Annotated in this window: 52 protein-coding genes, 1 pseudogene and 1 riboswitch (2 of these 54 running past the window's edge); of the genes and pseudogenes, 44 read left to right on the forward strand and 9 right to left on the reverse strand. The window is 34.4% G+C overall.

Annotated features, from left to right (window positions below):
* From FC70_RS07385 to holA, 12 genes are all read left to right on the forward strand, one after another.
* Positions 1 to 660: the 3' portion of an inositol monophosphatase family protein gene (locus tag FC70_RS07385; RefSeq protein WP_057890363.1), read on the forward strand. 111 nt of this gene lie to the left of the window's left edge; 660 of the gene's 771 nt are visible here — the last part of the coding sequence; the start codon falls outside the window, past its left edge; its stop codon occupies positions 658 to 660.
* A gap of 96 nt (positions 661 to 756) precedes the next feature.
* Positions 757 to 2,598 (forward strand): translational GTPase TypA, encoded by a 1,842-nt coding sequence (gene typA, locus FC70_RS07390; RefSeq protein ID WP_057890364.1) that lies wholly within the window; start codon positions 757 to 759, stop codon positions 2,596 to 2,598.
* Positions 2,599 to 2,744: 146 nt separating this feature from the next.
* Positions 2,745 to 3,917 carry an FtsW/RodA/SpoVE family cell cycle protein gene (locus FC70_RS07395; RefSeq protein WP_057890365.1) on the forward strand — a complete coding sequence of 391 codons (1,173 nt, stop codon included), beginning with the start codon at positions 2,745 to 2,747 and terminating at the stop codon, positions 3,915 to 3,917.
* A gap of 39 nt (positions 3,918 to 3,956) precedes the next feature.
* On the forward strand, positions 3,957 to 7,382 hold the full coding sequence (locus FC70_RS07400) for a pyruvate carboxylase (RefSeq protein ID WP_057890366.1): 3,426 nt from the start codon (positions 3,957 to 3,959) through the stop codon (positions 7,380 to 7,382).
* A gap of 137 nt (positions 7,383 to 7,519) precedes the next feature.
* Positions 7,520 to 7,804, forward strand: coding sequence for a YlbG family protein (locus FC70_RS07405; RefSeq protein WP_057890367.1), 285 nt, complete (start codon positions 7,520 to 7,522; stop codon positions 7,802 to 7,804).
* Positions 7,804 to 8,364: a 16S rRNA (guanine(966)-N(2))-methyltransferase RsmD gene (rsmD, locus tag FC70_RS07410; protein WP_057890368.1), complete on the forward strand. Its 561-nt coding sequence runs from the start codon at positions 7,804 to 7,806 to the stop codon at positions 8,362 to 8,364. Before FC70_RS07405 ends, rsmD begins: the two co-directional genes overlap by 1 nt.
* 3 nt (positions 8,365 to 8,367) lie before the next feature.
* Complete coding sequence (gene coaD / locus FC70_RS07415; RefSeq protein WP_057890369.1) at positions 8,368 to 8,850, forward strand: pantetheine-phosphate adenylyltransferase; 483 nt, start codon at positions 8,368 to 8,370, stop codon at positions 8,848 to 8,850.
* A gap of 1 nt (position 8,851) precedes the next feature.
* Positions 8,852 to 9,892: a SepM family pheromone-processing serine protease gene (locus FC70_RS07420; protein WP_057890370.1), complete on the forward strand. Its 1,041-nt coding sequence runs from the start codon at positions 8,852 to 8,854 to the stop codon at positions 9,890 to 9,892.
* A 51-nt stretch (positions 9,893 to 9,943) separates the two neighbouring features.
* The gene (locus FC70_RS07425) at positions 9,944 to 10,576 is read left to right on the forward strand and encodes a helix-hairpin-helix domain-containing protein (RefSeq protein WP_057890371.1); all 633 of its coding nucleotides are present in this window, start codon (positions 9,944 to 9,946) and stop codon (positions 10,574 to 10,576) included.
* A 75-nt stretch (positions 10,577 to 10,651) separates the two neighbouring features.
* Positions 10,652 to 11,131 carry a ComE operon protein 2 gene (locus tag FC70_RS07430; RefSeq protein WP_057890372.1) on the forward strand — a complete coding sequence of 160 codons (480 nt, stop codon included), beginning with the start codon at positions 10,652 to 10,654 and terminating at the stop codon, positions 11,129 to 11,131.
* Between the two features lie 27 nt (positions 11,132 to 11,158).
* A complete protein-coding gene (locus tag FC70_RS07435) occupies positions 11,159 to 13,432 on the forward strand; it encodes a DNA internalization-related competence protein ComEC/Rec2 (RefSeq protein ID WP_235804090.1) in 2,274 nt (757 codons plus the stop codon).
* Positions 13,402 to 14,427, forward strand: a complete 1,026-nt coding sequence (gene holA, locus FC70_RS07440) for a DNA polymerase III subunit delta (protein WP_057890374.1) — start codon at positions 13,402 to 13,404, stop codon at positions 14,425 to 14,427. The genes FC70_RS07435 and holA overlap by 31 nt, the downstream gene beginning before the upstream one ends.
* Before the next feature lie 63 nt (positions 14,428 to 14,490).
* Here the strand turns inward: holA and rpsT are convergent, their stop codons facing one another.
* Positions 14,491 to 14,745 (reverse strand): 30S ribosomal protein S20, encoded by a 255-nt coding sequence (gene rpsT, locus FC70_RS07445; protein ID WP_057890375.1) that lies wholly within the window; start codon positions 14,743 to 14,745, stop codon positions 14,491 to 14,493.
* 244 nt (positions 14,746 to 14,989) lie between these two features.
* Between rpsT and rpsO the strand changes: the two genes are divergently transcribed.
* From rpsO to FC70_RS07490, 9 genes are all read left to right on the forward strand, one after another.
* Positions 14,990 to 15,259, forward strand: a complete 270-nt coding sequence (rpsO, locus tag FC70_RS07450) for a 30S ribosomal protein S15 (RefSeq protein ID WP_057890376.1) — start codon at positions 14,990 to 14,992, stop codon at positions 15,257 to 15,259.
* Between the two features lie 157 nt (positions 15,260 to 15,416).
* Positions 15,417 to 16,289, forward strand: coding sequence for a 4-hydroxy-tetrahydrodipicolinate synthase (dapA, locus tag FC70_RS07455; protein ID WP_057890377.1), 873 nt, complete (start codon positions 15,417 to 15,419; stop codon positions 16,287 to 16,289).
* A 20-nt stretch (positions 16,290 to 16,309) separates the two neighbouring features.
* Positions 16,310 to 18,031: a ribonuclease J gene (locus FC70_RS07460; protein ID WP_057890378.1), complete on the forward strand. Its 1,722-nt coding sequence runs from the start codon at positions 16,310 to 16,312 to the stop codon at positions 18,029 to 18,031.
* A gap of 69 nt (positions 18,032 to 18,100) precedes the next feature.
* A complete protein-coding gene (locus tag FC70_RS07465) occupies positions 18,101 to 19,027 on the forward strand; it encodes a hypothetical protein (protein WP_057890379.1) in 927 nt (308 codons plus the stop codon).
* A gap of 183 nt (positions 19,028 to 19,210) precedes the next feature.
* On the forward strand, positions 19,211 to 20,401 hold the full coding sequence (tuf, locus tag FC70_RS07470) for an elongation factor Tu (protein ID WP_057890380.1): 1,191 nt from the start codon (positions 19,211 to 19,213) through the stop codon (positions 20,399 to 20,401).
* 153 nt (positions 20,402 to 20,554) lie between these two features.
* Positions 20,555 to 21,877 carry a trigger factor gene (gene tig, locus FC70_RS07475; protein ID WP_057890381.1) on the forward strand — a complete coding sequence of 441 codons (1,323 nt, stop codon included), beginning with the start codon at positions 20,555 to 20,557 and terminating at the stop codon, positions 21,875 to 21,877.
* A 168-nt stretch (positions 21,878 to 22,045) separates the two neighbouring features.
* The gene (clpX, locus tag FC70_RS07480; RefSeq protein ID WP_057890382.1) at positions 22,046 to 23,293 is read left to right on the forward strand and encodes an ATP-dependent Clp protease ATP-binding subunit ClpX; all 1,248 of its coding nucleotides are present in this window, start codon (positions 22,046 to 22,048) and stop codon (positions 23,291 to 23,293) included.
* Between the two features lie 83 nt (positions 23,294 to 23,376).
* Positions 23,377 to 23,970 carry a ribosome biogenesis GTP-binding protein YihA/YsxC gene (yihA, locus tag FC70_RS07485; protein WP_057890383.1) on the forward strand — a complete coding sequence of 198 codons (594 nt, stop codon included), beginning with the start codon at positions 23,377 to 23,379 and terminating at the stop codon, positions 23,968 to 23,970.
* Positions 23,970 to 24,263, forward strand: a complete 294-nt coding sequence (locus FC70_RS07490; RefSeq protein ID WP_057890384.1) for a nucleoside triphosphate pyrophosphohydrolase family protein — start codon at positions 23,970 to 23,972, stop codon at positions 24,261 to 24,263. The genes yihA and FC70_RS07490 overlap by 1 nt, the downstream gene beginning before the upstream one ends.
* A 97-nt stretch (positions 24,264 to 24,360) precedes the next feature.
* On the opposite strand, the gene FC70_RS09400 is transcribed toward FC70_RS07490, so the two are convergent.
* Positions 24,361 to 24,504: an SPJ_0845 family protein gene (locus tag FC70_RS09400; protein ID WP_169787476.1), complete on the reverse strand. Its 144-nt coding sequence runs from the start codon at positions 24,502 to 24,504 to the stop codon at positions 24,361 to 24,363.
* 281 nt (positions 24,505 to 24,785) lie between these two features.
* Between FC70_RS09400 and FC70_RS07495 the strand changes: the two genes are divergently transcribed.
* The 5 genes from FC70_RS07495 (at position 24,786) to obgE (ending at position 31,582) form a co-directional block, all read left to right on the forward strand.
* Positions 24,786 to 25,532, forward strand: a complete 747-nt coding sequence (locus tag FC70_RS07495) for an amino acid ABC transporter ATP-binding protein (RefSeq protein WP_057890385.1) — start codon at positions 24,786 to 24,788, stop codon at positions 25,530 to 25,532.
* Between the two features lie 169 nt (positions 25,533 to 25,701).
* Positions 25,702 to 26,460 (forward strand): ABC transporter ATP-binding protein, encoded by a 759-nt coding sequence (locus tag FC70_RS07500; protein ID WP_057890386.1) that lies wholly within the window; start codon positions 25,702 to 25,704, stop codon positions 26,458 to 26,460.
* 12 nt (positions 26,461 to 26,472) lie between these two features.
* On the forward strand, positions 26,473 to 28,281 hold the full coding sequence (locus FC70_RS07505) for an FtsX-like permease family protein (protein ID WP_057890387.1): 1,809 nt from the start codon (positions 26,473 to 26,475) through the stop codon (positions 28,279 to 28,281).
* 125 nt (positions 28,282 to 28,406) lie between these two features.
* A complete protein-coding gene (uvrC, locus tag FC70_RS07510; RefSeq protein WP_057890388.1) occupies positions 28,407 to 30,215 on the forward strand; it encodes an excinuclease ABC subunit UvrC in 1,809 nt (602 codons plus the stop codon).
* A gap of 65 nt (positions 30,216 to 30,280) precedes the next feature.
* On the forward strand, positions 30,281 to 31,582 hold the full coding sequence (obgE, locus tag FC70_RS07515) for a GTPase ObgE (protein ID WP_057890389.1): 1,302 nt from the start codon (positions 30,281 to 30,283) through the stop codon (positions 31,580 to 31,582).
* Between the two features lie 16 nt (positions 31,583 to 31,598).
* Here the strand turns inward: obgE and FC70_RS07520 are convergent, their stop codons facing one another.
* A complete protein-coding gene (locus tag FC70_RS07520; protein WP_057890390.1) occupies positions 31,599 to 31,877 on the reverse strand; it encodes a hypothetical protein in 279 nt (92 codons plus the stop codon).
* 107 nt (positions 31,878 to 31,984) lie between these two features.
* Here FC70_RS07520 and rnz point away from each other — a divergent pair, with 107 nt between their 5' ends.
* Genes rnz through FC70_RS07540 form a run of 4 tightly spaced genes read left to right on the forward strand, consistent with a single transcriptional unit; the run spans position 31,985 to position 36,693 of the window.
* Positions 31,985 to 32,914, forward strand: coding sequence for a ribonuclease Z (gene rnz / locus FC70_RS07525; protein WP_057890391.1), 930 nt, complete (start codon positions 31,985 to 31,987; stop codon positions 32,912 to 32,914).
* A gap of 22 nt (positions 32,915 to 32,936) precedes the next feature.
* Entirely contained in the window at positions 32,937 to 33,758 is an 822-nt protein-coding gene (locus FC70_RS07530; protein WP_057890392.1) for an SDR family NAD(P)-dependent oxidoreductase, read from the forward strand.
* A gap of 56 nt (positions 33,759 to 33,814) precedes the next feature.
* Entirely contained in the window at positions 33,815 to 36,148 is a 2,334-nt protein-coding gene (gene recJ / locus FC70_RS07535; protein WP_083478682.1) for a single-stranded-DNA-specific exonuclease RecJ, read from the forward strand.
* 17 nt (positions 36,149 to 36,165) lie between these two features.
* Positions 36,166 to 36,693, forward strand: a complete 528-nt coding sequence (locus tag FC70_RS07540; protein WP_057890394.1) for an adenine phosphoribosyltransferase — start codon at positions 36,166 to 36,168, stop codon at positions 36,691 to 36,693.
* 58 nt (positions 36,694 to 36,751) lie between these two features.
* Here the strand turns inward: FC70_RS07540 and FC70_RS07545 are convergent, their stop codons facing one another.
* The gene (locus FC70_RS07545) at positions 36,752 to 37,198 is read right to left on the reverse strand and encodes a nucleoside 2-deoxyribosyltransferase (protein WP_057890395.1); all 447 of its coding nucleotides are present in this window, start codon (positions 37,196 to 37,198) and stop codon (positions 36,752 to 36,754) included.
* Positions 37,199 to 37,298: 100 nt separating this feature from the next.
* On the opposite strand from FC70_RS07545, the gene FC70_RS07550 reads away from it, so the two are divergent.
* Together FC70_RS07550 and FC70_RS07555 are read left to right on the forward strand one after the other, a co-directional pair.
* Positions 37,299 to 37,946, forward strand: a complete 648-nt coding sequence (locus FC70_RS07550) for a hypothetical protein (protein WP_057890396.1) — start codon at positions 37,299 to 37,301, stop codon at positions 37,944 to 37,946.
* Positions 37,947 to 38,377: 431 nt separating this feature from the next.
* Positions 38,378 to 42,280, forward strand: coding sequence for an MSCRAMM family protein (locus tag FC70_RS07555; RefSeq protein ID WP_057890397.1), 3,903 nt, complete (start codon positions 38,378 to 38,380; stop codon positions 42,278 to 42,280).
* A gap of 93 nt (positions 42,281 to 42,373) precedes the next feature.
* On the opposite strand, the gene cytX is transcribed toward FC70_RS07555, so the two are convergent.
* Positions 42,374 to 43,564 (reverse strand): putative hydroxymethylpyrimidine transporter CytX, encoded by a 1,191-nt coding sequence (gene cytX, locus FC70_RS07560; RefSeq protein ID WP_112278688.1) that lies wholly within the window; start codon positions 43,562 to 43,564, stop codon positions 42,374 to 42,376.
* A 46-nt stretch (positions 43,565 to 43,610) separates the two neighbouring features.
* Positions 43,611 to 44,192: an LOG family protein gene (locus FC70_RS07565; protein WP_338047528.1), complete on the reverse strand. Its 582-nt coding sequence runs from the start codon at positions 44,190 to 44,192 to the stop codon at positions 43,611 to 43,613.
* Positions 44,193 to 44,276: 84 nt separating this feature from the next.
* On the opposite strand from FC70_RS07565, the gene FC70_RS07570 reads away from it, so the two are divergent.
* Positions 44,277 to 44,630, forward strand: coding sequence for an iron chaperone (locus FC70_RS07570; RefSeq protein WP_057890398.1), 354 nt, complete (start codon positions 44,277 to 44,279; stop codon positions 44,628 to 44,630).
* A gap of 36 nt (positions 44,631 to 44,666) precedes the next feature.
* Here the strand turns inward: FC70_RS07570 and FC70_RS07575 are convergent, their stop codons facing one another.
* Complete coding sequence (locus FC70_RS07575) at positions 44,667 to 46,841, reverse strand: mucin-binding protein (RefSeq protein WP_057890399.1); 2,175 nt, start codon at positions 46,839 to 46,841, stop codon at positions 44,667 to 44,669.
* A gap of 24 nt (positions 46,842 to 46,865) precedes the next feature.
* Complete coding sequence (locus FC70_RS07580; RefSeq protein ID WP_057890400.1) at positions 46,866 to 48,335, reverse strand: BglG family transcription antiterminator; 1,470 nt, start codon at positions 48,333 to 48,335, stop codon at positions 46,866 to 46,868.
* A 639-nt stretch (positions 48,336 to 48,974) separates the two neighbouring features.
* A riboswitch (PreQ1 riboswitch) is annotated at positions 48,975 to 49,022 on the forward strand.
* Positions 49,023 to 49,028: 6 nt separating this feature from the next.
* Between FC70_RS07580 and FC70_RS07585 the strand changes: the two genes are divergently transcribed.
* From FC70_RS07585 to FC70_RS07625, 9 genes are all read left to right on the forward strand, one after another.
* Complete coding sequence (locus FC70_RS07585) at positions 49,029 to 49,520, forward strand: QueT transporter family protein (protein WP_057890401.1); 492 nt, start codon at positions 49,029 to 49,031, stop codon at positions 49,518 to 49,520.
* Positions 49,521 to 49,534: 14 nt separating this feature from the next.
* Complete coding sequence (locus FC70_RS07590; protein WP_057890402.1) at positions 49,535 to 49,759, forward strand: DUF2829 domain-containing protein; 225 nt, start codon at positions 49,535 to 49,537, stop codon at positions 49,757 to 49,759.
* On the forward strand, positions 49,759 to 50,508 hold the full coding sequence (locus FC70_RS07595) for a 3-oxoacyl-ACP reductase (RefSeq protein ID WP_112278686.1): 750 nt from the start codon (positions 49,759 to 49,761) through the stop codon (positions 50,506 to 50,508). The genes FC70_RS07590 and FC70_RS07595 overlap by 1 nt, the downstream gene beginning before the upstream one ends.
* Positions 50,509 to 50,624: 116 nt before the next feature.
* Positions 50,625 to 51,512, forward strand: coding sequence for a LysR family transcriptional regulator (locus tag FC70_RS07600; protein WP_057890404.1), 888 nt, complete (start codon positions 50,625 to 50,627; stop codon positions 51,510 to 51,512).
* Between the two features lie 88 nt (positions 51,513 to 51,600).
* The gene (locus tag FC70_RS07605) at positions 51,601 to 52,116 is read left to right on the forward strand and encodes a flavodoxin (RefSeq protein WP_057890405.1); all 516 of its coding nucleotides are present in this window, start codon (positions 51,601 to 51,603) and stop codon (positions 52,114 to 52,116) included.
* Between the two features lie 14 nt (positions 52,117 to 52,130).
* Complete coding sequence (locus FC70_RS07610) at positions 52,131 to 52,547, forward strand: cupin domain-containing protein (protein ID WP_057890406.1); 417 nt, start codon at positions 52,131 to 52,133, stop codon at positions 52,545 to 52,547.
* Positions 52,540 to 52,863, forward strand: a complete 324-nt coding sequence (locus FC70_RS07615; protein WP_057890407.1) for a carboxymuconolactone decarboxylase family protein — start codon at positions 52,540 to 52,542, stop codon at positions 52,861 to 52,863. Before FC70_RS07610 ends, FC70_RS07615 begins: the two co-directional genes overlap by 8 nt.
* Positions 52,860 to 53,495, forward strand: coding sequence for an NAD(P)H-binding protein (locus FC70_RS07620; RefSeq protein WP_057890408.1), 636 nt, complete (start codon positions 52,860 to 52,862; stop codon positions 53,493 to 53,495). Before FC70_RS07615 ends, FC70_RS07620 begins: the two co-directional genes overlap by 4 nt.
* A gap of 90 nt (positions 53,496 to 53,585) precedes the next feature.
* Complete coding sequence (locus FC70_RS07625; protein WP_268871767.1) at positions 53,586 to 54,914, forward strand: MFS transporter; 1,329 nt, start codon at positions 53,586 to 53,588, stop codon at positions 54,912 to 54,914.
* 114 nt (positions 54,915 to 55,028) lie between these two features.
* Here FC70_RS07625 and FC70_RS09570 read toward each other — a convergent pair.
* Positions 55,029 to 55,145 (reverse strand): annotated as a pseudogene (locus FC70_RS09570) (AEC family transporter); the annotation flags it as partial.
* A 78-nt stretch (positions 55,146 to 55,223) separates the two neighbouring features.
* On the opposite strand from FC70_RS09570, the gene FC70_RS07630 reads away from it, so the two are divergent.
* Together FC70_RS07630 and FC70_RS07635 are read left to right on the forward strand one after the other, a co-directional pair.
* On the forward strand, positions 55,224 to 56,024 hold the full coding sequence (locus FC70_RS07630; RefSeq protein WP_123827740.1) for a LysR family transcriptional regulator: 801 nt from the start codon (positions 55,224 to 55,226) through the stop codon (positions 56,022 to 56,024).
* A gap of 113 nt (positions 56,025 to 56,137) precedes the next feature.
* Positions 56,138 to 57,671 carry the start of a DEAD/DEAH box helicase gene (locus FC70_RS07635; RefSeq protein ID WP_057890410.1) on the forward strand. Its footprint extends 1,658 nt past the window's final position, so the window shows 1,534 of its 3,192 coding nt (coding positions 1–1,534); it begins with the start codon at positions 56,138 to 56,140; its stop codon lies off the right edge, out of view.

A 57,671-nucleotide genomic window follows, 5' to 3' on the forward strand; every position in this document is an offset into this window, starting at 1 on the left:
CGTAAAGATTTAGTTACAACCGTTGATAAGCATAATGAACAAATGCTAGTTGATGCTTTACGAAAAATTATTCCAGATTCTCAGATACTAGGGGAAGAAGGATTTGGCGACGAAGTTAAAGATTTGAATGGCTGGACCTGGATTATTGATCCCATTGATGGAACAATGAATTTTGTGATGCAAAAGAACAACTTTGCAATTATGATTGCTCTTTATCATGATGGTGAAGGTGTGTTAGGTTATATTTTTGATGTAATGAATAATGACTTATATCATGGAGGACCGGCAGGTGGAGTTTTTAGAAATCAGCAGAAATTAAAGTTACCAGAAAATATTTCATTGAAAAATTCATTAATTGGAATTAGTGGTCCACTGTTGATTGAAAATAAATATAATTTACAAAATGTGGCTCGGGTTAGTCGAGGGCCAAGAATGTATGGTAGTGCTGGAATTGAATTTATTGCGGCAATGAATGGAGAGCTATGTGGATATGTATCATACTTGCGTCCTTGGGATTTTGGAGCAGGTAAAATCTTAGCCGAAACGCTCGGCCTAGTTGTCAAAAGTATTGACGGAACCCAGTTAAATATGCTATCATCTTCTGTTGTATTAGTAGCGACGCAAAGAGCGAGTCAAGAAGTCATTGAACTTGCTAATTAGTTTGGTTGGCTGTGACCGATGTCACAGTTTTTTTATGCCAATCGGTTGCAAAAATGTGATACCAAATTTTGCTCAAAATGAAGGGAAGAAATAAAGTTGAAATTACGCGACGATATTCGTAACATAGCCATCATAGCCCATGTTGACCACGGTAAAACAACCTTAGTTAACGAAATGTTGAAACAATCAGATACCTTGGACGAACATTCATCTATTGAAGATCGTGCCTTGGATTCTAATGCAATTGAACGTGAACGTGGAATTACTATTCTTTCAAAGAATACAGCCGTTAAATACGGTGACCGCCAAATTAATATCTTGGATACACCAGGACATGCCGATTTCGGTGGAGAAGTTGAACGTATCATGAAGATGGTTGACGGTGTTCTACTTGTCGTTGATGCATATGAAGGTACAATGCCACAAACTCGTTTTGTGTTAAAAAAAGCTTTGGATCAAAAATTAGTACCAATTGTTGTAATTAATAAAGTGGATCGCCCTGGTGCGCGTCCTTCAGAAGTTGTTGATGAAGTTCTTGATTTGTTTATTGAATTAGGTGCTGATGAAGCACAACTTGATTTCCCCGTTGTTTATGCATCTGCTATGAACGGAACATCAAGCTTAGATCCAGATGTCGCAACACAAAAAGAAACTATGAAGCCAATCTTTGAAACAATTGTTGAAAAGATTCCAGCTCCAGTTGATAATCGTGACGAACCTTTACAATTCCAAGTAGCTTTATTGGATTATAATGAATTCGTTGGTCGTGTTGGTATTGGCCGTATTTTCCGTGGACAAATCAAAGTTGGAGATACTGTTTCAGTAATGAAACTTGATGGTTCAAAGAAGAACTATCGTGTTACCAAATTATTTGGTTTCTTCGGTTTGAAACGACTTGAAATTGAATCTGCCGTTGCTGGTGATTTAATTGCCGTTGCTGGTATGGAAGAAATTAATGTTGGAGAAACTGTGGCTGATGCTGCTCATCCAGAAGCATTGCCAATTCTTCGTATTGATGAACCAACTTTGCAAATGACATTCCGGACTAATGATTCACCAATGGCTGGTCGTGAAGGTAAGTTTGTTACTTCACGTCAACTTGAAGATCGTTTAAAGAACGAATTGCATACTGACGTTTCATTGCGTGTGGAAGATTCAAATCATCCAGGTGCATGGACCGTTTCAGGACGTGGTGAATTGCATCTTTCAATCTTAATTGAAAACTTGCGTCGTGAAGGCTTTGAATTGGGTGTATCACGTCCACAAGTTATCTATCGCGATGTTGATGGTGTAATGTCAGAACCTTTCGAAGAAGTGCAAATCGATACTCCAGACGAATATACTGGTGGTGTTATTGATAGCATGGCTCAACGCAAGGGTGAAATGCAAAATATGGAAACAACTGATAATGGTCAAACTCGTTTGACATTCCTTGCTCCATCTCGTGGATTGATTGGTTACCCAACTGAGTTTATGTCACAAACACGTGGATACGGAATTATGAACCATACATTTGAAAAGTATGCTCCAGTTATTAAAAACTGGAATCCAGGTCGTTCAAAGGGAACATTGGTATCTATGGATTCTGGCAAGTCTACAACGTACGCTATGATGGGTATTGAAAAACGTGGTACATTGATGATTCAACCTGGTACAGAAGTGTATGAAGGAATGATCGTTGGTGAAAACTCACGTGAAAATGATATTACTGTTAACATCACTAAGGGTAAGAACCTTACTAACGTTCGTTCATCAGGTTCTGATGAAATGGCTCGTATCAAAACTCCACTTAACTTATCACTTGAAGAATCACTTGAATTCTTGAATGATGATGAATATTGTGAAGTAACACCAGAACATGTTCGTTTACGTAAACAAATTCTTGACACAAGCATGCGTGAAAAAGAAGCTAAAAAACGTAAGACTACTAAAAATTAATCATGTTTAACAAAGAAATCCTCGGAATTATTCCGGGGATTTTTTGCGTTCTAATTTACATGTATATTTAAACTTTTATCAAATGGGGATATGATATAATAAATGAATTAACTCGATAATAAAGATGAAGAAAAGAGCGTTACGAAATGCGTAGGGGAAAGCTAAGATTTTTAGATTACTGGTTATTTGTACCGTATATTTTGCTGTGTATGATTGGATTAGTAATGGTCTATTCTGCTAGTTCTGATATTGCGGTTCAAAATGGGGGAACACCAACAGGATATCTTATTAAGCAAGGTATCTATGTTGTTTTGGGATTAATCGCATTGATATGGATGACAGCAATGAATATTGATAAGTGGCGTCATCCGATTATGTTAAAATCTTTTTTTTGGATTGTTGTGGCAATGTTAGTGTTTGTTCTAATTGCAGGGCAATCAGTTAATGGTGCTAAGGGATGGATCAATTTAGGATTTATGAGTATTCAACCGGCAGAAATTTGTAAATTGTTATTAATTCTTTATCTGTCAGATGTTTTTTCTAAACATCAAAGTACGATGAGTCATGGATTAAGAGCTTCAGTTCATGAAATTGATATTTTTAAAATGTATATTTGGGTTGTAGTGTTAATTGGATTAATTGTATTACAGCCTGATACTGGTGGAGCTGCAATTAATTTATCGATTGTTTTTGTTATTGTATTAGCAAGTGGAATTAATTGGAAATGGGGCGCTGGACTATTAGTTACTGGTACTGCATCTCTGATGATTGTTCTGGGACCAATTGCTTCACATATTGCTTCGAGCGGTTCAAAGGGTAGTTATCGGTTAGCCCGCTTTGTTGCATTTGCTAATCCATTTGGAACAGCTAAAGGTGCTGGTAATCAGTTGGTTAACTCATATTATGCAATTTCGCATGGTGGATTGTTTGGCGTTGGCTTAGGTAATAGTATTCAAAAAATGGGTTATTTACCAGAACCAAATACTGATTTTATTTTGGCGATTATCGCTGAAGAAATGGGTGCTTTGTTTGTAATGTTAATCCTATTTCTACTTGGAATTATTGTAGTTAGAACAGTTTGGATTGGAGTTAGATGTCAAAAAACTTATGAATCGTTAATTTGTTATGGAGTAGCCACTTTTTTTGGAATTGAAACCTTTTTTAATGTAGGTGGAGTAACTGGGTTAGTGCCAATTACCGGAGTTACATTTCCATTTATCAGTTATGGTGGTTCAAGTATGTTAGTTTTATGTGCTTCGTTAGGACTAGTAATTAATATTTCCTCTCAACAAAAGCGTTCAAAAATGGTAGACTATTAAAAATTATAATGACATTAAAACCGATGGAGGAATCATTCAATGAAACGTGTACTGGTTGCAAATCGAAGTGAAATTGCTACACGAATTTTTCGTGCGATTCATGAATTAGATATGACTGCAGTGGCAATCTATGCCAAAGAAGATGAGTATTCAGAACATCGGTTTAAGGCTGATGAAGCATATTTAGTTGGTAAAGGGAAAGAACCAATTGCTGCATATCTTGATATTGAAGATATTATTCGAATTGCTAAGGAACATCAGATTGATGCAATCCATCCTGGATATGGATTTTTATCGGAAAATGCAGAGTTTAATCGACGCTGTGTTGAAGAAGGAATCACGTTTATCGGTCCAAAGGTAGAACATTTAGAAATGTTTGGTGACAAAATGGCGGCTAAAATTGCTGCTAATGAAGCCAATGTTCCAACTATTCCAGGAACAGATCATGCTGTTGAAACGGTTGAGGAAGCTAAAATTGCCGCCGCAAAAATTGGTTATCCAATTTTTGTTAAAGCCGCTAATGGCGGTGGTGGACGAGGTATGCGAATTGTTAAGCATGAAGAAGAATTAGTTGATGCCTACAATACAGCACAGAGCGAAGCTAGCAAGGCTTTTGGTGATAGTGAAATTTACCTTGAAAAGTATTTAGCTAGTCCCAAACATATTGAAGTTCAAATATTAGCGGATGCACATGGCAATGTCATTCATTTATTTGAACGTGATTGTTCGGTCCAACGCCGTAATCAAAAAGTAATTGAAATTGCACCGGCAATCGCATTGCCAATTGAACTACGACAACGGATTTGTGAAGCTGCTGTAAAATTCTTGAAACATGTTAATTATTTAAATGCGGCAACTGTTGAGTTTTTAGTTGAGGGTGATCATTTCTATTTCATCGAAGTTAATCCGCGTGTTCAAGTTGAACATACGATTACAGAAATGATTACTGGCTTTGATATTGTTCAATCGCAAATTTTGATTGCTCAGGGGCTCGATTTACATAAAGAGCTCAATTACCCACAACAAGCTGAAATCACGTATCATGGGGCTGCAATCCAAGCACGTGTGACCACAGAAGATGCGACTAATGGATTTATGCCTAATACTGGAAAAATATCAACATATATCTCACCAGGTGGTAATGGAGTCCGGCTTGACGGTGGGAATGCATTTACTGGTTCTGTAATTACTCGTTACTTTGATTCATTATTAGTAAAAGCTATTGTAGTAGCTGATACTTTTGTTGAAGCATGTAATAAGATGGACCGAGTGTTAGAAGAATTCACAATTCGTGGAGTTAAGACTAATCTTGAGTTTATGCAAAATGTAATTAGTCATCCAGTTTTTAGAAGTGGATTAGCAACGACGACGTTTATAGATCAAACACCGGAATTATTTAAGTTGAATGAAAAATTAGATGAGCGCGAACAACTATTAACTTATATTGCAACAACAACCGTTAATGGTTTCCCCGGAGTTAGTCGCGAACAAAAATATTATCCTGAATTTAATTATGACGAAGATTTTCAACCAATTGCGGCGGGCACGATAACGGCGAAAGATATTTTAGATGAAAACGGTCCCGATGCACTAGTTGATTGGATAAAAAGCCAAGACAAAGTTCTTTTAACTGATACAACAATGCGTGATGCACATCAGAGCTTGTTTGCCACGAGAATGCGGACTAAGGATATGACGACAATCGCACCACGATTGCAAAAAGCATTTCCTAACTTATTTTCGTATGAGATGTGGGGTGGAGCAACATTTGATGTTGCTTATCGTTTCTTGGGTGAAGACCCATGGGTTCGGCTACGTGAGCTTCGTAAAATGATGCCACGTACACTAACGCAAATGCTGTTCCGTGGTTCTAATGCAGTCGGCTACCAAAACTATCCTGATAATGCTTTAAAAGCATTTATTGATCAATCTGCTCAGGATGGAATGGATGTTTTTCGAATTTTTGACAGCTTAAACTGGGTTGAACAAATGGAGAAAAGTATTCAGTACGTCCGTGATAATAATAAAGTTGCTGAAGCTACAATGTGTTATACCGGTGATATTCTTGATTCAGACAAATCTAAGTATAATTTAAAATATTACACTGATTTAGCTAAAGAACTACAAGCTGAAGGAGCCCATATTATTGCGATTAAAGATATGGCAGGCTTATTAAAACCAGAAGCAGCGTATGAGTTAGTGTCAACATTGAAAGATCAAATTGATGTGCCAATCCATTTGCATACACATGATACAACCGGAAATGGAATTTATACCTATGCACAAGCTACTAAAGCGGGTGTCGATATTGTTGATGTGGCTTCAAGTTCAATGTCTGGAAAAACTTCGCAACCAAGTATGGGAAGCTTTTATTACGCAATGAAGGGTACGCAACGCCAACCAGAGATTTCAATTGAAAATATTGAGGCTGTCGAACGTTATTGGAAATCAGTGCGTCCTTATTACCAACAATTTACAAGTAAAATGCAGGGCCCACAAACCGATATCTATCAAACTGAAATGCCGGGTGGTCAATATTCTAATCTTGAACAACAAGCTAATGCACTTCGTTTAGGTGATAAATTTGAAGAAGTTAAAATCAAGTATCGCCAAGTTAATATGATGTTCGGTGATATTATCAAAGTAACACCGTCATCAAAAGTGGTTGGGGATATGGCGTTATTTATGGTGCAACATGAATTAACGCCTGAAGATGTGATGGAACAGGGAGCAACCCTGGATTTCCCTGATTCAGTGGTGAGCTTTTTCATGGGTGATTTAGGTCAGCCAGCAGGTGGATTCCCTAAAGAACTACAGAAGTTAGTTCTTAAAGGAAAAACACCGTTAACAGTACGCCCAGGTAGTTTAACTAAACCAGCAGATTTTAAGCAGATTGAAAAGGAACTTGTTGAAAAATTAGGTCACAGTGTAACCTTTAATGATGTTATTAGTTATATTATGTATCCAAAGGTTTACCTAGATTATGTTGATCGTCAAAAGCAATATGGACCGGTTACGTTACTTGATACACCAACATTTTTCCAAGGGGTTCGGGTTGGTGAACGAGTTGATATTGATCTTGATGAGGGTGAATCTGAAATTATTCAACTTAATCAAATCAGCGAACCAGATGATGAGGGTAATCGAACGTTGTATTTTGATATTAATGGTCACGCTCGTGAAATTAAAGTAAATGATGCGAGTGTTTCTCATAATATTATTAAAAAACGTAAGGCAGAACCAACTCAACCTGGTCAAATCGGTGCTACAATGAGCGGATCAGTTTTAAAAGTTATGGTTGCTAAAGGTGATCGAGTGAAAAAGGGTGAACCAATTGTCATAACCGAAGCAATGAAAATGGAAACGACAATTCAAGCACCAACTGATGGTGAAATTAAGACCGTATTTGTTGAAGCCGGGGATGTCATTGATTCTAACGATTTATTAATTGAAATTATAGATTAGTATAAAAAATTGTAGTGTTACTATTATCACTACAATTTTTTATTTATCATGATTTCATATAACTACTGAAGGAATATTAAGCAGGACCAGTTAAAGTTTGATACAATATTCGTATATTAAAAAAAGAGATGGTAATTATGGATTTTCAAATAAAACCGCGACAATCATTAATAATTTATGTTAATAATATGCGAATGATTCGCCAATTAAGACGTTTTGGTAAAATTGAATATTCATCAACAAAAATGCATTATGTTATTTTGTATGTCAATCAAGATCAAATTGATGATATTAAAGAACGAATTAATAAATTAAAATTCGTCAAACGGGTTCAGTTATCTCACCGACCAGATGTTGATCCTACCATGTCGGATTTGAATGCGGCTGGAATTTATCATAAACTTGATGAGGATGAAAATTAATGCGAGTAGTAGCAGGAGAATTTGGTGGTCGAAAATTAAAAGCTGTTCCAGGAAATGGAACGCGTCCTACCACAGATAAAGTTAAAGAAGCCTTGTTTAATATTATTGGTCCATATTTTGATGGTGGTAATAGTTTAGATTTATTTGCAGGTAGCGGTGGCTTGAGTATTGAAGGGGTCTCTCGTGGGATTGATAAGGCAGTTTTAATTGATATGAGTTATCAAGCCATTAAGACGATTAAAGATAATGTTAGTGTTACGAAGCAAGAAGATAAGTTTGAAATTTATAAACAAGAAGCTAGCAAATCATTAGCGATTTTACAACAACGTGAAATGAGCTTTGCATTAGTTTATTTAGATCCACCATATGCTAAGCAAAAAATTGTTGACAATTTGAATCAGATGGTTGAAATGAACTTACTTGATGATGATGCAATAATTGTTTGTGAAACTGATCAGAATGCAGAATTACCTGATCCACTTGATAATTTTGAAATGATTAGGCATCAAGACTATGGAATTACAGTTATTACGATTTATCGATATATAGGGAGGCAATAAGAGATGAAAGTAGCAATTTTTCCTGGAAGTTTTGACCCATTAACACTAGGTCATTTAGATTTAATAAAACGTGGAAGTCAATTGTTCGATCAATTAGCTGTGGCGGTGATGACCAATACTGCTAAAACGCCGTTGTTTACTGTAGAAGAACGGGTTACTCAAATTAAAGAAGCCGTTCAGCAGTTACCTAATGTTTCGGTTATTACGACAGAAGGCTTAACGGTTGATTTGATGAATAAGATTGGTGCTGATTACTTATTACGGGGATTACGTAATACGGCTGATTTTCAGTATGAACGAGATATTGCAGCGATGAATCTTCATTTGGACAATCAAGTTGAGACCATGTTCATGATGGCTGATCCTAAGTATCAACATCTTTCAAGTAGTTTACTGAAAGAAGTAGCCAACTATGGTGGCGATATTGATGATTATTTGCCTGGTAGTATTAGTAAACAGTTAGCGGAAAAGTTACGAGGAAAATAATTTGAAAAAGCTTGCTAAATGGCAAAAAATTACAATTGGAATTATTTCGTTAATTGTACTAGCTGTTGTAATGTTGTTTCCGTTAAATTCGTATATTGAAACTCCAGGAACTGCGGATGATTTGAAAAGTTATGTTAGCGTTGACAATAAACGTGATAAAAAATCTGGTAGTTTTATGATTACATCAGTTTATATCCAACGTGCTCGCCCAGCTACTTATTTATGGGCGTTAGCTAATCCGCATGCATCAATTGAAAAAGAAGATGATATTACTGGCGGTGTTAGTGATGCCACATATGAAAAAGTTCAGAATTTTTATATGAAAAGTGCGATTAATGAATCAATCGCAACTGCATATCAGGCAGCTGGTAAAGAGTACACTAAAAAATATTTAGGTATTTATGTTCTGCAAGTGACCAGTAATTCAAAGTTCAAACATGACATTAAAGTTGGTGATACTGTCACTGAAGTTAATGGACGTCATTTTAATACGGCGGAAGGTTATCAAAAATACATTGGTCAACAAAAAGTTGGAACTAAAGTAGCAGTTACTTATTTGCATAATGGTAAAGAAAAAACAAGTACGCAGCCGTTGATTAAACTTACAACTAAACGTTCTGGAATTGGAATTATACTGACCGATAATGTCAAAGTAACCACTAAAATACCAGTTGATGTAGAACCAGGTGAATTAGGTGGCCCATCTGGTGGATTAATGTTTAGCTTACAAATTTATGAGCAATTAACCGGACAAAATCTACGTCATGGTCAAAAGATTGCTGGTACTGGTACGATAAATCCTGATGGTTCAGTTGGAGAAATTGGTGGTATTGATAAAAAAATAATAGCCGCTAAAAAATCGGGGGCCAAAATTTTCTTTGCGCCATATTTAAAACCAACTAAAACACTATTAAAATATGAAGAACAGCATAAAACTAATTATCAATTGGCTAAAGCAACCGCTAAAAAATATGCACCAGATATGAAAGTTGTGCCAGTTAAAACTTTTGCAGATGCAGTTAAATATTTAGAAAATCATTAAATAGAAAAGAATCCTTCTTTACGTAATTATTATGTAAAGGAGGATTTTTTTATGGAATTGATAAAAATGATTTGGGATGATTATCGAAAATATTGTTTAATTGGCATTTGTGTTGTAGTTGGGATAATCGTGATTTTGTTTACCCACAAGGCACCAAATAATAACTTGGATATGCCAGTAGCAGCAGAAGACACTCAAAGTAGTAGTCAAAAAAAGTTAACCACGCAAAGTTCCGATACACATTCGGTGGCCTATGTTGATGTAAAAGGTGCAGTTAAGCAACCAGGTGTTTATAAGCTACGTCAAGGATTACGGGCTCAAGATGCGATTGATTGTGCTGGTGGGGTGATTGTAGGCGCGGATGTGAATCATGTTAATATGGCGCAATCGGTCACGGATCAGCAAGTTTTATATGTACCAATGCAAGGTGAAGATAATACGCCAATTGGAGTAAATAATGGTCAGTCTAGTGCTAGTGGCGATGCGCAAGCTGATGTGGTGAACTTGAATACTGCCACTAAAGAGCAGTTGACTAAAATTACGGGTGTCGGTGATAAAAAAGCCGATTTGATTTTACAGTATCGGGAACAACATGGACAGTTTAAAACCATTGATGATTTAAAAGAAGTCAGTGGTTTTGGTGACAAGAGTGTCTATAAGATTCGAGACCAACTTTCAATCTAGTGCTTTGTAACAAGTAGCTTTGATTTATCAATGTTTTTGTTATACTATATGCAAAAGAAAAGAGGACGCTAACACATGGATACTAGAATTGATTGGGATCAATATTTTATGCTTCAAGCGGTATTGCTTGCTTCCAGGAGCACATGTAAACGTCTCTCTGTAGGGGCAACAATTGTGCGTGATAAGCGAATTATTGCGGGTGGTTATAATGGCTCAGTTGCTGGGGATGAACACTGCATTGATCATGATTGCTATTTAATTGATGGACATTGTGTCCGGACGATTCATGCAGAAATGAACGCAATTTTACAATGCGCTCGGTTTGGTGTTTCAACTGATAATGCAGCTATTTATGTAACTGATTTTCCATGCTTACAATGTACAAAAATGTTATTGCAAGCTGGCATCACGCAAATTAATTACTTAAGAAACTATCATAATGATGAATATGCAATGAAGTTGCTCAAATTAAAAAACATTGAATTAAAGCAAGTCAAATTAGATCATGATGTGATTGCCGAAACTAATTTAGAAGATTTTATCGAACGCGACTAAATTAAAAATTATATTCTGTTTCCTGCTTTGTGTGCAGGTCTAATTTGTACTACTTGGTTTTCAAAGCGGCTAGAATTAGTAATCTTAATTATTTGGTTACTAGTAAGAATTATTACCTTACGTCGACGAGACGTGTGGTTAAGTTGTTTGATAGTGAGTTTATGTACCATGGGGTTATGTCAGTATTTAACTTACGAAATTCAGCGCCAAACCTTAAGTAACCAGCAAGAACAACGAGTAAAGCTGCGAATTTATGCAGATGAATTAAAAATTAATGGTGATCGATATCAAGCGCATGCGTATGATGAGATTAAACATCAAAAGGTTCAAGTGACGGGATTTATTGAGTCTAAACAAAGACAGGCCCAATTACTAGAAATTAATGAAACAACCGAGTGGATATTAACCGGACAAACATCAGCGATTCAACCCGCAACTAATGAAAATCAGTTTGATTCAGTCCAATATAATTTAACCAAACATATTTACAATCAAATCAATGTACAAAAAATTGAAAAGATAAATTTGGCGCCGATTTCATGGGATTTTAAATTTCAAAATTGGTGTCATTTAATTCGAAACCAGCTAATTAGATACTTCCAAACAATGCCAAGTACAACGAAAGATTATTGTAACAGCTTATTAATTGGCAATTCACCTAGTGATTTTTATGAAAAAATGTCTGGTGTTAAACAATTAGGACTAATTCATCTTTTTAGTATTTCGGGGATGCATGTCGTTATTTTTATTAGCTTATTAAGAAGAATCTTAGTTCAACTTCACTTTAATCGAGAGTGGACTACTTGGATATTGATTATAATTTTACCTGCATATTTAATTATTGGTGGTGGATCATCTAGTTTAATCCGCTCAATTTTGATGGCTGAGTTTTCTTTATTTGGCAAAGCTAAAATTTGTCAGTTGTCGAAGATCGATATTTGGAGCTTGGGACTGATTGGTGGACTGTTAATTCAGCCTAATGTGTTGTTGACCTTGGGTGGGCAACTGAGTTATTTGTTGGCATTAATGATTCAATTTTTACCAGCGAATCATGAGTCTTTAGGAAATGCAGTATTATTAAATATAATTGGGTTGCCATCAATTTTATATTTTGTATTTGAATGGCATGTATTGAGTTTACTAGCAAGCTATTTAATGATTCCAATGTTCTCTAGTGTAGTCTTTCCACTGGTTATTTTAGCAGCATTATCATTTGGATTAATCCCCGCGCTGACTAATTTTATCGAACAGGGACTGAATTTGTTTCAATTAATAATTAATCAAATCGGTGATTTACCGGGATTGATTCATTTTGGTAAGCCAAGTTTAATCTTAACGTTAATTTTATTTATTATTAGTTTACTAGTATTCGCTAAGCCAAAACTGAAGCGACGATGGATTATATTGATAGCTAGTTACTTAATAATTTTTGGAATAATTCATTTCCCATTATTTGGTGAAGTCGTGTTCTTCGATATTGGTCAAGGAGATAGTTTTTTAATCAGGGAACCGTTTAATCGTAATGTAATCATGATTGATACAGGAGGACAATTATCATTTCCAAAGGCAACTTGGGCAACAGGTACGCCAAGTTCTAGTCGGGCAATGAGAACTTGTATTAATTATTTAAAGAGTCGTGGAATCAGTAGAATTGATACATTATGTTTATCGCATCAAGACACGGATCATATTGGATATAGTAGTGATTTGCTAAAGCACATTACTGTTCAAAGAATTATTTATCCAGCTGGGATGGAAGAGCAGGCAAATTTCAAGCATCAAGTATTACCTTTAGCAATAAAACAACATAGCATTTTGATACCAGTGACTGATAAAACCAAGGTAGTGAATTTACCATTACGAATTTTGCATCCTTTTAATCAAGGCAAAGGTGCTAATGAAGACTCATTAGTTTTAGCTGGTGAATTTGGTCATCAACGATTTTTATTTATGGGTGATTTGGATCGAAATGGTGAAAATGAAGTTGTTCGACGTTATCCAAATTTAAAAACTGATATTTTAAAATTAGGTCATCATGGAAGCAAAACGGCATCTGATCCAAGTTTTATTAAAAGCGTTCATCCCCAATTAGCAATTATTTCGGCTGGCCGGATTAATCGCTATGGTCATCCAAATAATGAGACGATGGAAAATTTAAAAAAACAGCATATTCGATCGCTCTCGACTCAAAAGTACGGTATGATTAAATATGAATATGGACCATTCAACCATAAACAATGGATTACTAAACTGAAGGGAAACGAACTGACATGGATGTTACCACCTTACGAAAACAGTTAAATTCAAAACCGGTGGGACAAGTTTATCTTGTTCTAGGGGAACAAAGTATCCTGATGGAACAAGCTCGGGCTGCATTTAATCAGTTGATTCCGGAAGATCAAAAAGTAATAAATATTGGTAGCTATGATATGGAAACAACACCTTTGGCAGTTGCATTAGATGATGCAATGTCTGCTCCTTTTTTTGGTGAAAAAAGATTAGTATTAATTAATAAGCCTTACTTTTTAACTGGTGATAATAAGTCGACAAAAATTGAACATGATCTTGATAGTTTGGAAGCGTACTTAACTCATCCAGAAACGGATACTATTTTAGTATTTTTAGCTCCATATGAGAAATTAGATGGTCGTAAAAAAATTGTAAAACACTTAAAAAAAATAGCATTAGAAGTTAGTGCAGCACCATTAACAGAACAGGTGTCACGACAGTTAGTTATGCAACAAATCACTGCAGATGGTTATCAAATGACACCGGTGGTTTTAGAAGAGTTAGTGAAGCGAACCAATGCTGATTATTCATTGATGGTGGGTTCAATATCGAAACTTGAATTATTTGATTTACAATATAAAGAAATTTCAATGGCTGGAGTTCAAGGATTGGTACCGCAGTCACTTGATCAGAATGTTTTTGATTTAGTTAATGCAGTTTTAGCTAAGAATTCACAATTGGCAATGCAGCATTATCAAGATTTAATTGAAAGCCAAGAGCAGCCCATTATGATTAATGCAATTTTAGTTGGACAGTTTAGATTACTGATTCAAGTTCATGTATTAGTTCAAAGAGGGTTAAGTCAGGGTGGAATTGCAGCGGAAATTAAGGCACATCCATTTCGTGTTAAAATGGCAATGCAAACGGTTAAAAAGTTTTCTAGTCAGTTATTAGAACAAGCATATGTGGGATTAGTTGATATTGAATTAGAACTAAAAACTACTACACGAGATCCGCAATTATTATTTGAATTGTTTATGTTGAAATATGCTAAATTAGCATCGTAAATTATAGTTAAATAAAAAAGCGCCAAACACTGGAAGTGTTTGACGCTTTTTTATTTACAATGATTATTTAGCATAACGAGCTGATAGACGTGACTTGTCACGAGCAGCTTTATTTGCTTTAATCAAGCCTTTTGAATGTGCACGATCAATAGCTGAAAGAGCATCGTTAAAAGTTTCTTCAAGGTTATCTGCACCTGCAGCCTTAGCCTGTTCGAACTTCTTTACGGATGTACGCATTGAACTTAATTGTGCGGCATTACGTACTTGAGCCTTTTCGTTAACACGGACACGTTCGATTGCTGATTTGATAATTGGCATGGTTTCACCTCCATGAAATATAGTTTATTTAAGTTATTTTTTTCAACACTAAACATTATACAAAAGGACATGAGTATTTGCAAGGACAGTTTAATTTATCAAACTTGCACTATTCGAATAAATACAGTATATTGTTAAGAGTCAAAAAGATTTTTGACGTAACCGGTTCTCAGTTTAGCGATCCTCACCGACGTTTTACTTAGAGCTTGGTTCTATTAATTATTATGAAAGGTGGGAAACTAACATGGCTATTTCACAAGAACGTAAAACTGAAATCATGACTGAATTTGCTCGTCAAGAAGGCGATACAGGTTCTGTTGAAGTTCAAGTTGCAGTTTTAACTGCTGACATTAACGAACTTAATGAACATTTAAGTGTTCATAAGAAGGATTTTCATTCACAACGTGGACTAATGAAGAAGATTGGTCACCGTCGTAACTTGCTTGCATATCTTCGTAAGAATGATACAACTCGTTACCGCGATCTAATCCAAAAATTAGGTTTACGTCGTTAAGATGTAAGAAGGTTGGGCCAAGGCTCAACCTTTTTTTGTACATAATTTTAAAATAAATTTTAGAAGAATTGATAAGTATCGCAATATGTGAAATATGTGGTAAACTTGAGAAAGTAATTATCCGGAATAATATTAATTTAATAAGGGGGAATTTAGAATGACATTTGAGAATGTGGATTTGATGACCGCTGTTGTAACACCATTTGATGATAATAACCAATTAGATATTGCTAAATTAGAAAATATCTTAAATTATTTAATTAAAAATGGTAGCAAAGGATTTATTGTTGGCGGAACAACTGGGGAGACCCCAACGCTATCTCATGATGAAAAAATCACTTTGTATAAAGAAAGTGGACGCATTTTAAAGAATAGAGTACCGATGGTGATTGGTACTGGTTCGAACAATACGCAAGAAACAATCGACTTTACTAAGGAAGCTGGCGCCATTGATGGTGTAGATGCTGCTTTAGTGGTTGTTCCTTACTATAATAAGCCAAATCAAAAAGGAATGATTGCGCATTTTACTGCGGTCGCTAAAGAAAGCCCAGTACCAATCATTATTTATAATATTCCCGGACGAACTGGCGTTACCATGTCTGTCGAGACGGTGATTGCATTAAGTCACGTTAACAATATTATGGGCGTTAAACAATGTACTAACATTGATGATTTAGGTGCAATTGTTAAAGGATCAGCTGATGGCTTCTATGTATATACTGGTGAAGATAATTTGGCCTTAGCTACTAAAGAAATTGGTGGGGCTGGTTTAATTTCAGTTGCGAGCCATGTGTTTGGTAATGAAATTAGTGAAATGTTTGCCGATGTAGATAAAGGTGATGTAAAAGCTGCGGCTGCTATTCAGCGAGAGCTAACACCAAAAATGAAGGCCTTGTTTATGTATCCATCGCCATCACCAGTTAAAGCAGTATTGAATTATCAAGGACACTCAGTCGGCGGATGTCGATTGCCAATTATGGCTTTAGATGAAGATGAAGAAAAAAAATTATTTAAGATTTTAGAAATATAGAAAGATTTAAGGGTGAATTAATGAGTAACAACATTCGGATTGTTCCGATTGGTGGAGTACGTGAAAATGGAAAAAACATGTATTCTGTTGAAGTGGACGACAAAATTTTTATTTTAGATTGTGGTTTGAAATATCCAGAAAATGAAATGTTAGGAATTGACGTTGTAATTCCTGATTGGACATATTTGAAAGAAAACGCTGATCGTGTCGTAGGGGTATTTTTAACTCATGGACATGCTGATGCGATTGGAGCTTTGCCATACTTCTTGGATGATTTTCAAGTTCCAGTATTTGGTTCAGACTTAACAATCGCTTTAGCTAAGCTCGGCGTAAAAGATAAAAGCACGGATGATTTCCACGTAGTTGATCAAAAGACAGAGATTGATTTTGATAACGTAACGGTGTCATTCTTTAAGACAACCCATACGATTACTGAATCATTGGGAATCGTTTTAAAAACTGACAGTGGAGATATTGTTTACACTGGTGATTTTAAATTTGATCAAACTGCTTTACCAGGTTATCAAACTGATTTAGCACGGTTAGCTGAAATTGGTAGTGAGGGTGTATTAGCCTTGCTTAGTGACTCTGCTGGTGCAGAAAACTTTGGTCAAAGTGAACGTGAAAAAACAATTGCAGAGTACATTGTTGAGACGTTCCGTTACTCAACTAACCGAATTGTTGTTGCAAGTGTTGCTTCAAACATCTTGCGGATTCAACAAGTTTTGGATGCAGCTGCTGAAGTTGATCGTAAAGTAGTCCTTTCAGGTCATGACTTAGAAAAAATTGTTAAGACGGCAATGGCATTGGGTAAAATTAAATTACCTGATGAAAAAATCTTAATTAATATTGAAGAAGCTGATCAACTTGAAGATAATCAAGTTGTAATTCTTGAAACTGGTAAGATGGGTGAACCTATTAAATCACTTCAAAAAATGGCTTCCGGTGATGATAAGGATGTTAAATTAGGATCCAATGATCTAGTCTTTATTACCACTACACCTTCAACGGCAATGGAAACAACAGTTCAAAAAACACGTGATATGATTTATCGTGCTGGAGCAGAAGTTAAATCAATTTCTGATGATCTCCAACCTTCAGGTCATGCTAGTCAAAATGATCTTCAATTAATGTTGAATTTCATGAAACCTAAGTATTTCGTTCCTATTCAAGGTGAATATCGTTTGCTTAGTCAACATGCCAAATTAGCTGAAGAAGTTGGTATTGACGCTGATAATATCTTCATTACTTCTAAAGGGGATGTACTTGACTATAATGGTCAAGAAATGCATCTGGGTGATAGCGTTGAAGTTGGCGACACGATGATTGATGGAATTGGTGTCGGCGATATTGGTAATATTGTTTTACGTGATCGTCGGGTATTAGCTGAAGATGGAATCTTTGTAGTAGTTGTGACAATTGATCGTCGTAAGAAGAAAATTGTTGCGCAACCAAAAATTACATCGCGCGGATTTGTCTTTGTAAAAACTAATCGTGAATTGATGAATCAAAGTGCTAAATTAGTTGAAGAAACCGTACAAGATAATTTAGATAATAAAGAATTTGATTGGGGACATCTTAAACAAGATGTTCGTGATAAATTAAATCGTTTCTTATTTGAACAAACCAAACGTCATCCGGTGATTCTTCCAGTAATTATGGAAGTTAACCAACATGCTCGTAAAATCAATAAGAAAAAGCCAAAACAACAAGATAAAGAAAAACAAGTAGATTCAGAATAATTATGGAAAGGACTGTCAGCAAAACATTAGTTTTGTCACAGCCCTTTTTATTTAAGGATGTGAAGCTTAATGAATGATGAACAATTGAAACAATTTGCAGAGGCTAAGACAGCTGTTGAAGAGCAAAACTGGGGCTTAGCTAGTAACTTGTTGGAACTTTTGTATCAATCAATTCCAGATCAAGAAGTTAATCGATTATTAGTGCAGTCACTATATGAAGATGAACAATTTCAAACGGCATTAACTTATGCATTAGAATTTGAATCATCATATCTAATTGATGAAGAATCAAGTAACCTAATTATTTCTGTTTTCAGTGCGACAAATCAGTTTATTCGGGCGAGAGTATTTGCAAATCTGCTTACAGATAACAATCATCAGACTATAATTATTAATGAAATTATTCAGGCGGAAGAACAAGCTAAACTTAATTTAACAGAAACGATTGCAACTAATCTGAAACATTTTTACCATTTAGGGGATGTTATTTTTTCAGAACAGAAACAGCGATTTGAGAATGCTTATCAGTTACCGCTATCTGAATATATAAAAGGGGCTAGCTTTTTGTTAAGAGATCCGTATACCAATCTCTTAATTCGTTCCTCAATAGTTCAGATTTTGCAACAATTAAAATTGGATCAAATATTTAAAATGTTATGGATTGATGAACGTGAATATGAGTTTAATGCGGCAACAATCATTCCATTAGATGACAATAATATTTATTGTGAAGTTAATGAGTTATTTAAGCAGAAAATGGGCAACGAAGATCCAGTCTTACTAGATGCTTTGCTACGAGAGTTTAAATTACAAATGGTATTTAGTTATCCGTTTATTGAAAAAATTATTATTAACACTGAGCTTTGGACAGAAATTTCAATTAAAAAAATTATGAATCAAGAATTAAATGAAAAGACACCAGAAATTGAAGTAATATTAGATTGGCAGAATGCTTTAAATCACTTGAGTGAACAACTTTTTAAAAATATGAGTTAAAAGTTTGGATTTAATTGTTTACAAATAAATTTGTACTGTATATAATGGTTAAGGTTTCTCATCGAGGTGTCGTAAATGACTTTTAATTCTCGAAGAGAAGTAGTATAATTATTCTTTAAAGGTGTGTCAGTTACTACCGAGTAGCTGACATCATACTTACACAATATCTGGAGGGTTTTAATAATGGCAGAAAAACAACATTATGAACGTACAAAACCTCATGTTAACATTGGTACTATTGGCCACGTTGATCATGGGAAAACAACTTTAACAGCAGCTATCACAGCAGTGCTAGCTACTAAGGGATTGGCTGAAGCTGCAGACTTTGCAACTATTGATGCTGCTCCTGAAGAAAAAGAACGTGGTATTACTATCAACACAGCCCACGTTGAATACGAAACTGAAGCACGTCATTATGCACATATTGATGCACCTGGACATGCTGATTACGTTAAGAATATGATTACTGGTGCTGCACAAATGGATGGTGCCATCCTTGTTGTTGCTGCAACTGATGGTCCTATGCCACAAACACGTGAACATATCCTTCTTGCTCGCCAAGTTGGTGTTGATTACATCGTTGTATTCCTTAACAAGACTGATCTTGTTGATGATGACGAATTAGTTGACTTAGTTGAAATGGAAGTACGTGAATTACTTTCAGAATATGATTTCCCAGGCGATGATATTCCTGTTATCCGTGGATCTGCTCTTAAAGCCCTTGAAGGCGACGAAGAACAACAAAAGGTTATCATGGAACTTATGGATACTGTTGACTCATACATTCCAACTCCAAAACGTGATACAGACAAGCCATTCTTGATGCCTGTTGAAGATGTATTCACAATTACTGGTCGTGGTACTGTTGCTTCTGGTCGTATCGACCGTGGAACAGTTAACGTTGGTGATGAAGTTGAAATCGTTGGTCTTCATGAAGACGTTACAAAGACTACAGTTACTGGTCTTGAAATGTTCCGTAAGACTCTTGATCTTGGTGAAGCTGGAGACAACGTTGGTGCATTGCTTCGTGGTATTAACCGCGAACAAATCGAACGTGGACAAGTTTTGGCTGCTCCTGGCTCAATCAAGACTCATAAAAACTTCAAAGCTGAAGTTTATATCTTGACTAAAGAAGAAGGTGGACGTCATACTCCATTCTTCTCAAACTACCGTCCTCAATTCTATTTCCATACTACTGACGTTACCGGTGTTATCGGTTTGCCAGACGGTGTAGAAATGGTTATGCCTGGTGATAATGTTACATTTGATGTACAACTTATCAACCCAGTTGCTATTGAAAAGGGTCTTAAGTTTACTGTTCGTGAAGGTGGCCATACTGTTGGTGCCGGTGTCGTTTCAGAAATCGAAGACTAATATATAGTTTTAAAAACTTGGTAAACTTTGTTTACCAAGTTTTTTTTGTATTTATCTCTCAATTGTTTACTTTTTCCGCTCGATACGGTAGACTAAACAGGTATGAAAAAAAGTATTCTAAATAAATGATTAATAGTGTATGGAGGAAACAACATGTCTGCAAAATGGGAACGCGATAGCGAAACCAACCAAGGAACATTAACATTTGATATTGATGTCGATACAATTAAGAAGGGAATCGATTCAGCTTTTGCTAAAGCCAAAAAGACTTTGGCAGTACCTGGATTCCGTAAAGGCAAGATGCCTCGCCAAATTTTTAACCAAATGTACGGCGAAGAAGCATTGTACCAAGATGCTTTGAATATTGTTTTACCAGAAGCTTATGAAGCTGCTATTAAAGAAGCTGGTATCGAACCAGTTGATCAACCACACATTGATGCTGAAAGCATGGAAAAAGATCAACCATGGGTTTTAAAAGCAATTGTGACTGTTAAGCCAGACGTTAAGTTAGGCGAATATAAAGGATTAACTGTTCCTAAGCAAAGCACTCGTGTTTTGGTTAAAGAAGTTGATGCTGAGCTTGAAAAGCAACGCCAACAACAAGCTGAACTTGTTCTTAAAGAAGACAAAGAAGCTAAAAATGGCGATACAGTTGTAATCGACTATGTTGGTTCAATTGATGGTGAAAAATTTGATGGTGGTTCAGCTGATAACCATTCACTTGAATTAGGATCAAACTCATTTATTCCTGGATTTGAAGAAGAATTAGTTGGTCATAAAGCTGGTGAAGATGTTGAAGTTAAAGTTACATTCCCAGCTGACTATCAAGCTGATGAATTAGCTGGTAAAGAAGCTATTTTTGCTACTAAGATTCATGAAGTTAAGGAAAAACAACTTCCAAAACTTGATGATGAATTTGCTAAGGATGTTGACGAAGACGTTGACTCACTTGACGAATTAAAAGATAAGACAAAAGCTAACCTTAAAGAACAAAAAGAATCACAAGCCAAAGAAGCTATCGAAGAATCAGCAATTAACCAAGCGGTTGATAATGCTGAAATTAAAGATATTCCACAAGCAATGTTGGATGATGATACTGATCGTCAAATGCAACAATACTTGGCAAACATGCAACAACAAGGTATTAACCCAGAAATGTATTTCCAAATCACTGGTTCAACCAAAGAAGATTTGCAAAAACAATTTGCTGGTGATGCAGAACATCGTGTAAAGACTAACCTTGTTTTGGAAGCCATTGTTGAAGATGCTAAACTTGCACCTACTGATGAAGAAGTTAAGACTGAAATTAAAGACTTAGCTGCTCAATACGGTATGGAAGAAGCAGCAGTTGAAAAGGCACTTTCTCGCGATATGATCGCGCATGATATTGCTATTAAACAAGCTGTTGATATCATTCGTGATTCAGCAAAACAAGAAAAGACAGCTAAAAAAGCTACTGATAGTGAAGACAAATAATAACAATTAGTTATTAAGATTAATTTACTAGTTAAAGTGAGTTGTTCCAAAACTTTTGTTTTGGAATAACTCACTTTTTTATCCAGAAGATATGAGTCAATTGTTCGTAATAATGACTTATATTTGATATGATAATAGTAATGAAAAATAAGAGGAGGAATCTGATAAATGTTTGAAGATACTACTGGTATGGATTCCGTAAACTGTTCGTTCTGTGGTAAGTCACAGGATCAAGTGAAAAAGATTGTTGCTGGTCCTGGGGTTTATATCTGTAATGAATGTATTGATTTATGTAAAGAGATTATTGATGAAGAAATTGCTGAAGACTCAGCAGCTTCATTTTTGGAAGTGCCAACTCCAGCTGAAATTGTTGGTAAATTAAACGATTATGTAATTGGTCAAGAAGACGCTAAAAAGACGTTATCGGTAGCTGTTTATAACCATTATAAACGTGTTAATGCTATGCTAGATGATAATGAAGAAGATGCAGAATTACAAAAGAGTAATATTAGTTTAATTGGGCCAACCGGTTCCGGTAAAACTTATTTAGCACAGTCATTAGCTCGTATTTTGAATGTTCCATTTGCAATTGCTGATGCAACGACGTTAACTGAAGCGGGTTATGTTGGTGAAGATGTTGAAAATATTATTTTAAAGTTATTACAATCAGCTGATTATGATGTAGAGCGTGCTGAAAAAGGTATTATCTATATTGATGAAATTGATAAGATTGCTAAGAAAAGTGAAAATGTTTCGATTACTCGTGATGTATCGGGTGAAGGTGTGCAACAGGCACTTTTAAAAATTCTTGAAGGAACAATTGCGAATGTTCCACCTCAGGGAGGTCGTAAGCACCCTCAACAAGAGTTCATTCAGATTGATACCAAAAACATTTTATTCATCGTTGGTGGAGCATTTGATGGGATTGAATCAATCGTTAAGGATCGCCTTGGTGATAAAACAATTGGATTTGGTAGTAGTTCTCGTGAAATCGATGATGTCACAGAGAAAAATCTTTTACAACATGTTAATCCAGAAGATATGTTGAAATTTGGTTTAATTCCTGAATTTATTGGCCGTTTGCCAATTTTGACAGCTCTACAATTACTTGATGAAGAAGATTTAGTGCGTATTTTAACAGAACCTAAAAATGCATTAGTTAAGCAATATCAACGATTAATTAAACTTGATAATTGTGAACTTGAATTTACTGATGGGGCGTTGAAAGCGATGGCTAGTTTAGCGATTGAACGTAAAACTGGGGCTCGTGGACTACGTTCAATAATTGAAGATGTTATGCGAGACGTGATGTATGAATTACCTAGCCGAGAAGATGTTGTTAAGGTAGTTATTAATAAGCGTAATGTTGTTAATGGTACAGAACCAGAATATGTTTTAAAAGAAAAAGCATCATAACATGTTATACTAAATGATGTTGAGTGAGGCCCAATGATCGGGTCTCTTTTATTGTAAAAAAATAGCAGCGGAGGTTACAAAAGATGGAAGTTCATGAAGTTGAAATAGTAATGAGTGCCGTATCGGAGACCCAATATCCGACTACCGGGTATCCTGAAATTGGATTGGTTGGTCGTTCCAATGTTGGTAAATCTTCGTTGACAAATGTACTTATTAATAGAAAAAGTTTGGCTAGGACTTCAAGTCAACCTGGTAAAACTAGAACTTTGAACTTTTATGAAGTAGAACATCAGCTCTATTTTGTCGATGTCCCAGGTTACGGTTATGCAAAAGTATCGAAAAAAGAACGTGAAAAATTTGGTGTGATGATTGAACATTATATGACAACTCGCGAACAATTACGTGGGGTAGTTCAGTTAGTTGATTCAAGACATGCGCCATCGGCTGATGATGTTTCAATGCATGAATGGCTACGCTATTATGATATTCCCGTATTAGTTGTTGGAACTAAGGTTGATAAAATAAAACCAGGTGTCCGCAATAAAGCTGAAAGCCTAATTCGTAAAACGTTAAATATGGATGGCGAAACGGAACTTGTTTTATTTTCAGCGGAAACTAAAATGGGAAAAGATAAAGTATGGGATTGGATTGAATCACATATTGGGGGAGTCGAATAATGGAATTTAACGAATATCAAAAAGCGGCCAATCGAACTTTATACGGTAATGAACAGGTGCTAACTAACTGTGCTTTAGGACTTGCTGGGGAAACTGGTCAAGTTGTTGATTTAGTTAAAAACTATACTTTTAGAGGCAAAGATTTGGATAAAGATGAGCTTAAGCATGAAATGGGAGATGTGCTTTGGTATTTATCACAAGTTGCTGAATGGGCAGACATTACGTTTGAAGATATTGCTCAAACTAATATTGAAACCTTAAATAAACGTTATCCAGATGGATATCAAAATTAAAAAACTAGTGCAAAATCACGGAAAAGTGATTTTGCACTAGTTTTTATTTTAAAGATAAAGTATGGATGGGTTAAATGTAATTAAAAAATCAACAAAATTATTTTTCTGTTGGTTTCTTATCATCTTTAGATTCTTTTTCAGTCTGATCTTTTGGCTTTTGTTCAGTTTTTGGTTTTGGCTCAGAAGCGAACTTTGCAAACATTTCATCTAAATCTTCTTTGCGATTAACTAATAGTCCCATCAGCATTCATCCCTTTCAGTTGTCTTAATGTACTAAATAATATCATGCAAAATAATAAAAGTAAATTAATTGGAAGATTCATTAGTGAAAGTTAAGTACGGAGAACGTTTAATGAATTAGGTGAATTAAATAGATGAATATTATTCAGTTATATTTGAATATTGAGTTATTTTTTGTATAAACGAAGTAAAAACAGAAAAACAATTGAATAAACAAACATAAAATAGTATAATAATCTACATTGATATAGACAATAAATTATTTGTCGAGGAGGAACTGTAATGGAAAAACAAGCAGTAATTAAAATAGATAAATTACAAAAAATGTATGGTGATAATGCCGTATTAAAAGATATTTCGGAAGAAGTAAATTCTGGAGAAGTTATTTGTGTTATTGGCCCTTCAGGAGCTGGAAAGTCAACGTTCTTACGTTGCTTAAATTTATTAGAAACGCCCACTAGTGGATCGGTATTATTTGAAGGTAACGATTTAACGACGTTAGATGAAAAACATGTTAATCAATTACGTGAAAAAATGGGAATGGTTTTTCAAAGTTTTAATTTATTCCCTAATATGACAGTGATTGAAAATTTGAAGTTAGCTCCTAAAAAGGTTAAAAGTGTATCTGATGAAGAAGCTACCAAGATTGCTAAAGAGCTTTTGAAGAAAGTTGGCATGTCAGATAAAGCAGACGCTTATCCAGTTAGTCTTTCTGGTGGTCAACAGCAACGGGTTGCAATTGCCCGCGCATTAGCGATGAATCCAGAAGTAATGTTATTTGATGAACCAACTAGTGCTTTAGATCCTGAAATGGTTGGTGAAGTTTTAAAAGTAATGAAAGATTTAGCTAATGAAGGGATGACGATGGTAGTCGTAACCCATGAAATGGGCTTTGCTAAGAGTGTAGCTGATACTATTTGGTTTATGGCAGATGGCTATATTCAAGAATCTGCTGCACCAGATAAGTTCTTTTCAAACCCAACTACTGATCGTGCTAAGGACTTTTTAGAAAAAATTTTAGAAGCATAAATTACAAAATACGTAAGAAGACAATGACGATATTCGTTATTGTCTTTTTTTTTATTAAAAAAGCTTGCAAATAAATCAATATATAGTTATAGTGTAATAGATATCTAGAACACTAGATACCTAGAAAAGGATTTATAAATTAATTGGTTGAATAAGTGGAGGTAAAAAAATGAATGCAAAAAAAGTTGTCGAAATAAATGAAGTAACTAAAACATATGGTAAGAAAAATCAGAAACAGTATCAAGCTCTTAAAGGAGTTAGCTTTGAGGTTGAGTCTGGTGAATTTGTTGGAATTATGGGTGCCAGCGGTTCGGGTAAAACAACATTACTTAATATTTTAAGTACTCTTGATAAACCAACTAGTGGTTCTGTAAAAATTAATGGTAATGATGTGACTGAGTTGAAGGGTAATCAATTAGCTGATTTTCGTTCAAGTGAAATTGGGTTTATTTTTCAAGATTTTAATCTACTTGAAAGTTTAACCGCCCGTGAAAATATCGCATTACCATTATCATTGCAAAATGTTTCACCGAAAGAAATTGCACCTAAAGTTGAATCAATTGCGAAAACTTTGGGAATCGAATCCATTTTAGATTCTTATCCAACCGAAGTTAGTGGTGGTCAAAAACAGCGAATTGCTGCAGCACGCGCATTAGTCCACAATCCGTCAGTATTATTTGGTGATGAACCAACTGGTGCATTAGATTCACAAAGTGCAACGGAACTATTAGATACAATGCGTAAGTTAAATGAGCAACAGCAAGTATCAATTTTATTGGTAACTCATGATCCATATTCTGCAAGTTATGCAAAACGAATTTTATTCATAAAAGATGGTCAAATTGGAACTGAACTTACACGTGGCGATAAGAGTCAACAAGATTTCTATCAAGAAATTCTTGTTGAACTTGGCACTTTCCAAGATTAGGAGGAGAGTCTAATGTTAAACAAATTAGCTTTATCGGGAATCAAAAATCGATTACGAGATTATATCGTGTTATTTTCTGGCTTAATTATCAGTAGTGCTATTTTTTATATGTTTATGGCATTAGCAACAAATAAATCATTTATTACGAATAATGCTGCCGGCTCAAATGCTAAGATTGTGTTTATGTTTGGGGCGGTTCTACTAATGATTATTACGTTTGTTTATGTGTCATATGCCAATTCATTTTTACTTTCAATGCGTAAGCGTGACTATGCCACATTTATGATGTTAGGGGCAAAAGGATCAAAAATTAGTCAATTAATTTTTATTGAGACGATCACCATTGGAATTACCGCTACTGCAGTTGGAATTATCGCTGGAGTTGGTTTAACTGCAGGGGTTGGGAATGCTTTGATTAATATGCTCGGCGTTTCATCTAAAAACTTCAGTGCATTTTACTTTCCAGCGATTGTGGATACGTTAGCTTTCTTTATGATTGTATTTTTAATTGCTTCACTAGTAAATGCAATTAAAATGAGTAAAAAGCCAATTTTAGAGCTATTACATTCTAATCAAATACCAAATCGAAATAAAACTAAGTTTAGTATACAAATTTTGCAAACTATTATTGGAATTGGCTCTTTAGCGGTGGGATATTGGGCAATGGCATCAATTAAAGATTTGAAATTATCGGCCCTACCAATCGCCTTAGTGGCAATTGTAATCGGAAGTTATTTATTATTTAATGCAGTTGTGGTTGTAATTATCAATTTACTCAAACGTAACCTTAACTTTGCAAATAAAAATTTGCGTAATTTTACGTTGTCACAAATAAATTTTAGAATTCATTCATATACAATGATTCTTTCGACGGTTTCAATTTTATTTGCATTAGCATTAGGGGCAATCACGGTTGGAATGGGGTTTAAAAATGAAATCCCAGAAATTGCTGATAAAGGGGTTACGTATGATGTCGTAACTCATAGTCAAGATACACAAACTAAAAAATTAACTAGTAAATTAACTGGTGTCAAAGAGCAAGTAACGTACACTTATAAAGTGGCGGGTAATGAAGTTTATTTTATTAATACTGAGTTTAACGATAACCCAATCTTATATCCAAAACGGGATAGTCGAGGACTGATTAGTGATAATAAATACGAAAAAATTACACCCAAATCGATGAGTAAAAATGAGACTGAATACTCATATGCCTTGATTGATTTAATTAATGGAGTTACTGATTATGAAAATACAAAAATAAATTTTGTTACGAAAACAAGCTTTAGTCAATTAAGCGGTAAGCCACAGACTTTTACTACCTTTAAATTAAAAGATTTTCAAACCAATTTGAAACAAGCTAAGCAAATTCAAATGCATGAAAATAAATTATTCCCAAAGAGTGATCTTTATGGTAGTAGTAAATATGATATGTATGAGCAAAATATGGGACTGCTTGGAGGATTAGCTTTTATGGGTTACTTCCTCGGCCTAGCGTTCTTAGCAATGCTGGCAAGTACGTTAATGTTTAAAATTTTGGCAGGAGCAGATTATGATAAGGGTCGTTATCGGATGCTTAAACGAATGGGCGTACGACAATCATTATTAAAAAATTCAATTCGAAGTGAGTTAGCAGTATTATTTGGTTTACCAGCTGCTTTAGGGATTGTACATGTTTTATTCGGATTACAATTTTTCAAAATTCTGTTAATTGATCCATATGCGGGGATTATGCTGCCGTTTATTGCGTTTATTATTATCTATCTAATTTATTATCTAATTACGGTTTGGTTATATGAAAAAATTGTTATGAATGACTAATTTTCAAAGAGCAAAAGGTTAAAACCTTTTTGCTCTTTTTTTGAGGATAAAAGAAACCGTATTTTTGCTAAAAAATCGCTAATAGCCTATAATAAAGCGAGCTATTTGAAACGGAGGTCGAACACGTGGCCAGTGAATATTTGGAACATAAATTAACATTATTACCTGCAGAACCTGGTTGTTACATGATGAAAAATGTAAACAGTCAGATTATTTATGTTGGAAAGGCAAAAAACTTACGTAGTCGAGTCCGTTCATATTTTAAAAGTGCGCATGAAGGCAAAACCGCGAAGTTAGTTAGCGAAATTGTTGATTTTGAAACGATTGTGACTTCAACCAATAAAGAGTCGTTTTTATTAGAAATTACCTTAATTCAAAAACATCAGCCATATTATAATATTCGACTAAAACGAGGGACTGGTTATCCATATATCAAGATTACGAAAGAACGTGATCCAGAGATTAAGATTACTGGTGAAGTGAAAAAAGATGGGGCATATTATTTCGGCCCATATCCAAATGTGTATGCCGCAGAAGAGACGATTCACTTTATTCAAAAGGTTTATCCATTGCGAAGATGCAATGGATTTCAAGGACGTCCGTGTTTGTATTATCATATGGGTCAATGCTTAGGGGCTTGTTTTCAAACAGTACCAACCGAACGATATGATAATCAAATCAAACATATTAAATCATTCTTAAGTGGGAACACAGCCAAAGTAAAACAAAAGTTAAATGTGGAAATGAAACAAGCTGCTGAGTCAATGGAATATGAGCGAGCTGGTGATTTGCGTGATCAGCTACATTATATTGAAGTGACAGTTGAAAAACAGAAAATTATTTCAAATGATAAGACCCCACGTGATCTATTTAATTTTTATTTAGACAAAGGTTGGTTATCGATACAAGTTTTCTTTATTCGCCAAACGCGATTAATGAAACGTGAAAAACGATTATTTCCCATTGTGGATACGGCAGCAGAAGAAATGTCCACGTTTATTATGCAATTCTATAATCGGAAAAATAACGTGTTACCTAAAGAAATTTTGGTACCAAAAGGAATTCAAACAGAAGAAATTAGTGATATCTTAGGCATTCCGGTTAGAACACCGCAACGAGGTGAAAAGCGTGAATTATTAGAGTTGGCTGAAAAAAATGCTCGATTGGTTTTAGAAGAAAAGTTTAGATTACTGGAACTAGATGAGCGGAAGTCTGTTGGAGCAATGCAAGAAATAGCTGATGCTCTTAATTTGCCATTAGGACATAAAATTGAGGCGTTTGATCATTCACATATTCAAGGATCAGACTTAGTGTCAGCATTAGTTGTATTTGTTGATGGTCATCCAAATAAAAATTTATATCGTAAATATAAGTTAGAAACTGTTGACCATGCAGATGAAGCAGCAAGTACACGTGAAGTTATTCGCCGTCGTTATACACGCTTATTAAAAGAACATGAAAACATGCCAGACATGATTTTTATGGATGGTGGAGAAATTCAAATGAATGCGGCTAAGGACGTATTGGAAAATGAGTTAGGCTTGGATATTCCAGTAGTGGGGATGGTGAAGAACAATCATCATAAAACGGCTGATCTATTATTTGGTGGAAATGATGAACATATTAATCTAAATCCGAAAAGTCAGGGCTTTTATTTAGTTCAACGAATTCAAGATGAAGTTCATCGCTTTGCAATTACTTTTCATCGTAAGGTTCATAATAAACACTCGTTGAGTTCTCGATTAGACGAAATTGCTGGGGTAGGTCCTCGAACACGTAATAAATTGTTAAAAGAAATGGGTTCAATTAGTAAAATTGCGTCAGCTTCAATTGAAGATTTGCGTGCATTGGGAATTCCACAAAACACTGCTCAGTTAATTAAAGTCTCATTGCAGAAGAATGCTGAAATTGCAAAAGGTAGTAGTCATGATTAACTTTGACTATCGACCGAAAGTCGCCTATACTAGTAGCTTATGATAAAGTTGAACGGAGAAAATAAATGTTTGTAGATCAAATTAAAATTGAATTACGTGCGGGTAAGGGTGGCGATGGTATGGTTGCCTTTCGTCGCGAAAAGTATGTTCCAAATGGTGGCCCTGCTGGTGGTGATGGTGGCCGAGGCGGTAGTATTGTGCTTCGAGTTGATGAAGGTCTAAGAACTTTAATGGATTTTCGTTATCATCGTATCTTTAAAGCTGATAACGGTGGTAAGGGAATGATCAAGCAAATGACTGGCCGTAGTGCCGAAGATACAATCATTTCTGTTCCCCAAGGAACCACCATTAAAGACGTCTCTAATGGTAAAATCATTGGTGATTTAATTGATGAAGGTGACGAATTAGTCGTTGCTGCTGGTGGCCGAGGTGGTCGTGGTAATATTCGTTTTGCCAGTCCCAGAAATCCAGCTCCTGAAATCGCTGAAAATGGTGAACCAGGTGAACAAATAGAAATTGAACTTGAATTAAAAATGCTTGCTGATGTTGGATTAGTTGGGTTTCCATCAGTTGGTAAATCAACATTCCTTTCTGTCGTTACAGGTGCTAAGCCTAAGATTGCGGAATATGAATTTACAACATTAGTACCAAATTTAGGAATGGTTAAGCTAGATGATGGCCGTGATTTTGCAATGGCCGATCTACCTGGATTAATTGCTGGTGCTTCAAAAGGGGTTGGACTTGGATTACAATTCTTACGCCATATTGAACGAACTCGAGTTATTTTACACATGGTCGACATGAGTAGTGAAGATCAAGAACAAGCTATTAATCGATTTAAAGATATTAATAATGAATTAGCTAGTTATGATCCTGAATTATTGAAGCGGCCTCAGATTGTGGTTGCAACGAAGATGGATCTACCCAACTCAGCTGATAACTTAGAAGTATTTAAAGAACAATTAGCTGAGGATAATTCACTAGCTGTTAAGCCGGTATTATTCTCAATTTCAGCGGTAACACATCAAGGCGTTGCTGAATTATTAAAAGCAACAGCTAAGTTACTTGATGAAACACCATCATTCTTGATGAAAAATAATATGGATGAAACTGTGTCTGAATTATATAAGTTCGAGGAAGACGAAGCACCATTTGAAATTAATCAAGATGAATATGGCATTTGGGTATTAACTGGAAACAAAATTGAACGCTTGTTTGATATGACTGATTTGGATCATGAAGAAAGTGCTATGCGCTTTGCACGTCAATTACGTTCAATGGGTGTTGATGATGCTTTACGAACTGCGGGTGCTGAGACTGGTGATACCGTACAAATTAGGAAGTTTACATTTGATTTTGTTGAATAATCTGAGGAAGTTATAATTATCCTAATAAAATATTATTTTTATCTAAGCGATAGCCAAAAATTCGGGTATCGAGATTATGAAAATAAAGATGTTCATCAGGATTTAATTGGGAAACCCTTGCTTGAAATTGATTTAAAGTGAGTGGTTTCAACTTGATATTTTCAATTAAAATAATTTGGCCATTAGGTCCTAAATTTAATTCACTAACCGGATGGGTTTGATGATTTATTTCGACATTTACAATGTGTGTGCCTGTAAGGTCTGCTGTTGAAGTGTTGAAGTCAATTAATCGCATAAGTTCCTCCGGTTAGTGTTTTTGATTGAAATAAACTATGATAAAATTATTATAGAGATGTAAATGATTTAGCACAATGAATTGTGTATAGAAAGTTGTAAAAAATTATGCAAATTGAATTTTTAGGTACCGGTGCAGGGTCACCAAGTAAGCAACGAAACGTGACAAGTATTGCACTACGATTACTAGAAGAACGTAACGCAATCTGGTTATTTGATGTCGGGGAAGCCACCCAACATCAAATTTTGAGAACTACTATTCGTCCGCGTAAAATTGAAAAAATTTTTATTACTCATTTACATGGTGATCATATTTTTGGCTTACAAGGTCTGTTAAGCTCACGGTCATTTCAAGGTGGGGATGAACCACTGACAATTTATGGACCAACGGGAATTCAAAAATACGTTAAAACTTGTCTGTCAGCAAGTGAATCAAAATTAAGTTATCCACTAAACTTTATTGAAATTTCTGAACCTGGTGTAGTTTTTGAAGATTCAACTTTTAAGGTTGAATGTGATCATCTAGATCATAAAATAGAATGTTTTGGGTACCGCATTACCGAAAAAGATCATCCAGGTGAATTGTTAGTTGATAAATTACGTGAGGCTGGAATTCCGTCAGGGCCACTTTATGGCCAACTTAAGGCGGGTAAAAAAGTTGAGTTATCAGATGGAAGAATACTTGATGGAAATGACTTTATTGGACAACCACAAAAGGGTAGAATTGTAACTATTCTAGGTGACTCACGAAAAATTGATGCTAGTATTAAGCTTAGTGAAAATGCTGATGTGTTGGTTCATGAAAGTACGTATGGTAAGGGTGAAGCTAAGATGGCGAGAAATCACTATCACTCTACTAGTGTCCAAGCAGCTGAAGAAGCTAAAAAAGCTGGTGCACATAAGTTGTTATTAACCCATATTTCAGCAAGATATATTGGTCGTGATGCTTATGAATTAGCTTATCAAGTAAGAGATATTTTTGAAGATACACGTGTGGTAAATGATTTTGATGTTTTTGACATACCGTTTAAAGGTTAAATAAAAATTGAGGTGATGAATCATGTTAACTTTATACCAACTTAAAGCATTGCGTTCATTGAAAAATAAGATTGTTTTAGTTACGGGTGGATCAAGTGGAATTGGTGAATCAGTTGCATATGAGGCCGCAAAACGTGGAGCTATTGTGGTCGTTGTGGCACGAAATCTACGCAAACTAAATTATGTGGCCAAGAAATGTTTAATCTTATCTGGTCGACCAGCATTTTCATTTGCAGCAGACCTAACTAATCCCGATCAGGTAGATAGTGTCTTAGCACAAATTACCCGTGAGGTTGGAAGTGTTGATATTCTAGTGAATGCAGCTGGATTTGGTGATATGTCACCATTAATTGATGAATCTAAAAAACGTATGCAAAAAATGGTTCAACTTAACTTATTAGCTTTGATGTATTTAAGTCGTCAAGCATCACGTCAAATGATTAGTCAAGGATATGGGGCAATCGTTAATATTGGTTCAATTGCTGGTAAAATTCCGACACCTAATAGTAGTGTATATTCGGCTACTAAGGCAGGCGTGATTAGTTTTAGTAATATTTTACGGATGGAAGTAGCAGATTATGGAATTCAAGTATTAACGGTCAATCCAGGACCAGTTGAAACGAAATTCTTTGATAAAGCTGATCCTTCGGGTAATTATTTAAGTCATTTACCTAAAAGGGTAGTTCTTGATTCAACTACGATTGCAAAACGAATTTGGGGTAGTATTGGTTATCCTGTTCGGGAAATTAATATTCCGTGGTATTTTAATATAGCAATTTTGGGTTATCATATTGCACCAGGACTGGGTGATTGGGCAATTAAAAAGTTTTTTGATTATAAATAATAAAATTAAAAAATCGAAGAAGTTCCATTGGGGACTTCAATACATAAATAATAAGAATGGTGGGAATGTTAGTGTTAGAATCGCAGTTTAATTGGGAGATGCCGGAAGTTGTCGACACTGCTAGTGCTAAAGAATTACAAAAAAAGTTTAAACTAACGCCCACCATTAGTAACATTTTGGTTAATCGTGGTTATGATTCTGTTGAGACAGTCGAAAAATTTCTGAATCCACAGATAACGGATATTTATGCGCCAGATTCATTACATGATATTGATAAGGCAGTCGAAAGAATTCGTCAATCCATTGAAGCTGGTGACCAGATTACCATTTATGGGGATTATGATGCGGATGGGATAACTAGTACTTCGGTGATGTATGAATCACTGTTAACTGTCGGCGCTAATGTTAATTTCTATGTGCCTAATCGATTTACTGATGGTTATGGTCCTAATGTGGAAGCCTTTGGTAGATTAATTGAAGCTGGAACACAATTAATTGTGACAGTTGATAATGGTGTTTCTGGTAATGAAGCAATTGATTTTGCTAATCAGCAGGGTGTGGATGTAGTTGTAACTGATCATCATGAAATACCTGAAAAATTACCAGCGGCATACGCAATTGTTCATCCTAGATTTCCAGGAACTGATTATCCTTTCGGTGATTTATCAGGTGTTGGAGTAGCGTTTAAAGTTGCTTGGGCACTACTGGATGAATTTCCCAGTGAGTTACTTGATTTAGTGGCCATTGGTGAAATTGCTGATTTAGTATCAGTAACTGATGAAAATAGAGTATTGATTAGTTTTGGATTGAAAGCATTGCAACAGGGAATGCGTCCGGGATTACATGAATTAGTTAAGCTAGCAAGTGTTAATGAACAAAAACTAAATGAAACTAATGTTGGTTTTGCAATTGCCCCTCGTTTAAATGCTCTAGGGCGAATGGATGATGCTAATTTAGGTGTTGAATTATTAACGACGTTAGATGAAGAACGGGCTGTAGAACTTGCATCCATGGTAGATAAGTTAAATCAACAACGGCAAAAAATTGTAGCTAAAATTACTAAAGAAGCAATGGAAATGGCCACTTCTGATGATAATAAAGATTATCAAACATTAGTAATTGCTGGACATGATTGGCATGAAGGCGTGTTAGGGATTGTTGCAAGTCGAATTGTTGAAAGTACGAATAAGCCAACTTTAGTTTTAAATATTGATTCAGAAACTAATTTAGCAAAAGGATCCGGTCGGAGCGTCGATGGCTTTGATTTATTTGCTAGTATTAATGAAATTAGAAGTATTACAACTTCATTTGGTGGACATCAGATGGCGGTTGGAATCTCATTATCAGAGAAAAACTTATCAGAATTACAAGCTGCACTTGAGGTAGCTGCAACTAAGGTTAATTTGGGTAAACGAGACAAAAAGACGGTTAAAATAACAGCTGATATTAAACCAGATGATTTAAATCTAGAATTATTTTCTCAAATTGAACAACTAGCGCCATTTGGTCAAAATAATGAAAGACCAGTTGTAGCGCTTAAAGATATTCCGGTTAATAATGTTAAGACGATGGGTAAAACTAATTCTCACTTAAAGTTTGAAATGTTGGGACAAAATAATAAAGTTAATGCAGTTGCATTTAATCGTGGCGCATTGGTTGATCAGCTTATGGCCAGTAAAGACAAAGTATCAATTGTGGGAACTCTTGATGAGAATGAATGGCGTGGTAATCGAAGCGTTCAATTGATGGTAAAAGATTTAAGTGTTGATGGAATCCAAGTGATTGATCAGCGAACAAGTCATTTATCAGAAGAATTATTTGGTTATTCAGGCAAGTATGTATTTTTTAATCACGATTTAGCAGATCAATTAAAGGACTATTTGGATGATGATTCAATTATTTTTGCAGATGAAGTTACAAGTGCGATTAATATTGAAATTTTAACAATCGTTGATTGTCCAGCTGATATTACTGACATGGGAAAATTCTTATCAATTGCTGGAGATCCATCGATTATCCGTGTGTTATTTTATGAAAAACATAGTGTTTATTTAAGTGGAATGCCAACTCATCAAGAATTTGGTGAACTATTTAAATTTGTACAATCACATCAGAATGTTAATTTAAAATCACAACTAAAATTATTGAGTGACTATTTAAAAATTAATCAAGATCGGCTGATTTTCATGATACAGGTGTTTTTTGAGGCTGACTTTGTTAAAATAGAAGATGGTTTGCTTAATCGGGTTGATAATCCGCAAACTGTTGTACTTGAAGAAACGCAACGATTTAAGCAACGTAAAATTCAAATGGAAACAGAACGAGAATTAATTTACAGTGATTCGACAGACTTAAGAAATTTAATTATTTCAGCTGTCAAAAAGCATTAAGGGAGAAAAATTAAATAATGTCATTAAACTTAAAAGATTACATCGCTAGTATTCCAGATTATCCAGAACCCGGAATAATTTTCCGTGATATTTCACCATTGATGGCAAGCGGTGAAGCATACCAACAAGCAACAAACGCAATTGCCGAATATGCGCGTGAAAAAAACGTTGAGATGATTGTTGGACCAGAAGCACGTGGATTCATTGTTGGATGCCCAGTGGCTTATAAACTTGGAATTGGATTTGCACCAGCTCGTAAAAAGGGTAAGTTACCAAATGAAACAGTAAGTGCAACTTATGATTTAGAATATGGGACGGCAGAATTACAACTTCAAAAAGACGCAATTAAGCCCGGTCAACGAGTATTAGTAACTGATGATCTATTAGCTACTGGTGGAACGATTTCCGCAACTATTAAAATGGTTGAAGAATTAGGCGGAATCGTTGTAGGAACAGCTTTTATTATTGAACTAAATGATTTAAATGGTCGTGAAAAGATTAAGGATTATGATATCTTAACGTTATTAGAATATGATGGTGAATAAATTTAAAACGACAAAAAAATAAAAGCATTTGCAAAGGCAAATGCTTTTATTTTATCAATTAAAATGATTTTCCAGTAAATTTATTAGCAGGTAATTCACTAAAGTTATAAGTTTTTAGTTCTTCAATTGACTTAGTGTAGAAATGGCCAGCTTGACTAACCATTAGATTAAGATTTTCATCTAATTCTTGTAATAAGATAAGTGGTTTATTTGAATTATAGGCATAGCCGATTTCAAAGGCGGTACCACTATCAACGTTTTCATGAATAAAGTCAGTTACGGCAACAATTACATCAGCATGGTCAATTTCTTCGACATCATGGTTAAAAACGCCTTTTGCCCACTCTGGTGAACCATCATTGACGTTATCGTCATTTTCATCAGATAGTCTAGGACTAAAGAATTCGGTAACAGTTGGATTTTCACGAAGAGCAGCTTCAACTTTTGATACGCGATCGATTTGTTCATCGCTAAAAAATGGTCCTGCAAGATAAATTTTTTTCATGATGGGACTCCTTTAAAAGTTATGATAGTTCTATTGTAGCGAAATCATGGTTAGGAAACAATTAAGAGTTTAAAAAATATCAAAAAAAGGGGAATTTAGTATGATTATCTTTGTAATTATTGGTGGATTAATGTTAATAATGAGTGTTTTTTATCTATTAAATTCAATTCAGCGTTATGGTACATGGGCATGGGCAACTTTTATGACAGTTCTAAGTGTTTTAATTGTTGGGATTGGTATTTTGGGTATGTGGCCAAAGTGGACTGGACAAGAGCAAACGGCAGCTTCACAAGCTAGTTCAGAGTCGAAAACACAGGCAAACTTATCTTCTAAAGCTACAACACAAAGTAGCTCTGATGCATCTTCAATTGCGGCGACGGGTAAGGCAGGCTTGACCGGTCAGACAACTGCACAGACTACGGCCAATACTGAAAAGAATGTTTTAGCACAGCTAAAAAAGAACTTTAAGACTTTTGGGTCAGTGAAATATGATGAAACAACTAAAACATATTTGATTACACCGACTGAATCTAAGACCGTTGAAAGTATGAATTATATTATCCAAAATCCAAGTAATGCTGAGGATGCAGGATGGAGTAATTTAACTGGTAGTATTCTTAAAATTTCAAAGCAACTTAAAAAGATTACTGGTAATGGCTATTCATTAACAATTACTCAACCAGATAGTGATGAAGCGATGTTTACAGTTAAAGATGGGATAACGACGTACGATATTGCTAATCAATAATGTTACACAATAAAAGACAATCACTTTTCATAATTAACTGAAGAGTGGTTGCCTTTTTATGATTGTATTATAACTTAAAAGTTATAAATATGTTATTAACATATTTATCTTAAATGTTTAATTACTTTCTAAAATTAAAAAGTAGTTAATAGGAGTTAATATTTTTTAAAATAAAAAATAAATTTAATTATATGAAACACAAAATATCAAAAGACTGATGAAACAGTACTTAAATATAATTTTATATTTATTTAAATTTATTGGCTATATTTTTTTATTCAAAATAGCCATTAGTTAATTATTACTAAATTAATGTGTCTATAAACAATGTATTAATTATGATATACTGACAAGGAATTTGTTATTTAATAATAAAGTTTAATTGATTGATTAATATTATTAAAAATAACTTACTTTTGGAGGAGTAAAAAATGAATAAAATAAGAGCTTGGTTTATGACCATCTTGATTCTTGCAGGAGTATCAGCCAGTAGTGGTGTTATTGTAGCTGATGCAATTGCATATGGAGCACCAGAGGAATATGTATCATCAGAAGTAATCTTAAAGGATTCGGATGATGATAGTGTTACATATGGTGGTGATAAAACTATCTATGAACATCTAGAAACTAAAGCGGATAATCCTGCAATTAGTGGGGCTTATTCTGTTATTAAGTTGGCTAGGGATCGATTTAAGGCACCGGTGGTTAGTGATGTTACTAATGGTGATAATTATATCTTGAAAGCTGATGTTGATAATACTAGTGACCCTGATAATTATTTAGTTAAACTATATTATAATGATATTCCTGCAACTGGTACGGATGTGAAGGTACCATTCGTCGTTCATACGTTAGGAATGCCGAATGATTCTAGTTTTCCAATTAGTGATAAAACTTATGATTCTCAGGGAAATATTCTTAGTAATGGTAAAAGTTTAACGTTAAAATACGCACTTGCTAATCCTGACTTATATATTATGGATACTACAAAAACGGTTCCTGAAGATATAGTTTCAGAAACTGATAATACAATTACTAAAGAAGTTCCTGAGGTATTAGTTAATACATGGGGATCTGGTAATACTGGTACTAGTACAGTTGATATGAGAACATTCAAAATTAGTATTCAATTGCCAAACGATTATAAGCTGGATGATTCTTATGATTATAGCAATCAACCATCAAGTGATATTTGGCAATATGACGCTAAGACTAATATAGTTAGCTACACTAATTCTCCTAATGCTGATGGAACACATACATGGGATAGAATTATGTTACCTCTAACTGCTAAAGTAGGAGCTAAAGTAGACGAATTCGAAAAATTGCAAGGTAAGATTACAGTAGTTGGAAATGATACTGATGTAATTGCAAGTGAATCTGGTACAGTTAAACTGGAAAAAAAGGAAGTTATTGATGTTCCAGGAGAGGCATATAAGACTTTTAATGCGTACGACGGTAATATCATTGGAAATGATACTATAACTGCTAATACAAAGAGTTTGCAATTGCTTGGCAATTTATATGCAACAGGTAATTTCCGTAATGGTGGTTCCGATACTTCAAAACTAAATGAATATGTGGATACTATTGTAGATGAACCCCAATCTGATATTGATTATTCCAAACTAGCCAGTGATGATGAAGCTAAAGCAACGAAAGATGAAGGAGATTATTCTGTTTATAATCAAATTTGGTTAAAGGGTAATTTTAGTGAAGAAACTAGAAAAGAAGCAGCTAAAAATACTGTCACGATAGATTATACAGATGGAACTGATTTCGTGATTGATGATCTTAATGCCTCAAGCGGTAGTGAGTATTTTAATAAAGAAGGAAAGACAGTAAAAAAAGTAACAATAAAATTTGATAATCCGATTCATGTAACTGATACAGATGGTTATAATATGATGGTTGGTTTGCAAGGTAGTATGACAAAATCTGCAGTTCAAAACATTGTTAATTCTGATTATCAAAATGCTAAAGTTAAAAATAATATGACTGTTTTTTATGCAAACAACACAAATCATAAGTCATCTATTGATAAAGCATCATATTCACTAACTAAGAAAATTCCTAGTGTAACTAATGCAGATGGGGATTGGGCATCTGTTGACACCGATGATATGTTACCAGGTGGGACAGTTAATGCTACGGCAGAATATAACGTTAGAAATATTGATGCTTTACAAACTAAAGATCAGGTTTTAAAAAACGGTAAGATGTTTTTCTTGGTGGATACCGGAGTTAAGCTCGGTGATATTAGTAAAATAAAAGGATTAACGAATGTAAAAACTGAATATAATTATAAAAATACTGGAAAGACCGCCATTTATGGAGATATTACGAATGGTGATTTGAGTAGTAGTGATGAAACTATTACTAAATTAAGTTACACAATCCCTTTGACTAACACAAATGCTTTGGATAAGGGTGGACATTCATTTGAGGCATACTTAATTTTTGATAACAATGGATTGGATTCTTATAATCTAACTAAGTTAAATGGTAAGGGAAGCTTTGAAACTGCTGATTTAAGTAATTATTATTCAAATACTAATTGGAAAATCGATAATCATAATTTATATGATAATACTGAAAAGCCAACAGCCTTTTTAGGAGAAACGAATAATTTCCAATTTATTCCTAGTGCAGCGTTAACTGCAACTAATTTAGTAGAACAAGGATCAACTTCTGATAATTGGGTAGAAGATACTGGTAAGTTGGCTAGTCAAGCTGGTGATGAATTTACTTATTTATTGAAGACTAGTAATTACAGTATGAATCAAGATTTCAATGATCTTGATGCGATTGATGTCCTACCAACCGTTGGTGATAAGTTCATCACTGATAGTAGTAAGGATCGTGGGTCTGAATTCTCGGTTGGACTTAAACAAGCGGTACAAGATGTACCTGCGGGTTATCATGTGATGTATTCAACTGATAAACCTAAAGATAAATATGAAGACAATCAAGTAGCTAACTGGGTTAATTCAAATTCAGTAACTGATTTCAGTAAAGTCACGATGGTTCGTTTACAGGCTGATCAAGGGACTACCTTACTACATGATAAATCTGTGTCAGTGAAATTGAATGTAAATACACCAGATAACATTGATTATAAAACAGATTTAGAAACTGATAATACGTTTGCAGTTTATGGAAAAACAGCAGATTTAAAATCGGCCTTAGTTGAATCTAACAAGTCTGTAATTCGGACAGTTGGTGGCGATCCAGTTATAGAAAATGGATCAATGCAAATTAGTAAAATTGATGCAGCAGATGCCACTAAACATTTGGCTGGAGCAGCATTTAAGCTAACTAGTGCTGATGGTACTATTAAAACTGGTGTTACTAATCAAGCTGGTGAATTAGATGTAGCTGATTTAACTGCTGGAACTTATAAAGTAGTTGAAACTAAGGCTCCAACTGGATATCAATTAGATCCAACTGAACAAACAGTTAACGTAACTGCTAATCAAACTGCTAAAGCTATGTTCTTAGACAAACGTGAAGTCGTTACTCCAACAACTGGTAATTTGAAGTTGATTAAGGTAGCAGAACAAGATAAAACTAATAAATTAGCAGGGGCCCACTTTAATATCGTTGATACTAACGGTAAAACACAGCAGGCAATTACTAATAATGATGGTGAAATTAATTTAGATAATTTAATTGCTGGAAATTATGAAGTAACTGAAACACAAGCACCAATTGGCTATGTTTTAGATACTACGACTAAGCAAGTTACGGTTACTAAGAATCAAACGGCAACCTTAACAATTAGTAATAAGTTGAAAGATACGCCAATAGTTCCAGAAGTACCTGATACTGGTAATTTGAAGTTAATTAAGGTTGCTCATCAAGATAAAAATAAAAAGTTATCAGGTGCACATTTTAATATTGTTAGTGAAGATGGCACATCACAGCAAGCCATTACTGATAGTAATGGGGAAATTAAAGTAAATGATATAGCAACTGGTAATTATAAAGTAACTGAAACACAAGCACCAACTGGATATATGTTAGATAATAAAGTTACTGAGGTTACAGTAACTAAGGATCAAATTGCGACAGTAACAATTAGTAACAAATTAAAAGATACTTCAGTAGATCCTGGAACACCCGTGGATCCGGAAAAACCAATAGTTCCAGAAAAAGTTATTCCAACAAAACCTGTTGTTAAACCAACGGTTACATTACCCAAAAATGATAAAACTAAATTACCACAAACTGGTGAACAAATTGTAGCTGGTTCAGTCGTATTCTTAGTTGTATTATTAACAGCTGGATTTGGTACGTTATGCTTGTATCAATATCGGACTAAAAAGCGCTAAAAGTAATTTTAGTGTTAAAAAGCCTTACAAATTAGATTTAATATCTAATTTGTAAGGCTTTTTGTTTTGATTATAAATGAAGCAAACGTAAAATTATTTAATCGATTTATTTTGGCTAATTCGGATAAATACCAAGCTATTTAAATAATATCCCAGACAAATAATAATTAAGACTGGTAGTGTAGTTCCAATCCATAAATCTAATCTTTGAATGTATGAATATATCAGAATACCAATGATCCACCAAATAAAACTGATCCAGATTGGTAATTTTTGTTTTATAAAAAAGAAAGTTGCAAAAATAATCGAAAATAGTGGGGCAAAGATAGCGCCAATCATATATAAGAAGTTTTGATAATACGTCATGGAAATGAAAATTGAAATTAGTAGGCCGATCAAAGTTATAATAATGGCGGTAAGATTAGTCTTTAATGATGTAAAAATATTTTTAATATTAGTAGCAGCTGAGTAAGCATCCATAAAAGTGGTAGTTACAGTTGAAAATATGATAATTAATAAGGCAATAATACCTAAATTAGAATGCGATAAAACGGTTGAAAAATCAGATTCACCAGTGATAATTACTGTCGATAATCCAATTATAAACATGGCACAACTACCAATGAAATAACCACAAGAACTAATAAAGCTATCAAAAAATGGACGATTTGATTTTTGAGTATAGTCACCAATTAATGGTAACCAAGAGAGGGCCATTGTAACGTTTAGCTCAATTGCGCTACCGAAACTAATTGTGGTAATTGAAGAAGTAGAGGTTAAATTACCCGTTTTAAAAATTATTCCAATAATTAGTAACGATCCGAATGCTAATAAAATAACAACGGCATTGTTAATACGAAACAGCCAATCATGATTAAATAAGAGCCAGATTACAATTAAAGCAGCAATTAAAATGGAGATGATAACTATTGAATGGAAGCCGAAAATTTGTTTAGTGATACTATTGACTGCTAATTGCGCATTAACAATCATAACTGCCGTCCAACCAAGTAATTGTAAAGCATTCAAAAAAGAAAATAGTAAAATTCCTATTTTACCAAATGCAATGTTGGCTACTTTAATGGCTGATTGATTCTGTTTGGCAGAAATGTAGGCGGCTGGTAGTAAAAAAATGAAACAGCCAATTAAATGACCAATAATAATTGCGGCTAAACCTCGCCACATGCCTAATGGTGCAATCAATGTCCCCGTGACAATTTCGGCAATCGAAATTGCAGCACCCAGCCAAAGTAAAAATAAGCCTTTAGATTTAATTTGTTCCAAGAAATTCTCCTCCAAAATAATAAATTTTTATGTGAATTAAAATCAATTAATCATGTGAGTATGTTCTAACTTCAGGGGTAGAATAATTGACCATGAAATTATAAATTTCATCTAATGAATCGGAAAAGAATAGCTTTTCTCGATTATTAACAGACAGAAAACCATTGGCAGCCATCTCATCAAACATTGTGATGAGTGGATCATAATAATGATTAACGTTTAGAAAGGTAACTGGGGTCGGATTATCACCAATTAGTGCCCAAGAAAAGGCTTCAGATGCTTCCTCAAGTGTCCCTGGTCCGCCAGGTAAAGTGATGCAACCGTCGGCTAATTCAATCATCCTAGCCTTTCGAATTGACATATTATCAACTATTTCTAATTGGGTTAGACCTTTATAGGCTGTTTCGCGTTTAAATAGTTCTTGTGGAATAATACCATGGACGGTTCCACCGGATTCGAGGACTGCCTTAGCTAAAACTCCCATGAGGCCAACACCACCGCCACCATATACTAATTCGATATTCTGCTTGGCTAGCCAAGTGCCAGTGGCAACAGTTTGTTGTTTAAATTCTGGTATTTTGCCTTCAGAGGCACCGCAATAGACCGCGATATTTTTAATAGTATTCATATTAGCATCCAATCACATGTATTTATTAATACGTTCAGTGTATAATAAGTGCGAAACGATAATCAAGAATATGGGGGGATAAAGTTGAAAAAATATCAAACGGTTGATGAATATATTAATGATTTGCCTGAAATGGAGAAAGAAGTATCACAAATCATGCGAGAACTATTTCAAGATGCAGTGCCAGATGGAGTAGAGGGTATATCATATAATATGCCTTCGATTAAACTTGAGGGAAAAACAGTTGCTTATTTTGCTACAGCCAAAAATCATTTAGGCTTTTATCCGACACCAGAGCCAATTGAACGGTTTGAATCAGAATTGAAGGGATTTGAAACCTCCAAAGGGACTATTCAAATACCGTATGTCCTGCCATTACCAGCATCATTAATTCGTAAGATAATTGAGTACCGAGTTTCACAAATAACAGATAAATAAAAACGCATCTCCTAAAATTAGGAAATGCGTTTTTATTTATGCTTGTGCGAATATGATAGTTCCAGCTAAACTAGAAAAGTAAGAACCTAGCGAAATATCTTCATTACCGCCACCGGCTCCACCTCCGCCGCCACCGTCATCATCTGATCCAGAGGGTGATGCGACTACTTTATTTGCGTCAATATGATGAGTCGTTTGGTTTGAACCGGAACTAGTGAATGAACTTTCTTGTTCTAAAGCACTTTTATTTAAATAATTCCTATTTTGAGTTGTATTTGTAGTAGTTGCATCATTTGAAGACTCTGCAGCGGTCTCTTCAGACTGCGAACTTGATTCACTTGGTATCTCGGCAGTACTAGAATGTAAACTTAAATCAAGAGGAATTGATGATTTATTATTTACATTATAATCTAAACTTGAATTAAGATTAGGGATATCAATAATGGTTAAATCGGACGATGAACTATTTGAATCTAATTTTTTAAGACTTGTTTCTGAGCTTGGTACCGAAGATAAATCTGCATTTGAAGTTGCTGAAGATTCTGAATCCGTAGCGCTTGAATCAGCATCCGAAGAGACTGGACCTGAAGATTCCGAATCTGTATCAATAGAATCAGCACTTGAAGCTGTTGGTTTATCATGATTTTTTACAAAAGTGACAGTATAGTTGAAGTTATGTGAATCAAATTCAACATCAGAGATTGAATCTATTTTTTTAATGTCAGAATTATATCCTTCAATATTAGGAATAGAAATTTCATTGAAAGTGTTAGAACCAGCAACAAGAATCCAAGATGATTCATACGTAATAGCTTTGGTAACTAAATCTTCAACACCATAGCGCATAAATGACATTTTTTTAACGGTTGGATCGGCTAATACGGTACCATCTTCAGAAACATAATTAACAGTTTCTGTGATATCACGTTTCATCATTGAAGCATCACCGTTACCAGGATTAGTAGCAGTGAGTACCTTAGTATCGTGTTTAAAATGAATATTAAACACTTGATCAAGATCGGTGAGATTGTCAAAGGTAAAGATACTATTATCAGGTAAGTTACTTGAGACTAATTGATAGTGGTTAGCTATTAATTCATTAATTTGTTCACGTACTGAATATGCGATAGAGCTATTAGTAACGCCATCTAAATAAATATTTTGAATATTTGAACCATTATTGTCATCATCAATAAAATTAATTTTAATAATTTGAGAATCTGGAATGTAATTAATTGTACGATGAATAGCTGCAAAAAGGTTTTTATCGGATAAATCAAATTTCAAATTTAGTGAACCGTCATCATTAATTCGTACAATCACACCATTACTACTATATGAAACGTTAAATTTAGGTGTATATCCAGATAATTTAGTGTAACCTGGATCAATTGTAGTCATTGAATTAGGTGTTTGCCAGTCGCTATACGACAGTGCTTCGGCAGAAAATGATCCATCAGCATTACGTTTAGTAAAATCAGCGGTAACCGTTCTGGTTAATTGAATTAAAAATGTTGAGCCAGTACTGGTTGATCCATCAGGCATAGTAATTATATCTTTAACGTTAAGATCTTTGGTTAATGAGTCTAAACCAGTGATACTGCTTAGTCCGGAATCGCCGGAATTATAAGTGACTAGTTTATGAGCGAGGTGGATGGTATAAGTGTTTCCTTGACTTGATCCAACTATACCAGTTGAAGGAATGTCATTAGAAACAACATAATATCCAGCATTTAGATATTTATTAATATCAGCATTATAATCATATTCTATTAGATTATTTAAAAAGCTACTGAGTTTAACATTCATCAGTACTGATTTATTGGTATCATCAATGAAACTAATTGTGGCAGATATGAAAAGACCTTGCTCATCATTTAATGAACTTGAACTTTCAGTATCACTTGTAGAAGCTGCGCTGGTAGGAATGTTTGAGCTTTCTGTAGTTGTAGTCGATGAAGAAGAGTCTGCTGCTGAACTACTTAATAATGCAGATGAAGTACTGGCACTACTATCAGCTACTTGTGGTGTTCCGCTCGTAGAGGTTTGTACCGTAGTATCAGCATGAGTGACATCTAAATTAACTGCATTTAACGCAGAAGCTGCAAAAAATGACAAAAAGACTGTGCTTGTAATAACCCAGTTCTTTTTACTTTTATACAAACGATATCTAATGATTTCGTCAGATTTTGTTTTATTGTTAAATCTCATGTTATACTCCAATATTTTAGTGGATTATATTTGTTTTTCGTTTTTTAGTTGTGTGTATGCAACGATGGTCTCACCTAAAGCAGACCAGTCATGTGGCGAAGGTGGATTTCTCCAAATAATTTGAGTAGGCTTCGTCAATTGTCTACTTCTAAAATCGGATAAATAAATATTAGTTTGTGAACTAGGTGATGTTTCAATGATAAGATGCGCATTACCAAATGAAGCTAAAGTATTAATTACATATTCTGAGTAAAGAGTACCTTGAGAGAAATCAACACAGATAAATACTTTATCAGTTAGAGCAGCTGAAGGAATATTATTAATCAGTGCAAACATATAACTAAAATATAAATTTGCTGATTCAGCATTATTGAAATCAATTAATTTTTTTTCGCGAACTAAATTGATAAAATTAGTAATCACTTCATGAAACATCGGATATGTTTGGTGGAAAAAGTCTAATTGTTCTATAGATGTAAAAGTAGTTGGTTCAATGAAGAAGGTAGAAAATTGAATATGAATATCATTAATAATGTCATTAATTTTATTGAAATCAACTAATTCAACTTGAGAGAACATCTTACTAGCTTTTAGTTCTTGCATGAATAATGAAGTTAGTGAAACGGATAGGTCAGTTGTAAAATTATCCATAACAAATTCAGAACGGTCAACATATTCTTGGGTAACTAAAAATACTAATAGATAGTTTAATTCTAATTGACTAATAGTAATCTTTAACTCTTCTTTTACAATCGCAGCAATTGGAAATAATTTTTGAACATGAATATCATCAATATTGAACTGTGAGTTTTCCATGGTTTGTAAAAAGGATTGATTCTTTAAGCGTAAAAGCCAAATTTTAATTAATGATTCAAGTTTAACTTGCTTTGTGGGAGTTACGTTTAAATTAAAGCTATTTTCAATTTGATCAATGATGGTATTAACAAGACTATCCAACTCGGGGAAGGGACTTTCAAGACCATTGTAGGCAGTGTAGTAAAACTGAAATAAATGAAGTCTAATCAGATATTCTTCATCTTCCTTTTTTTCTGATGATTCAAAAAAATTAGACTGTTTTAATACACCCTGTAATTGCGTAGAGGCATTGTAAAAGGTGGTTTTACTAATGAAATTATTTTTGATATATGTATTTTTTGACATATAATTAGAATAGATAAATTCATATTCAAAGGCAGAAAAGATTGTTGATTTTTGTAAATATTTCAAAAGAATAATTTGTAATATTTCGTTTGAAACATTGACGCCCTTTAAAATTCCTTTTTCAGGATTATCAATTAGTGTAGCAGGTTCATGTCCAATTTCGAGAAGATCAACATTAATTAATTCAATTGCTTGACGTAATTTATAAGTGGATAGCTCGAATTGCTCCATTAAATCAGCTTCTGAAATAAGCATATCTTGTTGTTCCGAAAAAGAAACGAGGATGTGATATTTGACAGCATCATCTTTTTCAAAAAATAAACTAAAATTCATAGAGTAATTACCAGTTATTTCTTCAAACTGCTTAATTATATTTTATACATAATCTAAATGAAAATGTTGTTAAAATGGAAATTAAGTGTTCAATATTTTTAAAATTTTTAGTGGAAATCCGAACCACTTTTTCAAATTCAAAAAGTAGTTTTTTGATAATATTTTAATAGCATTATAAATATTAAGTCAATTATAACATTTGAAGCTCAAAAATTTAGTAATTTTTTGGATAAATATTGTTAAATGAGAGTTTAAATCTCATGATTTCTAATTGCAGAAATTATTTCAATAAGCTGTCAAAGGGGATACATTGCTAATAGTTAAAAAGTGCGATAAATGCACGAAATTTTCTTAATTTTATAATTAAAAATTAAGCGCTGCCAAATGTGATGTATTCCTAAATTAAAATAAGATAAAAATATTGCATTTTAAGTTTGTGAAATTTTAAAAGTAGATTGTATGCTGAAAATTGTTTTACAATTATAAATAAAAAGTAATGCAAAACAAATTAATGATTGATTAGAACATTATAATTATGTGAGAAAATGATGTGAATAAAACTGTGAATCCGTCCGAGATTGTCAATGAGGGTCGTTTATTGATATAATATTCTAGTAATTTTATATTTACGATGATCAATCGTTGGTGGTTCGTAACCATCCCACCAGATAAAAAAACTAGGGAGAATTAAATATGAAAAAGGATCAAAATAAGTCGATGACAATTGCTAAAATTAGTATTGTTGCGGCTTTATATGTTGCAGTGACAATGTGTATTGCACCGCTAAGCTATGGGGTAGTGCAATTAAGACTAGCAGAAGGATTTAACCATTTAACGGTATTTAACAAGCGATACATAGTAGCGTTAACGATTGGATGTGCAATTGCTAATATCACTTCACCTTTAGGAATCGTGGATGTAATCTTTGGCGCGATGGGGACATTAGTGATGACTTCTATTAGCTATTGGATTGCGAAGCATATCAAAAGTGTAATTTATAAAATGTGTGTCAGTACTATTGTTTGTACTGTTTTTAGTTGGAGTGTCGCATTAGAATTGAATATTGTTAGCCATTTACCATTTTGGCCAACGTACTTATCAGTTGCAGTTGGTGAATTAATTTCATTATTAGTTGGGATGATAATCTTTACAGCACTGTCAAGAAGAATTGATTTAACTAAATAAAAGAGGTAATAATTATGACATTTGAAGAAGTACTACCTAAAATTAAAGCTGGAAAAAAAGTTATTCGTAGTAGCTGGAGCGGATCTGAACTATATATTTATGAAGTTCAAAAGCCACTTGAAAATGGCGAAGCGGTGGATCCTTATTTTTTGATAAAAACAAGAGAGACACCTAGCCTATCAATGTTTCAACCTACTGTTTGTGATATTTTAGCATCTGACTGGGAAGTAGTTGAATAATGATGTTTGATGATCTTAATGGTAAGCGAGCAATTATTACTGGTGCTGGTTCGGGCATTGGATTGGCACAAGTTAAAGCTTTACTAAACGAGGGTGTGCGAGTAGTTGCAATTGATATTAACGTTTCGGATGAATTGAAACAGCAGAGTCAAAATCAATTAACAATTATCCAAGCTGATTTAGCCAATGAAAATGAGCTAGTCAAAGCGGCAGATCATGCATTATCACTACTAAATGGATGTGATTTGTTACTGAATACTGCTGGTATTTTAGATAATTATATTACTACACTAGGTACCACGGTTGAGCTTTGGGATAAAGTGATGAATACTAATCTTAAATCTCAATTCTTAATGGTTAATCATGTTTTACCAAGTATGTTGCAGGTTAAACATGGAGTTATTTTAAATATGGCGTCTATTGCTGGTTTAGTTGCTGGTGGCGGAGGAGCTGCATATACAGCTTCAAAGCATGCAATTATTGGATATACGAAACAGCTTGATTATGATTATGCGGCACAAGGAATTCGTGCCAATTGTATTGCACCTGGGGCAATAAAAACACCAATGAATGCTGCTGATTTTACGGGTGACGGCCTGATGGCCAAACAAGTAGCTGCAGAAACACCGGCTAAACGATGGGCAGAACCAGAAGAAGTTGCCAATCTTAGTTTGTATTTATTAAGTTCAGTTTCCGATTATGTACATGGAACAGTTGTTCCAATTGATGGCGGATGGATAGAAAAATAATTTAGTAAGTAAAGATACTGATGGATAGTATCTTTTTTTGTTATCGCTAGTATTTAGCGACGTTGTAAAATATAATTAAATCAAATATAAAACTTAGTTGAGAAAGTTGGTAGAAAATGGAAATCCGAGTATTGAGATATTTTTGGACCATTGCAGAAGCCAATTCTGTTTCAAAGGCAGCCGAGCAACTACATATTACACAACCAACATTAAGTCGTCAGCTTAAAGAGCTCGAAATCGAGTTGGGGACAGAACTATTTACACGTGAGAAGAACCGATTAAAATTAACTGAAGCCGGACTATTTCTTAAAAGCAGAGCTGAAGAAATTTTGTCTTTAACCCAACGAACAGCGCAAGAGTTTGAAGATCGTAAAAAAGATTTATTCAGTGGTAATATTGCCGTTGGCTGTGTTGAAGCTGATAATTCTGATACTTTGTCAATGATGTTAGAAAATTTTGTTGCTGATTATCCAGAAGTAACCTTTAATATTTTTACTGCTACTGGGGATGACATTTTAGATCATCTTGATAAAGGATTAATCGATCTAGCAATTTTATTGGAACCAGTTGATACTGAAAAATATAATAAAATTGTTTTGCCTAGAACTGAAAGATGGGGATTATTAGTTTCAAAAACATCTTTTTTAGCTGAAGAAGATGTCATTACTCCAAAGAATATTTTAGGAGCACCATTAATAGTTTCTGGTCGACCAGCCATTAGAGAGTTATTAGATACTTGGGTTGGCGAACAATCATCGCAGGTAAAGGTGGTTGGAAATATGAACTTATTATTTAACATTATTTCGTTAGTAGAACGCCAGGTGGGGTCAGCGCTAACAATTGAAGGTGCGACGACGGGGAGAATTGGGGCAAAGACAAAGTTTATCCCATTTAAACCAGAGGTTAAAACTAACTGTGTAATGGTTTGGCGAAAAGATCGCGTAATTACTCCAGCGGCCAATGAATTTTTAAAGCAATCAAAGCATGCTTTTAAGGCATGGTAATTAGAAATATAAGCATTATACACATAGTTAATTAGGCAGTATCATAACTCTTATCAGTTATGGTGCTGCTTTTTTGATGGAGGTGAGAATGGTGGTAGCTGTTATTTATTTTTCGCGGTATGGCAAAAATATACAAGCTGGAAGATGTCAGTATATTAATGTTGGTAATACTGCGATGGTGGCAAAAAAAATTGAAATAATTTTGGATGTTAAAGGTACAGAAATTGTGCCAATTAATCAATATCCAGATGATTATTTTGAAACTAAGGTTCGAGCGCAACAAGAGTTTTTAAATAATGAAAGAGTAAAAATCAAACCCGTTAATTTTGATGAAACTGAGCATTCGATTGTATTAGGTTTTCCAAATTGGTGGGGAACAATGCCGCAAGCAGTGAAGTCATTTTTAATGAAGTACGATTTAGCTGGTAAAAATATTTATCCGTTTGTGACTCATGAAGGTAGTCAATTTGGTCAAAGTTTAGATGATCTTAAAAAATTAGCACCAAGAAGCCAAGTTATGTCGGGACTACCAATTCGTGGGACTAGAGCATATAAGTCAGAAAATGCAGTGATTAACTGGTTGGGTAATTTAGATTTAAAATAATGGAGGAAAATAAAATGGCAAATAATGAACAAGTGAAAAATGGGATTTTTGAAATGGGGCCGAAGAATGATGCTTACGCACAGTACTTTACTGGTCAAAGTTATTTACAAGGATTGATGGCGGACGATGAAATTGAATTTACTATTGGCAATGTAACTTTTGAACCGGGAACCAGAAATAATTGGCATATTCATCATGATGGGTATCAGATTTTATTAGTAACCGGTGGTGAAGGATGGTATCAAGAAGCCGGTAAAATGGCACAGTCATTGAAGCCGGGTGATGTGATTGTCACACATGATGGGATTAAACATTGGCATGGGGCAACTAAAGATAGCTGGCTTTCACACATTGCAATCACTGCAGGAACGCCAGAATGGCTCGAACCAGTTTCAGATGAACAATATTTGGAGGTTGAAAATCATGGTTAAAAAACAAACTGCAGGACGTGAAAATCTAGGTGAATTTGCACCGAAATTTGCAGAATTGAATGATGATGTATTGTTTGGTGAGGTTTGGTCACGTGAAGAACAGATGTCTTTACATGATCGGAGCTTAATTACAGTTTCGAGTTTATTAACTCAAGGCGTACCACAACTAGAAGCGCATATGAAAATTGCTAAACAAAATGGTGTCAGTAAGAATGAAATGGTTGAATTGATTACGCATTTATCATTTTATACTGGCTGGCCAAAAGCATGGACAGCATTTGAAATAGCTAAAGAAATTTATGGAGATAATGAATGAAAAATATTTTGATTTTAGGTGCCAATGGTCAAATAGCACAGTTAGTTATTCAAAATTTATTGATAAAAAAAGATTTTAATTTGACTCTATATTTACGTAATGCAAGTCGCATACAGTTTGTTGAAGATGATCGACTGAATATTATCGAAGCTGATGTAAATGATTATCCTGCTTTATCAGCTGCGATGGTGGATCAAGATTTAGTATATGCTAATTTAGGTGGGGTCTTTGAACCAATGGCAGTCAATATCGTTAACGCAATGCAAGAAACGGGCGTAAAACGATTAATTTTTGTTAGTGGATTAGGATTGTATCGCGAAGTTCCTGAACCTTTTGGTAGTTGGGTGGAAGAATCTGTTGGCCATGAAATTATGGAAGACACACGGCGTGCCGCATTTGAAATTGAAAGTTCGACCGTGAACTATACAATTATTCGAGCTGCATATATGTCTAACGAAGATCATATTAATTATGAATTAACTAAAAAAGGTGAACCTTTTAAAGGAACGATTATTTCACGTAAAAGTATTGCAGATTTGATTGTTAAAATTGTTAATAATCCAGAGTTGTATAAATTCTCAAGTGTTGGAATTTCTCAGCCAGGAACGGATGGACCTGTTCCTATGTATTAATACTAAAAATAGTACTTGCCTTGAAGTTAGCTTCAAGGATTACGCTATGTTTAATTTAGAAGAAAGTATGAGTAGGGAGATTATAGGGCATTGAAAAAGAAGTTAGATTGGATATTAGTAGTTATTCTAGCAAGTTATTTTATGATTTTGTTAGATAACTCAATTATCTTTACAGGGACGGTTAAAATTGCGGGAGATTTAAACTTATCACAGAGTGAACTGTCATGGGTAAGTAGTGCTTACTCATTAACGTTTGGCGGCTTTTTATTGCTAGGTGGTCGAGCTGGAGATTTATTTGGCAGAAGAAGGATTTTTCAAATTGGCTTAGTAATTTTTGGCTTAGGTTCGTTGCTAGTGGGCTTAGCTGCTAATGCACCAATGATTATTGGTGCGAGAGCTTTTCAAGGTATTGGTTCATCCATTTTAGCACCAACAACTTTAGCTATTTTAATGGATACTTATCGTGGTGAACATCAAATTAGAGCGATTTCGTACTATGGCGCGATGGCAGGAATTGGAGCCAGTGTTAGTTTGGTGATTGGTGGTCTATTTGCCAGCTTATTGACATGGCGAATGGGATTTTTCATTAATGTGCCAATTAGTATTTGGATGTATTATTTATCGGTTAAATATTTGTCTAAAAATGAAGGTCACTCTGGAAAGTTAGATTGGATTGGAACAATTACGTCATTATTTGGCATGATTGCATTGGTATATAGTATCGTTGGTGACTGGATGAAGTTGCCGTTTGCTTTATTGGCATTAGTCTTATTAGTAATTTTTGTTATTAATGAAGGTAAATCAAATCAGCCAATTATGCCGCTTAGATTGTTTAATGATAGAGAACGGATTGGTGCTTATCTGGGACGTTTCCTATATATGGGAACGATGCTAGGATTTTGGTTTATCACGCCACAGATTATGCAAAATCAATTAGGTCTTACCCCACTAATGGCTGGCATCGGATTTTTTCCATTAACGATTGTTAATTTTATTGTGGCACTTAGAGTAGCAGATTTAACAGCAAAGTTTGGTAATGCTAAGTTATTGGCTTTTGGTACTGCAATTACTTTTGTGGGGATGACTTGGATGAGTTTCTTTACTCCAAGTACTGGCTATTGGTTAGGGATTGCATTACCTATGCTTATAATAGGAGTTGGCCAAGGTTTGACTTTAAGTCCGTTTACTGCTGCTGGAGTTGCTAATACTAATTTGCAAGATGCTGGTGCAGCTTCTGGGGTGGTTAATGTAATGCACCAAATTGGTGGTTCAATCGGATTATCAATTTTGGTTGCTACTCAGTCGATGTTTAAAAGCCCAGTATTTGGATTTCAACATGCAATTAAAGTCGGTGCTGTGATGTTATTATTATCAACTATGTGTGTTATTTTGTTAATTATACCTGCTGACAAAAATTAGATTATAAATTGTATTATACAAAAAGCATATCATCGATGAAAATGATATGCTTTTTGTGATTTGATTTAGTTGATAAAATGTGAATATTAATGTAATTGTATTATACAATTACACCTAAATACTTTGGATTAGCATCATCAATATTGGAACAACGAGTGCAAATAAAACGGTTGATAAGGTAACGACGTTAGTAGCGTATTCAACGTCTCCGTTACCTTCGTTAGCCAAAATAATTCCGATATATAACAATGACAGTGGAGTAACTAGATATCAACATAATTAAGCGTGTTAACTGCAAAGTATTTTGAAGTGACACAACCAACTATTACTTTTTCGCTTAAACGCTTAGAAGACTATTTTTCAATCCAATTAATTAATCGTAACCAAAGTCATGGACAGTTAACAGTTACTGATGCTGGTAATCAATTATTTGAACGTTCAAAAATTATTATCAGTCAATTAGAATTGGCAAAAAATGAATTGGCACGAGTACGACAACATAAAATGAAATTAGGGATGCCACCAATTATTGGAAGCTACTATTTCCCTAAAATTGCCAATGAATTAGTCAAACAACACTTAATGGATGCAGTTGATACCATGGAAGGTGGCTCAGATGAGCTATTTTATCAAATGCGGTCTGGTGATTTAGACATTGCATTGTTAGGCTCAACTGGTCCTAAAGTTGCAGAAGATATGGATATTACGCAAATTTTAAGTGTTCCATTTATGATTGTAGTTGATAAACAACATCCATTAGCAAAATTGAAGGAAGTTAGTTTTTCGGATTTAAAAAAATATGCATTTGTTTCGTTAACCGAGGGTTTTGTTATTGTTCAAGCTTTTGAGTGGTTTGTTAAAAATACACAGATGCAACCGGATGTTTTATATCGGACTTCAGATGTAGCGATGTTAAAGAAAATGATTAAAGAACGTGTCGGAATTGGGTTTCTAACTGAAATTGCGGTAACGGAAGAGGATGATTTAGTAACTATTCCGTTAACTGATAAAAACCAGCCAGAATTTATTATCTCAGTTTTTAATCGAAAAAATCAGATTTTAGAATCAGACTTATTAAAATTAAAAGAAATATTAACTGAAACTAAATGAAAAAGTTGAGTACACTTGTTATCATTCAGTTAAAATAAGCAACTAAAACTATTTACCGTGGTACACTAGTATGATTGAACGTTGTGGATATAATAGCTAGATGGAGATTGAGAATGAAAAATAGATTTATTCCAGAAGCCTTTTGGGATCGTGGTAGAACAATCGTAAATAGTGGTGATGTTGATATTGATCAAATTGATTATTCAACCAAGCTAGTTACAGCAACTGTAATTGGAATTAATCGTTATGATGTAATGGTAAATGAAAATGAAGAGCAAGACGATGCTTGTTCATGTGAAGTTTTTAAAGAGCGCAAGTATTGTGAACATATTGCGGCTGTAATTGAGTTTCTGGCTAAGTACGGTAATCCATTAGAACATCTTTTTGAAGGTGATCGACAAAAAGAATTACAGCGCGTAGTTCAACCGCAGCAAGCAATTGATTGGGTTCAAAAAGACAAGCAGACCAATGGATTATCATTTTTGGCGGATTTAAATTTTATTGAGAATGATGAGTTTAAGTTACCTGCGTTAAATGAGTTAGATGAACAGCTAATGCTGGAAGTCACAATGACTGTGGGAACGATTAAAAAAAATAGTTCTGACTTGGAAACAAACCGAATGTTTATCAAGTTGAGAGTTGGTAGTATTCAAGATAAGAAATTTTACACAATCAAAAAAGTTGATACTTTTTTACGTGATTTCACAAATCAAGCAGTGTACCAAACCGGTGGGAAGAAGCAATTTAAATTAACACATACTAATTTTAATTCTGATGATTGCAAGTTGTTAGATTATCTGGCTGGTCATCAGCGAGATCAAAATTTTGAAAATAGTCAATTTGATAATGATCAATACTATTTATTGGCCGTTGATGATTTGTCTACAATTATCCAATTAATTGAAAAAGTAGCCTTTTTAATTTTTAAAAGTAGTAACGATGTTCAATATGAAACGATAAATTATCAAACATATGATACTGATAATGGGCTAATGCAAGCTGAAATTATCAGTAGTGATACTGGGTATGATTTATTAATCAAGGCCCAATTTGATTTGCTTTTGCCAATTGATGAGGCACTTGTAAAAGACAACAATATTTATCAATTAACCACGAAACAAATAATTCAAATTGATGATTTGCTGAAGCAATACAGTCAAAGTAAATATCAAGATGTGAAGCAACTTCATTTTCCAATGGGTAGTGAACGAGCATTGATTGATTTTGTTAATTACTTTAAAAAGATTGGTAGTGTTTCAGTACCTGATGAATTATCAGTTAGTGAAATGAAATTAAATTTTAATTTAGCTTTTAAAGATGATCAGATTGAATTATCACTTTCATTTGATTATCAACAATCTGACAAACTAGAAAGTATTCATCGAGATGAAATTAAAGAAGGAATGGCGCGACAATACCTTTCAAAATTAGGCTTCATGGGGATGAATGATGAATTATCCTTGGATGTCTCGACTGGTGATAAAATGTATGAATTCTTCAGTCGTCAATTACCTAATCTTCGAGAAAACGGGGTTGTTAATCTGAGCGATGATTTACAAGAATTATCGAATAGGTTAAATGCAACCACTGCTAATATTAGTGTTTCAGAATCTGATGGCTTATTATCAGTTCATTTTGCGTTAGATG

The sequence above is a fragment of the Paucilactobacillus oligofermentans DSM 15707 = LMG 22743 genome, assembly GCF_001434315.1.
GTDB classification, from domain to species: Bacteria; Bacillota; Bacilli; order Lactobacillales; family Lactobacillaceae; genus Paucilactobacillus; species Paucilactobacillus oligofermentans.

What these genes read in the sequence shown, in the direction of transcription:
- FC70_RS07395 (WP_057890365.1), top strand. Translation starts at nt 2,745, where the DNA reads ATGCGTAGGGGAAAGCTAAGATTTTTAGATTACTGGTTATTTGTACCG.
- FC70_RS07400 (WP_057890366.1), top strand. Translation starts at nt 3,957, where the DNA reads ATGAAACGTGTACTGGTTGCAAATCGAAGTGAAATTGCTACACGAATT.
- FC70_RS07405 (WP_057890367.1), top strand. Translation starts at nt 7,520, where the DNA reads ATGGATTTTCAAATAAAACCGCGACAATCATTAATAATTTATGTTAAT.
- rsmD (WP_057890368.1), top strand. Translation starts at nt 7,804, where the DNA reads ATGCGAGTAGTAGCAGGAGAATTTGGTGGTCGAAAATTAAAAGCTGTT.
- coaD (WP_057890369.1), top strand. Translation starts at nt 8,368, where the DNA reads ATGAAAGTAGCAATTTTTCCTGGAAGTTTTGACCCATTAACACTAGGT.
- FC70_RS07425 (WP_057890371.1), top strand. Translation starts at nt 9,944, where the DNA reads ATGGAATTGATAAAAATGATTTGGGATGATTATCGAAAATATTGTTTA.
- FC70_RS07430 (WP_057890372.1), top strand. Translation starts at nt 10,652, where the DNA reads ATGGATACTAGAATTGATTGGGATCAATATTTTATGCTTCAAGCGGTA.
- holA (WP_057890374.1), top strand. Translation starts at nt 13,402, where the DNA reads ATGGATGTTACCACCTTACGAAAACAGTTAAATTCAAAACCGGTGGGA.
- rpsT (WP_057890375.1), bottom strand. Translation starts at nt 14,745, where the DNA reads ATGCCAATTATCAAATCAGCAATCGAACGTGTCCGTGTTAACGAAAAG.
- rpsO (WP_057890376.1), top strand. Translation starts at nt 14,990, where the DNA reads ATGGCTATTTCACAAGAACGTAAAACTGAAATCATGACTGAATTTGCT.
- dapA (WP_057890377.1), top strand. Translation starts at nt 15,417, where the DNA reads ATGACATTTGAGAATGTGGATTTGATGACCGCTGTTGTAACACCATTT.
- FC70_RS07460 (WP_057890378.1), top strand. Translation starts at nt 16,310, where the DNA reads ATGAGTAACAACATTCGGATTGTTCCGATTGGTGGAGTACGTGAAAAT.
- FC70_RS07465 (WP_057890379.1), top strand. Translation starts at nt 18,101, where the DNA reads ATGAATGATGAACAATTGAAACAATTTGCAGAGGCTAAGACAGCTGTT.
- tuf (WP_057890380.1), top strand. Translation starts at nt 19,211, where the DNA reads ATGGCAGAAAAACAACATTATGAACGTACAAAACCTCATGTTAACATT.
- tig (WP_057890381.1), top strand. Translation starts at nt 20,555, where the DNA reads ATGTCTGCAAAATGGGAACGCGATAGCGAAACCAACCAAGGAACATTA.
- clpX (WP_057890382.1), top strand. Translation starts at nt 22,046, where the DNA reads ATGTTTGAAGATACTACTGGTATGGATTCCGTAAACTGTTCGTTCTGT.
- yihA (WP_057890383.1), top strand. Translation starts at nt 23,377, where the DNA reads ATGGAAGTTCATGAAGTTGAAATAGTAATGAGTGCCGTATCGGAGACC.
- FC70_RS07490 (WP_057890384.1), top strand. Translation starts at nt 23,970, where the DNA reads ATGGAATTTAACGAATATCAAAAAGCGGCCAATCGAACTTTATACGGT.
- FC70_RS09400 (WP_169787476.1), bottom strand. Translation starts at nt 24,504, where the DNA reads ATGGGACTATTAGTTAATCGCAAAGAAGATTTAGATGAAATGTTTGCA.
- FC70_RS07495 (WP_057890385.1), top strand. Translation starts at nt 24,786, where the DNA reads ATGGAAAAACAAGCAGTAATTAAAATAGATAAATTACAAAAAATGTAT.
- FC70_RS07500 (WP_057890386.1), top strand. Translation starts at nt 25,702, where the DNA reads ATGAATGCAAAAAAAGTTGTCGAAATAAATGAAGTAACTAAAACATAT.
- FC70_RS07505 (WP_057890387.1), top strand. Translation starts at nt 26,473, where the DNA reads ATGTTAAACAAATTAGCTTTATCGGGAATCAAAAATCGATTACGAGAT.
- obgE (WP_057890389.1), top strand. Translation starts at nt 30,281, where the DNA reads ATGTTTGTAGATCAAATTAAAATTGAATTACGTGCGGGTAAGGGTGGC.
- FC70_RS07520 (WP_057890390.1), bottom strand. Translation starts at nt 31,877, where the DNA reads ATGCGATTAATTGACTTCAACACTTCAACAGCAGACCTTACAGGCACA.
- rnz (WP_057890391.1), top strand. Translation starts at nt 31,985, where the DNA reads ATGCAAATTGAATTTTTAGGTACCGGTGCAGGGTCACCAAGTAAGCAA.
- FC70_RS07530 (WP_057890392.1), top strand. Translation starts at nt 32,937, where the DNA reads ATGTTAACTTTATACCAACTTAAAGCATTGCGTTCATTGAAAAATAAG.
- recJ (WP_083478682.1), top strand. Translation starts at nt 33,815, where the DNA reads ATGGTGGGAATGTTAGTGTTAGAATCGCAGTTTAATTGGGAGATGCCG.
- FC70_RS07540 (WP_057890394.1), top strand. Translation starts at nt 36,166, where the DNA reads ATGTCATTAAACTTAAAAGATTACATCGCTAGTATTCCAGATTATCCA.
- FC70_RS07545 (WP_057890395.1), bottom strand. Translation starts at nt 37,198, where the DNA reads ATGAAAAAAATTTATCTTGCAGGACCATTTTTTAGCGATGAACAAATC.
- FC70_RS07550 (WP_057890396.1), top strand. Translation starts at nt 37,299, where the DNA reads ATGATTATCTTTGTAATTATTGGTGGATTAATGTTAATAATGAGTGTT.
- FC70_RS07555 (WP_057890397.1), top strand. Translation starts at nt 38,378, where the DNA reads ATGAATAAAATAAGAGCTTGGTTTATGACCATCTTGATTCTTGCAGGA.
- FC70_RS07565 (WP_338047528.1), bottom strand. Translation starts at nt 44,192, where the DNA reads ATGAATACTATTAAAAATATCGCGGTCTATTGCGGTGCCTCTGAAGGC.
- FC70_RS07575 (WP_057890399.1), bottom strand. Translation starts at nt 46,841, where the DNA reads ATGAGATTTAACAATAAAACAAAATCTGACGAAATCATTAGATATCGT.
- FC70_RS07580 (WP_057890400.1), bottom strand. Translation starts at nt 48,335, where the DNA reads ATGAATTTTAGTTTATTTTTTGAAAAAGATGATGCTGTCAAATATCAC.
- FC70_RS07585 (WP_057890401.1), top strand. Translation starts at nt 49,029, where the DNA reads ATGAAAAAGGATCAAAATAAGTCGATGACAATTGCTAAAATTAGTATT.
- FC70_RS07590 (WP_057890402.1), top strand. Translation starts at nt 49,535, where the DNA reads ATGACATTTGAAGAAGTACTACCTAAAATTAAAGCTGGAAAAAAAGTT.
- FC70_RS07595 (WP_112278686.1), top strand. Translation starts at nt 49,759, where the DNA reads ATGATGTTTGATGATCTTAATGGTAAGCGAGCAATTATTACTGGTGCT.
- FC70_RS07600 (WP_057890404.1), top strand. Translation starts at nt 50,625, where the DNA reads ATGGAAATCCGAGTATTGAGATATTTTTGGACCATTGCAGAAGCCAAT.
- FC70_RS07605 (WP_057890405.1), top strand. Translation starts at nt 51,601, where the DNA reads ATGGTGGTAGCTGTTATTTATTTTTCGCGGTATGGCAAAAATATACAA.
- FC70_RS07610 (WP_057890406.1), top strand. Translation starts at nt 52,131, where the DNA reads ATGGCAAATAATGAACAAGTGAAAAATGGGATTTTTGAAATGGGGCCG.
- FC70_RS07615 (WP_057890407.1), top strand. Translation starts at nt 52,540, where the DNA reads ATGGTTAAAAAACAAACTGCAGGACGTGAAAATCTAGGTGAATTTGCA.
- FC70_RS07620 (WP_057890408.1), top strand. Translation starts at nt 52,860, where the DNA reads ATGAAAAATATTTTGATTTTAGGTGCCAATGGTCAAATAGCACAGTTA.